Annotated in this window: 56 protein-coding genes and 2 tRNA genes (2 of these 58 only partly in view); 26 read left to right on the top strand and 32 right to left on the bottom strand. The window is 66.7% G+C overall.

From position 1 onward, the window contains the following. The 5 genes from NUV79_RS03460 to NUV79_RS03440 all read left to right on the top strand — a co-directional run. Positions 1-693: the 3' portion of an HAD family hydrolase gene (locus NUV79_RS03460; protein ID WP_257731689.1), read on the top strand. It extends 114 nt beyond the left edge of the window; only the last 693 of its 807 coding nucleotides appear in the window; its start codon lies beyond the left edge, outside the window; it ends in the stop codon at positions 691-693. After that, positions 680-1546 (top strand): inositol monophosphatase family protein, encoded by an 867-nt coding sequence (locus NUV79_RS03455; RefSeq protein ID WP_257731688.1) that lies wholly within the window; start codon positions 680-682, stop codon positions 1544-1546. The genes NUV79_RS03460 and NUV79_RS03455 overlap by 14 nt, the downstream gene beginning before the upstream one ends. A 93-nt stretch (positions 1547-1639) precedes the next feature. After that, positions 1640-2473, top strand: coding sequence for an inositol monophosphatase family protein (locus tag NUV79_RS03450; protein ID WP_257731687.1), 834 nt, complete (start codon positions 1640-1642; stop codon positions 2471-2473). Further along, on the top strand, positions 2470-3108 hold the full coding sequence (locus NUV79_RS03445; RefSeq protein ID WP_257731686.1) for a dual specificity protein phosphatase family protein: 639 nt from the start codon (positions 2470-2472) through the stop codon (positions 3106-3108). The genes NUV79_RS03450 and NUV79_RS03445 overlap by 4 nt, the downstream gene beginning before the upstream one ends. Further along, on the top strand, positions 3105-4784 hold the full coding sequence (locus tag NUV79_RS03440; protein ID WP_257731685.1) for a metallophosphoesterase family protein: 1680 nt from the start codon (positions 3105-3107) through the stop codon (positions 4782-4784). The genes NUV79_RS03445 and NUV79_RS03440 overlap by 4 nt, the downstream gene beginning before the upstream one ends. On the opposite strand, the gene NUV79_RS03435 is transcribed toward NUV79_RS03440, so the two are convergent. Together NUV79_RS03435 and NUV79_RS03430 are read right to left on the bottom strand one after the other, a co-directional pair. Next, complete coding sequence (locus NUV79_RS03435; protein ID WP_257731684.1) at positions 4771-5790, bottom strand: LacI family DNA-binding transcriptional regulator; 1020 nt, start codon at positions 5788-5790, stop codon at positions 4771-4773. The genes NUV79_RS03440 and NUV79_RS03435 overlap by 14 nt on opposite strands. A gap of 166 nt (positions 5791-5956) precedes the next feature. Then, complete coding sequence (locus tag NUV79_RS03430; protein ID WP_257731683.1) at positions 5957-7141, bottom strand: MalY/PatB family protein; 1185 nt, start codon at positions 7139-7141, stop codon at positions 5957-5959. 288 nt (positions 7142-7429) lie between these two features. Between NUV79_RS03430 and NUV79_RS03425 the strand changes: the two genes are divergently transcribed. Next, positions 7430-8617 (top strand): amidohydrolase, encoded by a 1188-nt coding sequence (locus tag NUV79_RS03425; RefSeq protein ID WP_257731682.1) that lies wholly within the window; start codon positions 7430-7432, stop codon positions 8615-8617. A gap of 101 nt (positions 8618-8718) precedes the next feature. Here the strand turns inward: NUV79_RS03425 and NUV79_RS03420 are convergent. Continuing rightward, positions 8719-8793: transfer RNA gene (locus NUV79_RS03420), tRNA-Glu, on the bottom strand. A gap of 102 nt (positions 8794-8895) precedes the next feature. Next, on the bottom strand, positions 8896-10701 hold the full coding sequence (gene recJ / locus NUV79_RS03415) for a single-stranded-DNA-specific exonuclease RecJ (RefSeq protein ID WP_257731979.1): 1806 nt from the start codon (positions 10699-10701) through the stop codon (positions 8896-8898). A 118-nt stretch (positions 10702-10819) separates the two neighbouring features. On the opposite strand from recJ, the gene NUV79_RS03410 reads away from it, so the two are divergent. Then, the gene (locus NUV79_RS03410; protein ID WP_257731681.1) at positions 10820-12475 is read left to right on the top strand and encodes an FAD-binding dehydrogenase; all 1656 of its coding nucleotides are present in this window, start codon (positions 10820-10822) and stop codon (positions 12473-12475) included. Positions 12476-12524: 49 nt separating this feature from the next. Here NUV79_RS03410 and glpX read toward each other — a convergent pair whose 3' ends face one another. The 5 genes from glpX to NUV79_RS03385 form a co-directional block, all read right to left on the bottom strand. Then, positions 12525-13523 (bottom strand): class II fructose-bisphosphatase, encoded by a 999-nt coding sequence (gene glpX / locus NUV79_RS03405; RefSeq protein WP_257731680.1) that lies wholly within the window; start codon positions 13521-13523, stop codon positions 12525-12527. Between the two features lie 41 nt (positions 13524-13564). Beyond that, positions 13565-14917 carry a homoserine dehydrogenase gene (locus tag NUV79_RS03400; protein ID WP_257731679.1) on the bottom strand — a complete coding sequence of 451 codons (1353 nt, stop codon included), beginning with the start codon at positions 14915-14917 and terminating at the stop codon, positions 13565-13567. 60 nt (positions 14918-14977) lie between these two features. Then, positions 14978-15409 carry a hypothetical protein gene (locus tag NUV79_RS03395; RefSeq protein WP_257731678.1) on the bottom strand — a complete coding sequence of 144 codons (432 nt, stop codon included), beginning with the start codon at positions 15407-15409 and terminating at the stop codon, positions 14978-14980. 105 nt (positions 15410-15514) lie between these two features. Further along, positions 15515-16735, bottom strand: a complete 1221-nt coding sequence (locus NUV79_RS03390) for an LL-diaminopimelate aminotransferase (RefSeq protein ID WP_257731677.1) — start codon at positions 16733-16735, stop codon at positions 15515-15517. A 183-nt stretch (positions 16736-16918) separates the two neighbouring features. Then, positions 16919-17281 carry a hypothetical protein gene (locus NUV79_RS03385; RefSeq protein ID WP_257731676.1) on the bottom strand — a complete coding sequence of 121 codons (363 nt, stop codon included), beginning with the start codon at positions 17279-17281 and terminating at the stop codon, positions 16919-16921. A gap of 115 nt (positions 17282-17396) precedes the next feature. On the opposite strand from NUV79_RS03385, the gene phaC reads away from it, so the two are divergent. Beyond that, positions 17397-19217, top strand: a complete 1821-nt coding sequence (gene phaC, locus NUV79_RS03380) for a class I poly(R)-hydroxyalkanoic acid synthase (RefSeq protein ID WP_308218156.1) — start codon at positions 17397-17399, stop codon at positions 19215-19217. Positions 19218-19228: 11 nt separating this feature from the next. On the opposite strand, the gene aac(6') is transcribed toward phaC, so the two are convergent. Next, on the bottom strand, positions 19229-19753 hold the full coding sequence (aac(6'), locus tag NUV79_RS03375) for an aminoglycoside 6'-N-acetyltransferase (RefSeq protein ID WP_465246825.1): 525 nt from the start codon (positions 19751-19753) through the stop codon (positions 19229-19231). Positions 19754-19832: 79 nt separating this feature from the next. Then, the gene (locus tag NUV79_RS03370) at positions 19833-21170 is read right to left on the bottom strand and encodes an OmpP1/FadL family transporter (protein WP_257731674.1); all 1338 of its coding nucleotides are present in this window, start codon (positions 21168-21170) and stop codon (positions 19833-19835) included. Positions 21171-21601: 431 nt separating this feature from the next. On the opposite strand from NUV79_RS03370, the gene NUV79_RS03365 reads away from it, so the two are divergent. Then, positions 21602-22450, top strand: a complete 849-nt coding sequence (locus tag NUV79_RS03365) for a fumarylacetoacetate hydrolase family protein (protein WP_257731673.1) — start codon at positions 21602-21604, stop codon at positions 22448-22450. 259 nt (positions 22451-22709) lie between these two features. Here NUV79_RS03365 and NUV79_RS03360 read toward each other — a convergent pair whose 3' ends face one another. The 9 genes from NUV79_RS03360 to NUV79_RS03320 all read right to left on the bottom strand — a co-directional run bounded on the left by NUV79_RS03360 (position 22710) and on the right by NUV79_RS03320 (position 29333). After that, positions 22710-23810, bottom strand: a complete 1101-nt coding sequence (locus tag NUV79_RS03360) for a helix-turn-helix transcriptional regulator (protein WP_257731671.1) — start codon at positions 23808-23810, stop codon at positions 22710-22712. 105 nt (positions 23811-23915) lie between these two features. Continuing rightward, on the bottom strand, positions 23916-24851 hold the full coding sequence (gene argC / locus NUV79_RS03355; protein WP_257731670.1) for an N-acetyl-gamma-glutamyl-phosphate reductase: 936 nt from the start codon (positions 24849-24851) through the stop codon (positions 23916-23918). Positions 24852-25038: 187 nt separating this feature from the next. After that, complete coding sequence (locus NUV79_RS03350; protein ID WP_257731669.1) at positions 25039-25506, bottom strand: YybH family protein; 468 nt, start codon at positions 25504-25506, stop codon at positions 25039-25041. 100 nt (positions 25507-25606) lie between these two features. Then, positions 25607-26563: an agmatinase gene (gene speB / locus NUV79_RS03345; RefSeq protein ID WP_257731668.1), complete on the bottom strand. Its 957-nt coding sequence runs from the start codon at positions 26561-26563 to the stop codon at positions 25607-25609. A gap of 15 nt (positions 26564-26578) precedes the next feature. Continuing rightward, entirely contained in the window at positions 26579-26857 is a 279-nt protein-coding gene (locus NUV79_RS03340; RefSeq protein ID WP_257731667.1) for a hypothetical protein, read from the bottom strand. Between the two features lie 56 nt (positions 26858-26913). Continuing rightward, entirely contained in the window at positions 26914-27666 is a 753-nt protein-coding gene (locus tag NUV79_RS03335) for an SDR family oxidoreductase (protein ID WP_257731666.1), read from the bottom strand. 99 nt (positions 27667-27765) lie between these two features. Beyond that, complete coding sequence (rpsI, locus tag NUV79_RS03330) at positions 27766-28245, bottom strand: 30S ribosomal protein S9 (RefSeq protein ID WP_257731665.1); 480 nt, start codon at positions 28243-28245, stop codon at positions 27766-27768. 2 nt (positions 28246-28247) lie between these two features. Further along, complete coding sequence (rplM, locus tag NUV79_RS03325; protein WP_257731664.1) at positions 28248-28712, bottom strand: 50S ribosomal protein L13; 465 nt, start codon at positions 28710-28712, stop codon at positions 28248-28250. Positions 28713-28916: 204 nt separating this feature from the next. Further along, entirely contained in the window at positions 28917-29333 is a 417-nt protein-coding gene (locus NUV79_RS03320) for a PaaI family thioesterase (RefSeq protein WP_257731663.1), read from the bottom strand. 102 nt (positions 29334-29435) lie between these two features. On the opposite strand from NUV79_RS03320, the gene NUV79_RS03315 reads away from it, so the two are divergent. The 3 genes from NUV79_RS03315 to NUV79_RS03305 all read left to right on the top strand — a co-directional run bounded on the left by NUV79_RS03315 (position 29436) and on the right by NUV79_RS03305 (position 32355). Continuing rightward, on the top strand, positions 29436-30248 hold the full coding sequence (locus tag NUV79_RS03315) for an enoyl-CoA hydratase (protein WP_257731662.1): 813 nt from the start codon (positions 29436-29438) through the stop codon (positions 30246-30248). Positions 30249-30456: 208 nt separating this feature from the next. After that, positions 30457-30987 carry a CoA-binding protein gene (locus tag NUV79_RS03310; RefSeq protein WP_257731661.1) on the top strand — a complete coding sequence of 177 codons (531 nt, stop codon included), beginning with the start codon at positions 30457-30459 and terminating at the stop codon, positions 30985-30987. 90 nt (positions 30988-31077) lie between these two features. After that, positions 31078-32355, top strand: a complete 1278-nt coding sequence (locus tag NUV79_RS03305; RefSeq protein WP_257731660.1) for an O-acetylhomoserine aminocarboxypropyltransferase — start codon at positions 31078-31080, stop codon at positions 32353-32355. 112 nt (positions 32356-32467) lie between these two features. On the opposite strand, the gene NUV79_RS03300 is transcribed toward NUV79_RS03305, so the two are convergent. After that, the gene (locus NUV79_RS03300; protein WP_257731659.1) at positions 32468-33529 is read right to left on the bottom strand and encodes a COX15/CtaA family protein; all 1062 of its coding nucleotides are present in this window, start codon (positions 33527-33529) and stop codon (positions 32468-32470) included. A 128-nt stretch (positions 33530-33657) separates the two neighbouring features. On the opposite strand from NUV79_RS03300, the gene NUV79_RS03295 reads away from it, so the two are divergent. Further along, positions 33658-33867 carry a DUF2842 domain-containing protein gene (locus NUV79_RS03295; protein ID WP_257731658.1) on the top strand — a complete coding sequence of 70 codons (210 nt, stop codon included), beginning with the start codon at positions 33658-33660 and terminating at the stop codon, positions 33865-33867. Between the two features lie 6 nt (positions 33868-33873). Here NUV79_RS03295 and NUV79_RS03290 read toward each other — a convergent pair whose 3' ends face one another. Continuing rightward, a complete protein-coding gene (locus NUV79_RS03290; RefSeq protein WP_374678741.1) occupies positions 33874-34935 on the bottom strand; it encodes a polysaccharide deacetylase family protein in 1062 nt (353 codons plus the stop codon). 137 nt (positions 34936-35072) lie between these two features. Between NUV79_RS03290 and NUV79_RS03285 the strand changes: the two genes are divergently transcribed. Then, positions 35073-36299, top strand: coding sequence for a GNAT family N-acetyltransferase (locus NUV79_RS03285; RefSeq protein WP_257731657.1), 1227 nt, complete (start codon positions 35073-35075; stop codon positions 36297-36299). A 19-nt stretch (positions 36300-36318) separates the two neighbouring features. Here NUV79_RS03285 and NUV79_RS03280 read toward each other — a convergent pair whose 3' ends face one another. Next, positions 36319-38481, bottom strand: a complete 2163-nt coding sequence (locus NUV79_RS03280) for a GumC family protein (RefSeq protein WP_257731656.1) — start codon at positions 38479-38481, stop codon at positions 36319-36321. A 968-nt stretch (positions 38482-39449) separates the two neighbouring features. Between NUV79_RS03280 and NUV79_RS03275 the strand changes: the two genes are divergently transcribed. After that, positions 39450-40010, top strand: a complete 561-nt coding sequence (locus tag NUV79_RS03275) for a polysaccharide biosynthesis/export family protein (protein WP_257731655.1) — start codon at positions 39450-39452, stop codon at positions 40008-40010. Positions 40011-40025: 15 nt separating this feature from the next. Beyond that, complete coding sequence (locus NUV79_RS03270; protein WP_257731654.1) at positions 40026-41192, top strand: glycosyltransferase; 1167 nt, start codon at positions 40026-40028, stop codon at positions 41190-41192. A 10-nt stretch (positions 41193-41202) separates the two neighbouring features. On the opposite strand, the gene NUV79_RS03265 is transcribed toward NUV79_RS03270, so the two are convergent. Both NUV79_RS03265 and NUV79_RS03260 read right to left on the bottom strand, forming a co-directional pair. After that, on the bottom strand, positions 41203-41538 hold the full coding sequence (locus tag NUV79_RS03265) for an SMR family transporter (RefSeq protein WP_257731653.1): 336 nt from the start codon (positions 41536-41538) through the stop codon (positions 41203-41205). Further along, the gene (locus tag NUV79_RS03260; protein ID WP_257731652.1) at positions 41535-41888 is read right to left on the bottom strand and encodes a DMT family transporter; all 354 of its coding nucleotides are present in this window, start codon (positions 41886-41888) and stop codon (positions 41535-41537) included. The genes NUV79_RS03265 and NUV79_RS03260 overlap by 4 nt, the downstream gene beginning before the upstream one ends. Positions 41889-42407: 519 nt before the next feature. On the opposite strand from NUV79_RS03260, the gene NUV79_RS03255 reads away from it, so the two are divergent. Genes NUV79_RS03255 through NUV79_RS03245 form a run of 3 tightly spaced genes read left to right on the top strand, consistent with a single transcriptional unit; the run spans position 42408 to position 46359 of the window. Continuing rightward, positions 42408-43961: an undecaprenyl-phosphate glucose phosphotransferase gene (locus tag NUV79_RS03255; RefSeq protein WP_257731651.1), complete on the top strand. Its 1554-nt coding sequence runs from the start codon at positions 42408-42410 to the stop codon at positions 43959-43961. After that, a complete protein-coding gene (locus tag NUV79_RS03250) occupies positions 43958-45202 on the top strand; it encodes an O-antigen ligase family protein (RefSeq protein ID WP_257731650.1) in 1245 nt (414 codons plus the stop codon). The genes NUV79_RS03255 and NUV79_RS03250 overlap by 4 nt, the downstream gene beginning before the upstream one ends. Then, on the top strand, positions 45199-46359 hold the full coding sequence (locus tag NUV79_RS03245) for an acyltransferase family protein (RefSeq protein ID WP_257731649.1): 1161 nt from the start codon (positions 45199-45201) through the stop codon (positions 46357-46359). The genes NUV79_RS03250 and NUV79_RS03245 overlap by 4 nt, the downstream gene beginning before the upstream one ends. 54 nt (positions 46360-46413) lie before the next feature. Here the strand turns inward: NUV79_RS03245 and NUV79_RS03240 are convergent, their stop codons facing one another. From NUV79_RS03240 to NUV79_RS03230, 3 genes are all read right to left on the bottom strand, one after another. Continuing rightward, entirely contained in the window at positions 46414-47232 is an 819-nt protein-coding gene (locus NUV79_RS03240; protein ID WP_257731648.1) for a class I SAM-dependent methyltransferase, read from the bottom strand. Between the two features lie 309 nt (positions 47233-47541). After that, positions 47542-47907 carry a hypothetical protein gene (locus NUV79_RS03235; RefSeq protein ID WP_257731647.1) on the bottom strand — a complete coding sequence of 122 codons (366 nt, stop codon included), beginning with the start codon at positions 47905-47907 and terminating at the stop codon, positions 47542-47544. Positions 47908-48157: 250 nt separating this feature from the next. Next, positions 48158-48235: transfer RNA gene (locus NUV79_RS03230), tRNA-Pro, on the bottom strand. A gap of 197 nt (positions 48236-48432) precedes the next feature. Between NUV79_RS03230 and NUV79_RS03225 the strand changes: the two genes are divergently transcribed. Together NUV79_RS03225 and NUV79_RS03220 are read left to right on the top strand one after the other, a co-directional pair. Beyond that, positions 48433-48624 carry a hypothetical protein gene (locus NUV79_RS03225; RefSeq protein WP_257731646.1) on the top strand — a complete coding sequence of 64 codons (192 nt, stop codon included), beginning with the start codon at positions 48433-48435 and terminating at the stop codon, positions 48622-48624. Between the two features lie 96 nt (positions 48625-48720). Next, entirely contained in the window at positions 48721-48969 is a 249-nt protein-coding gene (locus tag NUV79_RS03220; protein WP_257731645.1) for a hypothetical protein, read from the top strand. 287 nt (positions 48970-49256) lie between these two features. On the opposite strand, the gene NUV79_RS03215 is transcribed toward NUV79_RS03220, so the two are convergent. Further along, positions 49257-49880 (bottom strand): alpha/beta hydrolase, encoded by a 624-nt coding sequence (locus tag NUV79_RS03215; protein ID WP_257731644.1) that lies wholly within the window; start codon positions 49878-49880, stop codon positions 49257-49259. A gap of 106 nt (positions 49881-49986) precedes the next feature. Then, positions 49987-50919, bottom strand: a complete 933-nt coding sequence (locus NUV79_RS03210; protein ID WP_257731643.1) for a ring-cleaving dioxygenase — start codon at positions 50917-50919, stop codon at positions 49987-49989. Positions 50920-51123: 204 nt separating this feature from the next. Between NUV79_RS03210 and NUV79_RS03205 the strand changes: the two genes are divergently transcribed. The 4 genes from NUV79_RS03205 (at position 51124) to NUV79_RS03190 (ending at position 54007) form a co-directional block, all read left to right on the top strand. After that, on the top strand, positions 51124-51549 hold the full coding sequence (locus tag NUV79_RS03205) for a DoxX family protein (RefSeq protein ID WP_257731642.1): 426 nt from the start codon (positions 51124-51126) through the stop codon (positions 51547-51549). A gap of 47 nt (positions 51550-51596) precedes the next feature. Next, positions 51597-52562: a LysR family transcriptional regulator gene (locus NUV79_RS03200; protein ID WP_257731641.1), complete on the top strand. Its 966-nt coding sequence runs from the start codon at positions 51597-51599 to the stop codon at positions 52560-52562. A 159-nt stretch (positions 52563-52721) separates the two neighbouring features. Further along, positions 52722-53759, top strand: coding sequence for a peptidoglycan-binding domain-containing protein (locus NUV79_RS03195; protein WP_257731640.1), 1038 nt, complete (start codon positions 52722-52724; stop codon positions 53757-53759). A gap of 77 nt (positions 53760-53836) precedes the next feature. Beyond that, on the top strand, positions 53837-54007 hold the full coding sequence (locus tag NUV79_RS03190; protein ID WP_257731639.1) for a hypothetical protein: 171 nt from the start codon (positions 53837-53839) through the stop codon (positions 54005-54007). Between the two features lie 10 nt (positions 54008-54017). On the opposite strand, the gene sugE is transcribed toward NUV79_RS03190, so the two are convergent. Next, positions 54018-54335, bottom strand: coding sequence for a quaternary ammonium compound efflux SMR transporter SugE (sugE, locus tag NUV79_RS03185; RefSeq protein ID WP_257731638.1), 318 nt, complete (start codon positions 54333-54335; stop codon positions 54018-54020). 206 nt (positions 54336-54541) lie between these two features. Here sugE and NUV79_RS03180 point away from each other — a divergent pair, with 206 nt between their 5' ends. After that, a complete protein-coding gene (locus NUV79_RS03180) occupies positions 54542-55021 on the top strand; it encodes a translation initiation factor 2 (RefSeq protein WP_257731637.1) in 480 nt (159 codons plus the stop codon). A gap of 88 nt (positions 55022-55109) precedes the next feature. Here NUV79_RS03180 and NUV79_RS03175 read toward each other — a convergent pair whose 3' ends face one another. Next, positions 55110-55129: the final stretch of a MerR family transcriptional regulator gene (locus NUV79_RS03175; protein ID WP_374678734.1), read on the bottom strand. 508 nt of this gene lie beyond the right edge of the window; the window shows 20 of its 528 coding nt (coding positions 509-528); its start codon lies off the right edge, out of view — the gene reads right to left on this strand; the stop codon is at positions 55110-55112.

The following is a 55129-nucleotide window of genomic DNA, read 5'->3' as shown; positions in this document are numbered from 1 at the left end:
ACTGATGTGCTCGCGGAAGCCGGGGCCCCAGCGCCGAGGCCGGCGCGGATCGTGGCCGACATCGCCGCCGGCAGCCTTGCCGACAAGCATTGGAAGAACGCGATGTCGCGGCTCTTCTCCCCGCGCGAGCTGGATCAGGAAGAGTTCTGGAGCGATTTCGTCGCGGCCGACTGGCCGGTTGCCGCCCGCGTCGCCGTCACGCGCCGGGCACGCGAACTCTGCGAGGCGATGGGCCATCTGCGCAGCAAGCGGACGCTGCGCCGGGGTTTGATCCAGCTGCTCGACGCCTGCGACCGCGAAAAGGTGCCGGTCGGCATCGTCAGCAATGCGCTCGCCGGACAGGTCCATCTCGATTTTCTGGAGGAGAACGGCCTGCGCCAGCGCTTCGCCGTCGAGATCCACAGCGACGCCGTCCGAATCCGCAAGCCCAACCCCGAGATGATCTGGCTCGCCACCCGCGCGCTCGGAATCGAGCCGGGCGAGGCCTGGTATGTCGGCGACAATTTCGACCGCGACGTGCTCTGCGGCCGCCGCGCGGGCGTCGGCGGCGTCATCCTCATGGAAGCCGGCGGCACCTACGACAAGCCCTACGCGCTCGAAGGCCTCACGCCGGATGCGGTCGTCGCCGATCCCGCCGGCCTCCTCACCCTGTTCGAGAATGCCTGCGCCGGAGTAGCCGATGATGCCGCCTGATGAATCCGCCAAGCTGCGCGATGTCGCCGAGCGCGCCACGCGGCTGGTGCAGCCTGCCCTTCTCGCCGCCTTCCGCTCGACCATGGCGGTCGATTTCAAGGTCGACCGCCATGACGTTGTGACGCGCCATGACCGCGAGAGCGAGGCGGCGATCCGCGCCTTCCTGCTGGCCGAGGTGCCGGATTCCGAGGTTGTCGGCGAGGAAGCCGGCGCCAGCGGCTCCGGCCGGGTCAAATGGTATGTCGACCCGATCGACGGCACCGCCAATTTCGCGCGCGGCCTCGCCTTCTGGTGCGTCTCGGTCGGCGCCGTCGTGGACGGCGAGATCGTCGCGGGCGCGATCCTCGACCCTGTCGCCGACACCCTGTTCTCCGCCGATACCTCGGGTGCCTGGTGCAATGGCGAACCCATCCGCTCGAACGCCGTGCCGGACGAGCAGCATGCCACATTGATCACCGGCTATCCGGTCGCGCGCGATTTCCGGCTCGACGGGCGCGAGGTCGCGCTCGACCGTTTCGCACGGCTGACCGAGACGTTCTCGACCCTGCGCCGGCCGGGCAGCGCCGCGCTCAGCATCGCCCATGTCGCGGCCGGCTGGGTCGATGCCGCCGCGGGCTTCGGTGTGAACGCCTGGGACGTGGCGGCGGCGATCCTGATCCTGCGCCAGTCCGGCGGCCAGTATCGCGGCTTCACGCTCGGCAAGGCAGGCGCGGATGCATCCGAACTGTTCTGCCCCGGCTATGTCGCGACCGGCGCGGGCGCGGATTATCCGACACTTCAGGGCGTCGCCGAGGCGATCTCGACCACGCGCATCGCCAAGGCTGCCGCTCAGCCCCGCGTCGCGGTCGCCTGACGACAGCTGCGAGCGACGCATGTTGACGTTTTCTGCACAGCTGTGCAAATCAACCCGGCCCGATCGGGCCCTTCGCCCTCGGGAAACCCGGCCATGACATCCAGCTCCGCCCTGCTCGTCCCTGCCGCCGCGCTAGACCTCGACGCGCGCGCCGCCTTCTGCGTGGCGCTGGCCCGATCAGCCGGCGAGATCGCGCGGGAAGGCTTTGCTGCCCGCGCGGCCGCCGGGCCAGACGCCGGGATCGGCATGAAGGGGCCGCAGGATTTCCTGACCGAGACAGACACGGCGGTCGAACGCCATATCAAGGCGCGATTGGCCGAGAGTTTCCCCGAGGACGGCTTTCTCGGAGAGGAGACCGGCGGCACCGTCGAGGGCCATGTCTGGGTCGTCGATCCCATCGACGGCACGGCGAATTTCGCCCGCGCGATCCCGCATTTCTGCATCTCGATCGCCTTCGTCGCTGATGGCGAGATCGAGATCGGCGCGATCTACAATCCCGCCCTCGACGAATTGCATTTTGCTCGCCGCGGGCATGGCGCGACGCTGAACGACCGGCCGATCCGGGTGTCCCGCACCAGCGCCTATACGGCGGCCTGCGTCGAGCTCGGCTGGTCGAACCGCCTGCCCAACGCGACCTATCTCGCCGTGCTCTCGGATCTGCTGGAGCGCGGCGCGAATGTCCGGCGTGCGGCCTCGGGCGCGCTCGGCCTCGCCTATGTCGCCGATGGCCGCTCGGACGGCTATGCCGAATTGCACATGAACCCGTGGGATTGCCTCGCCGGGCTCTTGCTCGTCCGCGAGGCCGGCGGCCAGGTCGGCCCCTTCCTCGCGCTCGACGGGCTGGCTAAGGGTGGCGGCGTCCTGGCGGCCGCGCCCGGCATCGCCAGCGGCATGAGCGCAGCGACCGGCATCCCGCTGGAACCATGACGACAGGCTACCCCGCGATGCATGACGACAGCCCACCCTATGACCGCCCGCCGCTGAGCCTGATCGAGCCGAATGTCACGCCTTATGGTGTCGAGCTCTATATCGGCGGCATGGAGGCGGCCGGCGATGTCGAGTTGCTCAAGCGCCACGGCATCACCACCGTCGTCAACTGCGCCGTCAATCTCGATATCAACTATGCCGTGAAGCCGTTCCCGGACACGCCGCCCGGCAGCCTCTATGGCGGCGGGGCGCTGCGCTACTACAAGATCGGCCTCGTCGATGGCGACGGCAATCCCGAGACCATGATGCTCGGCGGCTTCTATGTGCTGCGCGGCGCCTTCGCGCAGGTCCTGCCGAACCGCCCGACCTATCCGCTGCGCGAGCGCGGCAACGTGCTGGTCAATTGCCGCGCCGGCCGCAGCCGCTCGGTCGCGCTGGTAGGCCTGTTCCTGCATGTCGAGATGCCGGAGGTCTATCCGACACTGGAAGCGGCCTATGCCCATGTCCGGGAGAAGCGCGAACTCCGGCCCGACGAATGGCACGAGACGCCGAAACCAATGCTCGCCGCAGCAGCAGCCCGCGCCGCCGACTGGATTCGCCGGATCGACGCAGCTCAGGAGCATGCGCCGGCATGACCCGCATCGCCGTCATCGCCGATCCGCATTTCCACGACGTGACCTATCGGGCAGGCCAGCCGCATGCGCCGCTCGCGGCCGTGCGCAGCCTTGCCGACACAGTCGCGTCCACACGGGTGTTCAACGAGAGCTACCCGGCGCTCCCTGCTCTGCTCGACGACATCGTGGCGCGTGGCATCGAGCTGGTCGTCCTCGTCGGCGATCTCACCGATGACGGCCAGCGCTCGACGATGGCGGCAGCGACGGCCGTGCTGCAGGACTACAGCGCCCGCCATGGCCTGCGCTTCCTCGCCACGCCCGGCAATCACGACCTCTACGCCATCCATGGCCGGCACCAGTCGAAGCGCTTCCTCGATGCCGACGGCAGCCATGTTCTGGTGACGAGCGATCCCGAGGCCGACGCGGAGGATTCAACCGCCCGCATCGTCAGTTCGAATATGCATTGCGGCGGCTATGACAGCGCCATCCCCGCCATGGCCGAGCTCGGCTTCTTCCGCCGCCCCTGGCACCTGCACTGGGAAAGCCCGTTCGGGCCGGACGATGCGCTGTCAGCCCGCAGCTTCGAGATCCGCTCGGCCGATGGCGGCACCATCAGGCGCATGGTCGACAGCTCCTATCTGGTCGAGCCGGTCGAGGGTCTCTGGGTGCTCTCCATCGATGCCAATGTCTTCGAGCCCCGTGACGGTGACCGCGATCCGACGCTGGAGAAGAGCTATATCGACAGCACCGATGCCGGCTGGAACGCGATGCCGCGCAACAAGCCCTTCGTGCTGGCCTGGATGCGCGATGTGGCGGCGCGCGCGAAGGCGCTCGGCAAGACACTGTTGGCCTTCTCGCATTATCCGGTGCTCGACCCGCTGAACGGCACCACCGCCGACGAAGCGCGCCTGCTTGGCGACACCTCCTTCGTCCGCCGCGCGCCGACTGCCGCCACGGCCGAGGCTGCCGCCGCAACCGGGGTGCGCATCCATTTCAGCGGGCACCTGCATATCAACGACACGGCGCGGGTTTCGAGCGGCGACGACTGGCTGATCAACATCGCCGTTCCCTCGATGGTCGGCTTCCCACCGGCCTACAAGATCGCGACCGTGGCGGCGGGGTGTCTCGACGTGGAGACGGTGGTGCTGACCGAGGTGCCGGGCTTCGATCTCGCCTTCGATCTCTACAAGGCCGAGGCCAAGCTGAGCGGCGAGGACGATGGTGGCATCGCCTCCACCACGAGCCATGGCGCCTTCCTCAGCACGCATCTCGCCGAGATGGTGCGCCGCCGCTACCTGCCGAAGGAGTGGCCTGCCGATCTCGCCGCACTGGTGCCGCGCCTGACGCTGGCCGATCTCGACCGGCTGGCGGGGATCGCCGCGCCGCTCGCGCCCGCCGACGTGGTGCCGCAGGCCGCCGACGCGGAGGCCCTGCCCTTCTTCGAACTGGTGGTGGACTGGTACAGGCTGCGCAAGGGCCGGCATGTCACGCTCGATTTCATCGCGCCCGAGCGGCTCGATGCCTATCGCGCGCTGGCGGCGCGCTACCGGGCGGGCCACTGGCCGGCGACGAGCCTGCAGGCGCGCATCGCCAGCTTCCTCGCCATCCTCCAAAGCTATCTCGCGAGCCTGCCCTCACGGGACTTCTCGATCGACCTCGCGACCGGCGCGGTCGCGGATCGCTTCACTTCGGCCTGACTGTTCGACGCCAGACCGGCGTGACCGGGAAGGTCGTGACCGTCGGGGCGCTGACGCCCGGCTCCCCGGCTGCAAGCTTCGCAACGATATGGTCGGCCATCAGGTCGATTGGCTGGCGGAAGGTGGTGAGGCCGTAGGAGGCCCAGCCGGCCTGCTCGATATCGTCGAAGCCGACGACGCAGAGTTCCTCCGGCACCGCCATGCCAAACTCGGTGCGAGCGCCATCGAGGAAGCCGCAGGCCAGCAGGTCCGTGACGCAGAAGGCAGCGTCCGGTCGGTCGGACCGTGCCAGCAGCTGGCGTGCAGCCTCGTAGCCGGAGGCATAGGCCGTCGGCCCGGTCCGCGCGACGGTGACCTCGAAGCCCTCTGCGGCAGCCGCCTGACGAAACGCCTCCTCGCGCCCGACGATGCTGGGCGTGCCGGCGAGCGAGGACACCACGGCGATGCGCGAGCAGCCGGCCCGGCGCAGCATGTGGAAGGCCTCGTTCGCCGCGGCGACATTGTCGACGACGATATTCTCGGGGCCGGTCAACGGGTCATCGCGGTTGATCAGGATGACATGCTGGCCGCTGGCGACGCAGGTCTCGATCAAGGCGGCCGGCGGCGCGCCTGAGAGCACGATCGTCGCCTGGGCGCGATAGTTCAGCGTCTGGCGCAAGGCCTTGGCGACGCTCTCGCCATCGCCCGAGGTGTTGATCAGCATGGCGACCTGATTGATCGCCTGCAGGCGACGTGAGATCGCGTCGAGCATGCGCGACTGGTAGGGCGTCGCGACATCGCCCGCAATCAGGCAGACGATGCCGCTGGATTCATTGATCAGGCCGCGCGCCAGATGATTGACGTGGTAGCCGAGCGTCTGCGCAGCCTCCAGCACCCGCTCACGCGTCGCCTCGGAGACGCTGGCGCCATCCGTGAAGGTGCGCGACACCGCCGAGCGTGAAACGCCCGCGAGCTCCGCGACCTGCTGGGCGCTGACGAAAGACCGGCCCCGCTTCGCTCCCGTCATCGTCCCTCCATGGTCATGCACGGAATGTGCATCAGAGCACAAACGTGCAAATGCCCTTACAGGAAGGTCTTAGGAGAGTCCGGAGCGCCTTGCAAATGCGGATGTCCCGCGCGTGCAAGAGCCGGCGGTGCAGGCTTGGATTTCCCCTGCCGTCACCCGCTCTTCGTTACTGCAGGTCGGCGAAGGCGAGCTTCAGGCGATCGACCGCTTCCACGACCACCGCGCGCGGCGTCGCCAGATTGAAGCGCAGGAAACTCTCGCCGCCCTTGCCGAAGGTCGGGCCGTGATTGATCGCGATCTTCGCCTGTTTCTCGACGCGGGCGGTGAATTCGGCCGGTTCCATGCCCGTCCCTGAAAAATCCGCCCAGGCGAGATAGGTCGATTCCAGCGGCATCGAGCGCACGCCTGGAATCGCGTCGATGCCGGCATCGAACAGGCGCCGGTTGCCGTCGAGATAGAGGTTCAGCGCATCGACCCAGGCCGCGCCTTCCGGGCTGTAGGCGGCGGTCGCCATGGCCATGCCGAAGGAGTTCGGGGAGATGCCGAGCGCGTCCATGCGTCCGCGGAACAGGTCGCGCAGCCGGATGTCGGGAATGATGACGTTGCCGATATGGGCGCCGGCGATGTTGAAGGTCTTGGTCGTGGCGGTCATCATGACCAGCCGGTCCATGATCTCGGGCGCCGCGACCGGCATCACCGTATGCTTCTGGCCGGGCATGACGAGATCGTGGTGAATCTCGTCGGAGACCAGGATGAGGTCGTGGCGCTTGCAGAAATCGGCGATCGCGCGCAGTTCCTCGCGGGTCCAGACGCGGCCGCCCGGATTATGCGGCGAGCACAGGATCAGCATGCGCTCCTTGCCGGTCATCGCGGCGTCCCAGGCGGGGATATCGAGGACGTAGCGCCCCTCCTCCCGCGCCAGCGGGCATTCGACGACCTGCCTGCCCGACGCGGTCACGATGCGCGCGAAGGCATGGTAGACCGGAGTCATCAGCACGACGCCGTCGCCGGGCTTGGTATAGGCCTCGACGCAAAGCGCGGTGCCGTTCACCAGACCGTGCGTGGTGAAGACCGAGTCCGGCGAGACCTCCCAGCCATGCCGGTTGAGCATCCACCAACGGATCGCGGCGAGATAGGCGCGGTCATCGCCGAAATAGCCGTAGATGCCATGGGCGTTCATGCCCTCGAGGGCGCCCTGCACGCAGGCCGGTGGGCGAAAATCCATGTCCGCCACCCACATCGCGATGCCGCTATCGGCCGGCACGCCATAGACGGTCTCCATCTTGTCCCATTTGGCCGAGTGGGTGCCGCGGCGATCTATCCGCTCGTCGAAATTGGGGAGAAGCTGCATGTGGCCCTGCCAGCTAAGACGGAGAATATCCTTCCCCTAGCAGGTCTCGCGGGAGAACACAGCCACTGCCCGATGCAATGCAGCGGCACGACAAGCGCATTCCTCGAAGGCACCGGTCAGGCTCTCGCAGCTGGAAGACCGTCGGCTTGCCGGACACCGCCATTGCGCGCGAGGAAAAGGTCATTGCCCGTTTTGGAGCGCTCCAGATTCACGCGCAGCGGATAGGGTGCGGCCCGCCCCTCCCGCGATCTTCATGACAGCGACCCACGCCGTAACTCAGGAGCCGAAATGACCGACCTTCTGGTCACCAATATCCGCCCCGATGCGAAGGCCACATCCGATATCCTGATCAAGGACGGCCGGATCGCCGCCGTCGGGCCGAACCTGCCGCGCGAGCCCGGAGTACCGGTCCATGACGGCGCCAATGCCATCGCCATCGCGCCCTTCGTCGAGCCGCATGTGCATCTCGACAAGATCCTCTGGGGCCTGCCCTGGCACGGCATCAACGTCCCCCGCACCCTGCGCGAGATGATCGACAACGAGGTCGAGATCCGCAGGACCCTGCCCTGGGGCGTCCCGGAGCGCGCCGGCAATCTCATGCGCCAGTGCGTCGCGATGGGCTCAACGCATATCCGCAGCCACATCGACATCTCGACAGCGTACAAGCTGGACAACCTGCACGGCGTCCTCGAAGCCTGGGAGAAGACGAAGCACGCCGTCGGGCTCGAGCTCGTCGCCTTCCCGCAGACCGGCATGATGATCGATCCGGGCACGGCCGACCTGATGGAGGCGGCGCTCGACGAAGGCGCCACGGTGATCGGTGGCATCGATCCTGGCGGCATCGACGGCGACCCGAAGGGCCATCTCGACACGATCTTCGACATTGCCAGCCGCAAGGGCGCCAAGATCGACATCCATCTGCACGAGGCTGGCGATCTCGGCCTGTTCGAGATGGGCCTGATCGTCGAGCGGACCAGGGCGCTCGGCATGCAGGGGCGCGTCGTCGTCAGCCATGCGTTCTGCCTGGGCGATCCGCAGCGCGACAAGGTCGAGCGCATGATCGACATGGTGGTCGACGCGCGCATCGGCATCATCTCGGCGGTCCCCGGCGCGAACGTGTTTCCGCCGATGTTCGAACTGGCGCGGCGCGGCGTGAAATGCGCCATCGCCTCGGATTCGCTGCGCGATACGTGGAACCCGCACGGCAACGGCGACATGCTGGACCGCTGCTGGCTGCTCGCCTACCGGACCGGCAGCCGGACCGACGACAAGCTGATCGAATGTCTCGGCATGGGCACGCGCCGCGGCGCCGAGCTGCTCGAGCTGCAGGGCCATGGCCTGGAGACGGGCTGCGAGGGCAGCCTCGTCCTCATCGCGGGCGAGAACCTGGCCCAGATCGTCGTGGACCGGCCGAAGCGCGCCCTGGTCGTGAAAAGCGGGCGCATCGTCGCCCGCGACGGCAAATGGGTCGATTGACGGCCGCCTACGAAGCGAAACCCGGCATCGGCAAAACACCGATGCCGGAGGCAACCTCGACTGAGCGCTTGTGCATCGGCCTGTCAGGCCGCTCAAGAAAATGGCGCGGTCTACGGGAATCGAACCCGTCTTCCCAGCGTGAAAGGCTGGTGTCCTAACCGATAGACGAAGACCGCTTTGCCGCGAACCGCTGGGGTTCGTGCCGAAGCGGGGCGAGGTATAGTGGCAGCCCTGCCGCTCCGCAAGCACCTGTTCACAAGAAAATAGCCGGCAGCGCCTCAGGCCGGCCGGGCAAGGTCGAGGATGCGCAGTTCCGCCGTTTCCCGGCCGCCCCAGCGATTGAGCGAAAGCGTCGCGGCGAGATGCACCAGCTCGCCGCGCGCGGCGAACAGGGCCTGCCCCAACGGCTCCTGCGCGGCGCGGAAGGCGATTCCTCCGATGCTGGCGCCATCGCCCGAACGCAGCTTGATACGGACATGGCCGCCGGAGCCGATCTCGATGGCGTCGGTCAGGCGATGTGCCGGGAAGACGAAGACCGGCTCCGGACTTCCCGAGCCAAAGGGGCCGGCCTTGTCGATCTCGGCGAGAAGACGCGGCGTGGCGCCGCCCGCGCTCAGCGCGGCATCCACGAGCAGCGCTTCCGCATCGCCGGCTGCATCGACCTCGTGCTGAAGATGCTCGTTGAGGAAGGCTTGGAAGGCGTTGGCCTGCCCCACCGCCAGCGTCACGCCCGCCGCCATGGCGTGCCCCCCGCCCTTGATCGCGTGGCCGGCTTCGACGGCCGCACGCACGGCACGACCGAGATTGACCCCCGCGATCGAGCGGCCGGAACCGGTCGCGCCGCCCTCCCCGTTCAGCGCCAGCGCGAAAGCAGGGCGCCGGAAACGCTCCTTGAGGCGGGCCGCGACGAGGCCAACGATGCCGGGATGCCATTCGGCGCTGCCCGCGAGCAGGACCGGCAGCTCAGCCATGCCGGCGAGTTCTTGCTCGGCCTGTGAGACCGCCTCCAGCACGGCGAGGCGCTCAATCTCCTGACGCTCCTGATTGAGCCGATTGAGCTCGGTCGCAATGGTGCGCGCCTCGACCTCGTCATCGGTCAGGAGCAGGCGCGCGCCGAGCGCGGCATCGCCGATGCGCCCGCCGGCATTGATGCGCGGGCCGAGCAGGAAGCCGAGATGCCAGGGCTGGATCGGCCCGTCGAGGCCGGAGACGTCCATCAGCGCGGCGAGGCCCGGCCGCGTGCGGCTGCGCATCATCGCCAGCCCCTGCCGGACGAAGGCGCGGTTGAGCCCCTGCAAGGGCACAACGTCAGCCACCGTCGCCAGCGCGACGAGATCAAGCATCGCCAGCAGATCGGGCTCGCTCCCGCGCGTAGCCCAATGGCCCTGACGGCGCAGCGTGCGGCTGGTTGCAACCAGCGCCAGGAAGACGACGCCGGCGGCGCAGAGATGGCCAAGGCCGGAGAGATCGTCCTGCCGGTTCGGATTGACGAGCGCCTCGACGGCGGGCAGCCGCTCCGGTGCCTGATGGTGATCGAGCACGACGACATCGAGGCCGAGCCGGCGCGCTTCCGCCAGGGGATCCTCGCTGGTGGTGCCGCAATCGACAGTGACGAGCAGGGTCGCGCCCTCGCCCGCCAGCATGCGGATCGCTTCGCTATTGGGGCCATAGCCCTCGATCAGGCGGTCGGGGATGTGGATGCGCGGGCGGGCACCGGCCTGTGTGAGAAAACCGGCCAGCAGGGCCGAGGAACAGGCGCCGTCGACGTCGTAGTCGCCGAAGATCGCGACGCGCTCTCCCTTGATGCCGGCCTGCGCCAGGCGGGCGGCAGCTGCTTCCATGTCGGTGAGGACGGCGGGATCGGGCAGCAGGTCGCGCAGCTTCGGCTCGAGGAAGAGTGCGGCCTCGGCCGGCTCGACGCCGCGCGAGGCGAGCAGGCGCGCGAGGATGTCGGAAAGCCCTTCGCGTTGGGAGAGCGCCTCGGCCCGGCCGAGCCCTGCCGTATCGAGGCGATCACGCCAGGGGCGGCCGAGCGCCGAACGGCTCACGCCGAGGAAAATACGGGACTGCTGCACCAGACTCATCGTGCCAACGGCGTCGCGCATAGCGGGCGCGAGGTCAACCAGCGTCGAACTTGGCCGGGCCCGGTAGCCTCGCCATAGTACGGGCAGACCATCGGCAAAGCGGCATCGCGGGGAGATCATGCAGCACGAAACCGATGTGGCGATCGTCGGCGCGGGGCTTTCCGGCCTCGTCGCAGCCTGCGAGGTTGCAGAATCCGGGCGCAAGGTTGTGCTGCTCGACCAGGAGCCGGAGCAGTCGCTCGGCGGGCAGGCCTTCTGGTCACTGGGCGGATTGTTCTTCGTCGACAGCCCCGAGCAGCGGCGCCTGCGCATCCGCGATTCGCGCGCGCTCGCCCATGACGACTGGTTCGGCTCGGCCGGGTTCGACCGGCCGGAGGACGACTGGCCGCGGCGCTGGGCCGAGGCCTATCTCGATTTCGCCGCCGGCGAGAAGCGAAGCTGGCTGCATGCGATGGGCATGCGCTGGTTTCCGGTCGTCGGCTGGGCCGAGCGCGGCGGTTATCTCGCCACCGGCCACGGCAACTCGGTGCCGCGCTTCCATGTGACCTGGGGCACGGGGCCTGGCGTGCTGGAGCCCTTCCTGCGCCGGGCGAAGGAGGCACAGGCGAGGGGCTTGCTCTCCTTCCGCTTCCGCCATCGTGTCACCGGCATCAGCAAAAGCGGTGGGGTGATCGATGGTGTGGAGGGCGAGGTGCTGGAGTCGAGTTCGGTCGCGCGTGGCGAGAAGAGCGGGCGCGGCGTCACGGGCTCGTTCAGCCTGAAGGCGCGGGCCGTGATCGTCACCTCGGGCGGCATTGGCGGCAATCACGACCTCGTCCGGGCTAACTGGCCGGCGCGGCTGGGCCAGGCCCCTGCCCGCCTGCTCTCGGGCGTGCCGGATCATGTCGATGGCGCCATGCTCGGCGTGGCTGAGGCGGCGGGCGGACGCCTGATCAACGGCGACCGGATGTGGCACTATGTCGAGGGCATCGCCAACTGGGCGCCGATCTGGCCGAGGCATGCCATCCGCATCCTGCCCGGCCCGTCCTCGCTCTGGTTCGACGCGCGCGGCAACCGCCTGCCGGTGCCGCTCTTCCCCGGTTTCGACACGCTGGGCACGCTCGAGCACATCATGAAGACCGGCTTCGACTATTCCTGGTTCGTGCTGAATCGCAGCATCATCGCCAAGGAATTCGCGCTGTCGGGCTCGGAGCAGAACCCCGACCTGACGGGGAAGAGCTGGAAGCAGGTGCTGGGCCGTGCCGGCGGCGGCGTGCCCGGCCCGGTGCAGGCCTTCATGGACAAGGGCGCGGATTTCATCGTCGAGAGCGATTTTTCGCGACTCGTCGCGCGCATGAACGCGCTTGCCGGGGAACACCTGATCGTCGAGGCGCATCTGCGCGAGCAGGTCGAAGCACGCGACCGGGCTCTGGACAACCCCTTCGGCAAGGACCTGCAGGTCACGGCGTTGCGCGGCGCGCGCAACTATCTCGGCGACAGGTTGATCCGCACCGCCAAGCCGCACCGCATCCTCGACCCAGCCCACGGGCCTTTGATCGCCGTCAGGCTCAACATCCTGACACGGAAATCGCTGGGCGGGCTGATGACGGATCTGTCGTCGCGCGTGCTGGACGAGGTAGCCGAGCCGGTACCCGGGCTCTATGCGGCGGGCGAAGCCGCCGGCTTTGGCGGCGGCGGCGTGCATGGCTACCGGGCGCTGGAAGGCACCTTCCTCGGCGGCTGCATCTTCTCGGGCCGCGCCGCCGGGCGAGCGGCGGCGGGCGCTGTTGGATAGTCTCCAGCGTCATTCCGAGGCGCAACCCCGGAATGACGGCTATGGAAACTCAGTCGAGCTGAAACTTAGAGAACTCGCGGTGCTCGCCATAGATGCGGCGAACCGTGCCGGTGATCGAGCGGTAGACCAGCGTCTCGGTCTCGATGAAATCCTTGCCGAAGCGCACGCCCGAGAGCATGCCGCCATCGGTGACGCCGGTGGCGCAGACGATGACGTCGCCCGAGGCCATCTCCGACATGTCGTATTTCTTGTTGGGGTCCTTGACGCCCATGCCGGCGGCGCGGACGCGCTTCTCCTCGGTGTCGAGGATAAGACGGCCCTGCATCTGGCCGCCGACGCAGCGCAGCGCCGCCGCAGCGAGCACGCCTTCCGGCGCGCCGCCGATGCCGAGATAGAGGTCGATGCCGGTCTTCTCGGGCTGGGTGCAGAAGATCACGCCGGCGACGTCGCCATCGGTGATCAGGCGGATCGAGCAGCCGGTCTTGCGGACTTCCTCGATCAGCTTGGCATGGCGCGGGCGGTCCATGATCAGTGTCGAGATCTCGCTCGGCTTCACACCCTTGGCCTTGGCGAGCGCATTGATGTTGTCGGCCGGCGAGGCGTCGAGGTCGATCACGCCCTTGGGATAGCCCGGACCACAAGCGATCTTGTCCATGTAGACGTCAGGGGCATAGAGCAGGCTGCCGGCGCCGGCCATCGCCATCACGGCGATCGAGCCGGGCATGTCCTTGGCGCAGAGCGTGGTGCCCTCGAGCGGATCGACCGCGATATGCACCTTCGGACCCTGCTTGTTGCCGACCTTCTCGCCGATGAAGAGCATCGGCGCCTCATCGCGCTCGCCCTCGCCGATGACGATCTCGCCATCGATCGGCAGGCGGTTCAGCTCGCGGCGCATCGCGTCGACCGCGGCCTGGTCGGCCGCCTTCTCGTTGCCATGGCCACGCAGGCGGGCCGCGGCGACGGCGGCACGCTCGGTGACGCGCACGAGTTCCATCGAGAGATAACGCTCGATGATCTGGTCGGGGGAGATGCGGAGATCGACGGACATGAAAAGAGTCCCCTTGCAATGAGTTTGGCAGGTATGGCCGGTCAGGCCTGTTCCCGCTCTATGCGGATGACTTGCGGCGGTTCCGCGACATGACCGTCGGCGGTGACCTTCTCCAGCGCGGCGCGGATCGTGGTCTCGCTGGTGGCATAGGTGATGAGCACCACCGGGACCGGCGCGCCCGAGCGGCCGCCCGGATCGCGGTTGGCAGCCTCGGGCGAGCGGCGCTGGACAATACTTTCCAGCGAGATGTCGGCTTCCGCCATGCGGGTCGCGATCGCCGCCGCGGCGCCGGGGCGGTCTGCAACAGCGAGGCGAACATAGTAGCCGCCTTCATGGCGCTGCATCGGCGCGCGCTTCGCCTCTTCCAGGCGGGCAACCGGCAGGCCGAAGGGCAGGCCGGCCGTGCCGCGCGCGACATCGGCGATATCGGCGACGACGGCCGAGGCCGTCGGGTCGCCGCCAGCACCGGGGCCGACCAGCGTGATCTCGCGGACGGCGTCGGCATCGACGCTGACGGCGTTGAGCACGCCCATCACCTGCGCGATGGGGGAGGATTTCGGCACCATGGTCGGGTGCACGCGCTGCTCGATGCCGGTCTTGGTGCGCTCGGCGACGCCGAGCAGCTTGATGCGGTAGCCGAGATCGTCAGCCATCTTGAGGTCGAGCGGCGTGATCGCCGAAATGCCTTCGACATGAATCGCTTCGGCGTCGATCTTCGTACCGAAGGCGAGGCTCGTCAGGATCGCGAGCTTGTGGGCGGTGTCGAAGCCTTCGACGTCGAAAGTCGGGTCCGCTTCGGCATAGCCGAGGCGCTGGGCATCCTTCAGGCAGGCCTCGAAGGTCAGGCCCTCCTGCTCCATGCGCGAGAGGATGTAGTTGCAGGTGCCGTTGAGGATGCCGGAGATGCGGCTGACATTGTTGCCGGCCAGCGCCTCGCGCAGGGTCTTCACGACCGGGATGCCGCCGGCCGAGGAGGCCTCGAAGGCGAGCGCCACGCCCTTGCTCTCGGCGAGATCGGCGAGCGCGACGCCATGTGCCGCGAGCAGCGCCTTGTTGGCAGTGACGACATGCTTGCCGGCGGACAGAGCCGCCTCGACGGCCGCCTTGGCCGGACCGTCCGAGCCGCCGACCAGCTCGACCAGGCAGTCGATCTCATCCGATTTCGCCAGCGCGACCGGATCGTCGAACCAGGTGAGCCCGGCGAGATCGATGCCGCGGTCGCGGTTGCGGTCGCGTGCCGAGACGGCGGTGACGCGGATCGTGCGGCCGCAGCGCGCCGCCAGCGCGTTCTCCTGACGGCGCAGGATGCGCAAGGTGGAAGCGCCGACCGTGCCGAGGCCGGCAAGTCCGATGCGCAGGGGCTGGGAGGCAGGCGAAAGAGGCACGCTGGTCATGCGCGCGGCGTCGCATGAGGTGCGGCGCGAGTCAACGTGGAAGCCGTAGCGAGCCCAGCTTCAGCCGAAATGGCAGACGACCTCGGCCGCGACGCGCTTCACCTTGCCATCCTCGAAACCGAGATAGATGCGCAGCAGATTGGTGCCGAAGGCGGTCGCCTTGATGGTGTGCAGCGCTTCGATCGTCGTCCCCTGGGAAACGGTGCTGTTCTCGACGGCGGGGGTCCAGAACCACGGCTTGGGTGGATCGATCGTAACTTCCGAGAGGATGCGCTCGGCATCGGCCCGGCCGGTCCCGACCGGGATGTAGCGCAGGACGATTTCGGTCGCGTCACGCGCGCATTCGCGGCCATTGGTGACGGCCAGCACATCTGAGACCAGGGCCGAGCGCGTCTGCGGGATGCGGCCGCGGGAATAGTCATAGGTCGCGACGAGGCAGATCAGCGCGAAGACGGCGAAAGCGACGCCGAGCAGACGGCCTTTGCGTGACATGGAAGCGAGCCCCGGGCGCGATGCGGAGCGATCCGTCCGCATCGCATCGGTTCCCATGTTTTGCGGGCGCGGTCCAGAGGCATGCAATGCCGCAGCCGCCCCGCCCTAGCCGGCCTTCGGCATCTGGATGACGTTGTGCAGCGTCGTGTCGGCGCCCTTGAGGAAGCGGCCGATATTGCGCGCGGCCTGGCGGATGCGCTGCTCGTTCTCGACGATGGCGATGCGGACATAGTCGTCGCCATGCTCGCCGAAGCCGATGCCCGGCGCGACCGCGACCTCGGCCTTCTCGATCAGCAGCTTCGAAAATTCCAGCGAGCCGAGATGGCGGAACTTCTCGGGGATCGCGACCCAGGCGAACATGGACGCTTCCGGCGCCGGAAACTCCCAGCCGGCCTTGCCGAAGCTCTCGACCAGCGCATCGCGGCGCTTGCGATAGATATCGCGCATCTCGCGGATGCAATCATCCGGGCCGTTGAGGGCTGCCGCCGCCGCAACCTGGATCGGCGTATAGGCGCCGTAATCGAGATAGGACTTCACCCGTGCCAGCGCCGCCAGCAGGCGCTCGTTGCCGACGGCGAAGCCCATGCGCCAGCCGGCCATCGAGAAGGTCTTCGACATCGAGGTGAACTCGACCGCGACATCGATCGCGCCCGGCACCTGCAGCATCGAGGGCGGCGGATTCTTGTCGTCGAAATAGACCTCGGCATAGGCGAGGTCGGAGAGCAGGATCAGCTCGTGCTTCTTCGCGAAGGCGACGAGGTCCCGGTAGAAATCGAGCGAAGCAACATAGGCGGTCGGATTGGCCGGGTAGCAGGTGACGAGCGCGATCGGCTTCGGCACCGAATGCATCATCGCCCGCTCCAGCGCCGGGAACATCGCCGGCGTCGGCTCGGCCGGGACGGAGCGAATCACGCCGCCGGCCATCAAGAAGCCGAAGGCGTGGATCGGGTAGCTCGGATTCGGCACCAGCACGACGTCGCCCGGCCCGGTGATGGCCTGCGCCATGTTGGCGAAGCCTTCCTTGGAGCCCAGCGTCGCGACGACCTGCGTGTCGGGGTTCAGCTTCACGCCGAAACGGCGCTCGTAATAGTTCGCCTGGGCGCGGCGCAGGCCACCGATACCCTTCGAGGCTGAATAGCGATCGGTGCGCGGCTTGCCGGCGGTCTCGACCAGCTTCTCGATGACGTGCTTCGGAGCCGGCAGGTCGGGATTGCCCATGCCGAGATCGATGATGTCGACGCCCTTGGCGCGCTCGGCGGCCTTGATCTTGTTGACCTGTTCGAAAACGTAAGGCGGTAGGCGCTTGATACGGTGAAAATCGGTCATCTCGAACAGGTCCTCGGCCGCCGACGGGCGGTGTCATGATTGCGCCGGGATTACATCCTTGCGTCGAGGGTGCTTAGCACCGCATCTTTCGTCATGACAGAGCAAAATACGCAAGTTCTTGCGATTCGCGGTGCGCACGAAGGCGCCCGCCCGAGCAATCCGGCGCTTCGGCCGGACCTGTTCTCAGTTCTTGGGGATTTTTGCCGGCTCCGGCGGCGGCGTCGTGCCGAGCGCCTTGGCGGTGTTGCCGGCAGCCTCATTGGCTTTCTGCTTGGCCTCGAGCGCGGCCTCGATCTTCTTGTAGTCCTCGACCGGCTTGCGCGGCGCGGTGCGCGTCACACTCGACCCGACTGGGACGTATTCGAGATCGGCCGGGCGGGTTTCCCGCACGAAGGCCTTGGATTCCTGCGGCGTGGTCGCCAGGCCCGCAGCCTCGGCCACGCCCTTGAAGCCCTCGTCGCTGCCGCAGCCGGCGAGCGCCACGCCCACCGCAACCAGGGCCGCCGGAATCAGGAGCGGCTTTTTCGCGGAGATTTCAGTCGGCATCGGGACATCCAGCGGTTGTCGATTTTGCTTGGTAAAGCACAGCGGCTGCGTCCTTAATAGGACCAAAATGGAGCGCGATGCGCTATCCTATAACGAGCGGGGGAAAGGGCAGGCCATGAGCGGAAAAAGCGACAGGGCGAAGGACACCACCGGCCCGGCTGAGGCCGCTGCCCCGGACTTCGACCAGTTCGCGCAGAATATGGGCCGGCTCGTCGAGGAGTATGGGAAGGTCACCGCCGCCTATCTGAAGCCGATCGAGCGCGGCGAGGCCAAGACCGGCCAGGCCGACGAGGCCAGCGACATGGTCAAGACGCTGGGCCGCGTCGCCGAGCGCTGGGTCAACGACCCCTCCAAGATCATCGAGGCGCAGGCCTCGCTGACGGGCGACTTCATGAATCTCTGGAGCACCGCGTTGAAGCGCGCCAGCGGCGAGGAGGTCGCACCCGTCGCCGAGCCTGACAAGCGCGACGGCCGCTTCAAGGACCCGGACTGGACCAACCATCCGACCTTCGACTTCATCAAGCAGGCCTATCTGATCGGCTCGCGCTGGGCCGAGACGATGGTCGACAAGGCCGACGATCTCGATCCGCACACGCGCGAGAAGGCCCGCTTCTACATCAAGCAGATCGCCGGCGCCCTCTCGCCCACCAATTTCGTCGCGACCAACCCCGAACTGCTGCGCGAGACGATGCAGCAGAACGGCGAGAACCTCGTGCGCGGCATGAAGATGTATGCCGAGGATGTCGAGGCCGGCGGCGGCGAGCTCAAGATCCGCCAGTCCGACGGCAGCGCCTTCGAGGTCGGCGTCAATATCGCGACGACGCCGGGCAAGGTCATCTTCCGCAACGAGATCATCGAGCTGATCCAGTATGCGCCCTCGACACCACAGGTGCTGAAACGGCCGCTGCTGATCGTGCCGCCCTGGATCAACAAGTTCTACATCCTCGACCTCAACCCGGAGAAGAGCTTCATCCGCTGGTGCGTCGAGCAGGGGCTGACGGTCTTCTGCATCTCCTGGGTCAATCCGGATGCGCGCCATGCCGCCAAGGATTTCGAGAGCTACATGCGCGAGGGCATCTTCGCAGCGCTCGATGCGATCGAGGACGCGACAGGCGAGAAGAAGGTCTCGGCGATCGGCTACTGCGTCGGCGGCACGCTGCTTGGCGTGACGCTGGCCTATATGGCGGCGGTGCGCGACAAGCGCATCGAGAGCGCGACCTTCTTCACCACGCAGGTCGATTTCTCGCAGGCCGGCGAGCTCTCGGTCTTCGTCGACGAGGAGCAGATTCGCGCGATCGAGGAGCAGATGGCCCGGACCGGCTATCTCGACGGCTCGCGCATGTCCGGCGCCTTCAACATGCTCAGGCCGAACGACCTGATCTGGTCCTACGCCGTCAACAACTACCTGAAGGGCAAGGCGCCGACGCCCTTCGACCTGCTCTACTGGAACTCGGATTCCACCCGGATGCCGGCGGCGAACCACTCCTTCTATCTGCGCAACTGCTACCTCGACAACAAGCTCTCCAAGGGCGAGATGCGGATCGGCGGCAAGACGCTCGATCTCAAGCAGGTGACCGTCCCGATCTACAATCTCGCGGCGCGCGAGGACCATATCGCCCCCGCGCAGTCGGTCTTCAACGGCTCGCAATGCTTCGGCGGACCGGTCGAGCACGTCGTCGCCGGCTCCGGGCATATCGCCGGCGTCGTCAATCCGCCGGCCAAGGTGAAGTACCAGTACTGGACCAGCGGGCCGGCCAAGGGCCGCTATGCCGACTGGCTGGCCAAGGCGGACGAGCATCCGGGCTCCTGGTGGCCGCACTGGTTCGGCTGGCTGGAGGCGCAGGCGCCGAAGAAGGTCGCGGCACGCGAGCCGGGCGGCGGCAAGCTTAAGGCGCTCGCCGATGCGCCCGGGACCTATGTGAAGGCGAAGGCCTGAGGCCTTCCCGGTCAGGCGCCGGTCGCGCCGACGGCCTTGCGGAAGTAAACCACGCGCTCGGTCTCGACGAAGCCGAGCGCGCGATGCAGCGCAAGGCTCCCGGCATTGTCGATCGCAGCGTCGGAGGCGAATTCCGAGCAGCCGCGCGCGCGTCCCCAATCCTCGACGGCGCGGCAGAGCCTCCGGGCGATCCCGGATCGCCGGTGCGGCTCAGCCACGAAGATGCCTTCGAGGAAGACGACCGGCGACGTCTCGCAGCCATTGACATAGTCGGTCCGCAAGGCAGCCTCGGCGAAGCCGACGCAGACGCCCTCCGCTGTCAGGGCGACGCAGGCGAAATCGCGATCGCTGCCGGCTGACAACACGTCGGCCAACTCGTCTCGATGCTGTTCGGCTCCCTCATCAGGCCAGAGTTCTGCCCTCAGGGCCGCCCATGCGGAGAGATGCTGTCTGCCGGCCCGCCCGATCGTGATCGACATTACCTGCTCCAAGCCGCCGTGGCGTACATTCCAACCGCGCGGCGCGGGTGCCAGCATCCCGGAAAAGCCGGCAGCAAAACGACAACAAAAAAGCCGGCCCGAAGGCCGGCTTTCTCGTGATGGCGATCGATGCCGCTCAGTACTTGCGGACCACCGGCTGGACCGGGATCGTCTCGGCGGGATTGTCCCAGCGGTAGGTCAGGCCAGCCGAAAGAATGTGGATATAGGGCTTGGCTTCGGCGCTGTAGAACACCGGGCCCTGCTGCGGGTGGGCACCCGTGTAGTTCACGGCAGCCTTGTTCACGTGGATGTAGGTGTAGCCGAGGTCCAGCTTCAGCTTGTCGGTCACCTGATAGCTCGCACCGGCCGACAGCCAGAGGCGGTCGTTGTCCGAGATGAACACCGTCCGGTTGGTATCGTTGACCGCCGAAAGCTCGTAGGCCACGCCGGCTCGCAGGGTCAGGTCCCGGTTGTACTTGTACTCGACGGCGCCGCTGAAGAACCAGCTGTCGTCATAGACGAAGTTCAGCCCCGAAACCGGACGGCCGGAAATCTGGCTGACGATCGGGATCCGGCGGAAGCGGCTCCAGTTCGTCCATTCCACGCCGAGATGGGCCTGCCACTGCTCATTGATGACCTGCGAGATGCCGAAGACGACCGAGTCCGGCAGGTTCAGGTTGGCCTTGATCGGCACGACGCCGGCCAAGGTACCGAGGTCGCCTTCCAGCGTCTGCCGGATCGAGGAGCGATAAGCGATACCGATCGTGGTGCCTTGGAACGGCGTCAAGGTCGCGCCGAAACGGAAACCGTAATCGACCGTGTCACCGTCCAGAATCTGGTTCGGGGCCGTCGGACCGATAGCCTGACCGATGTTCGCGCCGGTCGCAGTCTTCAGATTGGCCTTCAGGTACTGAATCTGGAAGGCGGCACCGATCGAGAGCCAGTCATTGACCTGATAACCGATGGTCGGAGAGACGTTGATCGAACGGACCTTGGCAGACCGGCCATAGACCTGACCCGCATGGACCTGATTTTCGGCCTTGGAACGCAGCCCGTAAGGCGCACCGGTCGTCAGGCCGATCCAGAACCGGTCCGTCAGCTGCCAGGCGGAGTAGGACGCGGGAATGAAGGCGCCGTCACCACCGATATTGCCCGTGCCGCCCTGGATCGGGCTGGCGGGGCCGACAGGCGAGCCGAGACGCGTCACCGAATTCGGCTGATAATCGCCATTGGCATAGAGATAGGTGAAGTTCCAGTTGCTATTGCGGCCGGGGAACATGGTGATGGTCGCCGGGTTCCAGGCCATCGAACCCATGCCGATGCCGCCCGAGGCCGCGCCGGCATAGGCCATGCCGAGGCCTTCGGCGCTCTGGCCGCTGCGGATGGCGAACGAGCTGGCCGAGGCCGCTCCAGCCGCAAGGAGAGCGGCGAGCGAAACCGTGGCGGCTGCGGCGGTACGAACAAGGCCCTTCATCGAATCCATCCCGGTTTAGGTTCTTCGAGGCCAGACACCCCGCTTGATTCGAAGCATGACCCGAGCCGTTTCCCGCCGCAATCCCGCTTCAAGCGCCCAGAAATTGCCACACGATCCCCTCATTTGCCCTCAGCATCATCGAAAACAGCCCAAAAGCGATGATTTCCGAGCATGCGCCGGCGAGATTGTTCAGAAAGATATCGTTTACATAAGAACTATTGCTGGTTTTCGGGCCTTTCGGCTCCGGCGCGTTGACAGCAGCTCCCGTAGCGGCATTTGTCGCTTTGAGAAGCTCCGTTGCATTCGCGCCACAATCCGGCCGCCTGCTGATCGCGGATGCCCCATGCGCGATGACGGGCTTGTGTTTCCGGCCGGCATCCGCTCAGAATCCATCCCACCCATTTAGATCGTTTGAAAACGGGGGAAACACCTTGAAACTGCTCCGCTACGGCGCACCGGGCCAGGAAAAGCCGGCCCTCCTCGATGCCAAGGGCGGGTTGCGCGACCTGTCCGGCGTCATTTCCGATCTTGGCGGCAAGGCGCTGACCTCTGCCTCGCTCGCCAAGGTCAAGGCTCTGGCGCCGGAATCCCTGCCGCTCGTCTCGGGCTCGCCGCGCATCGGCGCCTGCGTCGCGGATGTGCGCAACTTCATCGCCGTCGGCCTCAACTTCGCCGATCACGCCGCCGAGACCGGCGCCGAGATCCCGAAGGAGCCGATCCTCTTCAACAAGGCCCCGAACTGCATCGTCGGACCGAATGACGACGTGATCATCCCGAAGGGCTCGCAGAAGACTGACTGGGAGGTCGAACTCGCGATCGTGATCGGCGACGGCGGCTCCTATATCGAGGAAAAGGACGCGATGGCGGCGATCGCCGGCTTCTGCGTCTGCAACGACGTCTCCGAGCGCGCCTTCCAGCAGGAGCGCGGCGGCCAGTGGGCCAAGGGCAAGGGCTGCCCGACCTTCGGGCCGCTCGGCCCCTGGCTCGTCACCACCGACGAGATCAAGGACATCCAGAATCTCGGCATGTGGCTCGAGGTCGATGGCGAGCGCGTGCAGAACGGCTCGACCAAGACGATGATCTTCGGTGCCGCCTACCTGGTCCACTATATCAGCCAGTTCATGCGGCTCGATCCGGGCGACGTCATCACCACCGGTACGCCTCCGGGCGTCGGCCTCGGCTTCAAGCCGCCGCGCTTCCTCAAGGGCGGCGAGGTCGTCACCCTCGGGATCGAGGGCCTCGGGGTGCAGAAGCAGAACTTCATCCCCTACAAGGGGTGACCATGGCAGGGGCGCTTCGGCGCCCCTTTCATTTTGGCGGCAAGAGGATCACGGCCGGCTGGTCAGTGGCCCGATAGCAAGACAAAAACAGGCAGTGCAGCGAGCCAGAGCGAAAAAGCACTGCCGAAGCCGCTTGACCCAGCTTCGGCAGCGCAAGCTGATACTCGCCTGTGGCCTTGCGGCCTCTCTTGAGAACCCCACTCTGACGTCGGCATCGCCGTTTGCCATCCCCCAAATGGGGGGTTTCCAGCTCAGCGTTTCAGCGCGGCCCGGTCGCGCTCTTCAACAAGCCGACGAGATCGGCCTGCCGGCGCGTGCCGGTCTTGGCGAGGATGCGCTTCAGCGTCGTGCGCGCCGTGGCCTCGGTCACGCCAAGACGCGACGCCGCATCCCGCGGCGGATGGCCGCCCGCGATGACGGCCGCCAGCCGCGCTTCCGCCGGCGTCAGGTCGAACAAGCCGGCGATCAGCCCGGCATCCGGCCCTGCCCCCGCAGCGACGGGCGTCGCGACGATGATGGCGCCGGCGAAGGAGAAGACATCGCGCGCCCGGCCGCGTATCGGCGCGACATGCACCACCATCGGGCTCTCGCCGCGATTGGACGGGATCGGCAGCGAGCGAACCAGCTGAGGCAGATCCGAGCGCGAGAACCCTGCGATCACCGCCGCCAGCATCTCGTCGGCCGGAGCGTGCGCAAGGGTCAGCCGGGCGGCGCGATCCAGGAACACGCCCGGCATCAGGTCCTGGAACAGGGCATTGGCATCAAGCAGATGGCCACGCAGGCTGAGAACCGCAGCCGGCAGCCCCATCAGCTCTAGGGCCTGCGAGGCGGCGCGCGCGCGCTCCATCGCCAGCCGGCGCCCGAGCAGTCCGGCCCGGGCGAAATGCGGTCGCAGCCGGTCGAGCGCGGCGATGGCCTGGCCATCGACGGTGCCCTCCGCGAAGGTCCGCTCGCAATGGACGATCGTCGTATCGCCGGTCGGCGCGCCGATCACGGTCGCGACTCCCGAACCGTAGCCGGCCGGGATCAGGTGCTCCTGATAGACAGGCTCCCGGGCGATCTCGTCGCCGGTAAAGACGTCCTCGTCGGTGATGAAGCCGTGCCGCCCATGCACGAGCAGGCGCTGCGCCCGCTCGTTGACCGGCAACGGAATGCGGCGCAACACCTCTTCGTAGCTCTCGCAGAACTCCGGCGACGAAGCGAGCAGGCGCACCTCGTCATGCAGCACGGTCCCGAGCAATGCTTCGCGGCAATGGGCGATCCGCGCGGTATCGCGCAGCACCGCCGGCCAGCTTTCAGGAACGATCGCGGCTTCATAGATGCCGTCGATCAGCGCATTCTCGAATTCGTCGCCTGCCACGTCCATCCCTCGCCCAGGGGGACGACTACTTTAACGCGCGCGACGCGAAATTGTCTCCTCTGAACAGAGGAGACAAAATGTCTCCGTCGCGCACCGGAGGCAGTTTCAGCCTTCAGGCAGGCCGAGCATCAGGCGGATGTTCTGCACCGCCGCACCCGAGGCGCCCTTGCCGAGATTGTCGAGCCGCGCGACCAGGACCGCCTGGCCGAGATCGTCCTGCCCGAACACGGTGAGCTCCAGCTTGTTGGTGTCGTTCAGCGCTTCCGGCTCGATCTTGCCGTTTTGGCCGTCCTGCGGGAGCACGCTGACATAGGTCGATCCAGCATAGCGCTCGGCGAGCGCATGGTGGAGGTCGGCGACGCCCGGCCGGCCCGGCAGCGTGTCGAGATGCAGCGGCACGGAGACCAGCATGCCCTGCCGGAAATTGCCGACCGAGGGCACGAAGATCGGCCGCCGGGTCAGCCGGGCATAGGCCTGCAATTCGGGCAGGTGCTTGTGCCGGAGCCCGAGGCCGTAAAGCTCGAAGGCAGGGGCGACGCCGGTCTCGAAATCCTCGATCATCGACTTGCCGCCGCCGGAGTAGCCGGAGACCGCGTTGACCGTGACGGGATGATCCTGCGCCATCAGGCCGGCATCGACGAGCGGACGCAGCAGCGCGATGGCGCCGGTGGGATAGCAGCCGGGGTTGGCGACCCGGTCGGCCCTGGCGATCTTCTCGGCATGGCCCGGCTCAAGCTCGGCGAAGCCATAGACCCAGCCCGGCGCGACGCGATGGGCTGTCGCCGCATCGACGATCTTCGGCGCGTCGGAGCCGAGCTGGTCGGCGAGCGCGACTGATTCCTTGGCGGCCTCATCGGGCAGGCAAAGCACGACGAGGTCGACGCTCGCCATCATGTCCTTGCGGGCGGCGGGGTCCTTGCGCTTGTCGGGATCGATGCTCTTGACCGCGACCTCAGGCACCACGGCCAGGCGCTCGCGGATGCCGAGACCGGTGGTGCCGGCTTCGCCGTCGATGAAGATGGTTTTCAGGTTCTGGCTCATCGGGACCCCCGGTGGCTGGGCAGGCGAGTTGGCTAAAGGCATAAAAAAACCGCGCTCGGTGGCGCGGTCGCGGGCGTTCGGACGTCAGCCGAGCGTCATCGCGGGCGCGCCGGAGCGGCCTGGACAGGGCGACGTCGGATGAAGCTCATCATCATGGCACCGTATATGTTCGCAAGGCGCGCGGCTGTCAATCTCGTGGAGCCGCACCCGCTGCCTGAAGCCTATTGGCCGGATCGTACCGCCCCTCCAGCCGGTTCGCGTGCCGATGCAACAGGCGCCAGCCGCCCTCTTCGAAGCGGAAGACATGGGTGACGCGATTGGTCCAGCGCGCGGGCGGGGCGCCCGGCGTCATCGCGACCTCGAAGGTCTCGATATCGGTGACGAGAGCGATGGGATCTCCAAGCACGGTGGTGATGTTCTCATGTGAGACGGTGCCGCCCTTGAACTGCTCCGCAGCCCAGTCCCAGCGCCGGGAGACAGCCTCCCAACCCTTCTCGTAACCGCCCCAGCCATAGAAGCTCGTCGCCTCATGGCTATGCGAATAGAGTTCCTTGATCGCCCGTACATCGCCATTGGCGACATCGGCCAAGGCGCTGCGCAGAGCGGCCAATGCGGCGGGAAAGCAGTCGGCGGATGCTGCGCCTGTTCCTGTCATGGCGAAATCTCTCCATCGGGGTCAAAGCCCAAAAGCGGAATCCAACGAAAGGCTTGAAGAAGGGCCTTCGCAGATTGATTCCGCCGTCTCGCAGATCGTTTCAATCGCCCTGCTTCAAAGCCAGCGCCTGAATATGATGCTGGACGATGGTCGAGGCTGCGATCGCGGTGATGTCGGCATGGTCGTAGGGCGGCGAGACCTCGACCACGTCCATGCCGCGGATATCGAGGTCGCGCAGCGCCCAGAGGATGCGCAGCGCCTGTTCGGCGCTGAAGCCGCCCGAGACCGGCGTGCCCGTACCCGGTGCGAAGGCGGGGTCGAGCGCATCAATGTCGAAGGTCAGATAGGCCGCACCCTCCTCGACCCGCTCGCAAATGCGCCGCACCACCCCGGCGACGCCGAGCTCCTGCGCCTCGTAGGCGTCGAGGATGGCGATGCCGCAATCGCGCGGGGCGACGGTGCGGATGCCGACCTGGATCGAGCGCTCGACATCGATCAGCCCCTCGCGCACCGCCTCCAGAACGAAGCTGCCATGGCCGATGCCGCCCGGGCCATCGTCCCAGGTGTCCTGATGGGCGTCGAACTGGATCAGCGCCAGCTTGCCGTGGCGGGCGACATGGGCGCGCAGCAGCGGCAAGGTGACGAAATGGTCGCCGCCGAGCGTGACGAGATGGGCGCCGGACGCGAGAATGCCGGCTGCTTCCGCCTCGATCGCGCGGGAACAGCCCTGGAGATCGCCGCGCGGCAAAGCGCAATCGCCGTAATCGATAGCCGAGAGCCGGGCAAAGGGATCGATACCCGACGGATATTGCGGATCGCCGTCGAAGATCGCGCTGGCGCGGCGGATCGCTTGTGGACCGAAGCGCGTACCCGGCCGATTGGTGACGGAAAGATCGAAGGGCACACCCCAGATCACCAGATCGGCGCCCGCGACGTCCTTGCCATAGCGACGGCGCATGAACGAGAGCGCGCCGGCATAGGTCGGGTCGGCAGCGCCGTCGCGCCTGTCACCGGTGAAGGCGTGATCGATCGGCGGCTTGTCGGCGGCTTCGGTCATGATCGTCTCAGAGCGTCAGCGGCGCGCATTGAACCAGACATAGAGACACCAGGGCAGGATCAGCGCCAGCGCGGTCAGCACCAGCCGCAGCATCGTCCAGGCGTTCGGATTGTTGAGCGCGCGTCCGTCGAGCTCCGGCACGCCATGGATGAAGCCGAGAGCGACAGCCGGTGCCAGGAAAATCACCAGCGCCCGGCCGATGCGCCGCCCACGCGGCAACTCCTCGCGCGCCAGCATCAGCAGGGCCGGCACGGCAATCATGCCGAAGGCGATCAGGATGAGGAGGACGCGCATGGGCTTCTTGCTACATCAGAGCCGAACGGCACGCGAGTGGCCGTCTGCCGCTGACGCTAACGCCCGCCACCGACCTTCAGGATGATGCCGGTCGTGTAGCTCGACGCCGGCGAGAGCAGGAACAGCACGGCCTCGGCGATTTCATCGACCGTCGCGGCGCGCTTCAGCGGGATCAACGGCGCGATCCGCGCGACGCGTCCAGCCTCACCGGTCGAGAGCGCGTGGATCTCCGTCTCGGTGATGCCGGGCGCAACCGCGTTCACGCGGATGCCGTGACCCGCCAGCTCCTTGGCCAAGCCGATGGTCAGGGAATCCACCGCGCCCTTCGAGGCGGCGTACCAGACATATTCGCCGGGCGAACCCAGTTCCGCCGCGATAGAGGAGATGTTGACGATCGCCCTGCCCTCGGCGTCCTCGTTTGCCATGAGCGCCCGGGCGGCTTCGCGCGCAACGAGGATCGCGCCGGTGACGTTGACGTCGATACATTCGCGGATAATTGCGGCGTCGGTGTCGACGAGCGGCCCCGACCTGCCCGTGATGCCGGCATTGTTGACGACATGGGTCAGCTGTCCCAGCGCCGCCCTCGCCTCCGCGAAGACCCGGATGATATCGGCTTCATCAGCCATGTCGCCTTGAAGCGCCACGGCCGTCGCGCCCTTCCCCACGCAGGCCGCGACGACCTCGTCGGCGGCTTTGGCGTTGCTCTGGTAGTTCACCGCGACATCGTAGCCGCGCCCGGCCGCCATGATGCAGGTCGCGGCGCCGATGCCGCGGCTGCCGCCGGTAACGAGAAGAACGGGGCGGATCATGTCGCATGGCTCCTGCTGATCGGACGCGAGAGGCCAGCCAATACGAAAAGGGCGGCTCTTGCGAGCCGCCCTTCCGCATACCGGTAATCCCGGAAACGATCAGCGCTTCGAGAACTGGAAGCTGCGGCGGGCCTTGGCCTTACCGAACTTCTTACGCTCGACGACACGCGAGTCGCGGGTCAGGAAGCCTTCCTTCTTGAGCGGGCCGCGAAGCTCCGGCTCATAGTGGGTCAGCGCCTTGGAGATGCCGTGGCGAACCGCACCGGCCTGGCCGGAGAGACCGCCGCCCTTGACCGAGACGACGACGTCGTACTGGGTCAGGCGATCGACCAGCTGCAGCGGCTGCTTGAGCACGAGGCGCAGCACCGGGCGAGCGAAGTAGATCTCCTGGTCGCGGCCGTTGACGGTGACCTTGCCGGAACCCGGCTTGATCCAGACGCGGGCGATGGCGTTCTTGCGCTTGCCGGTGGCATAGGCGCGGCCCTGGGCGTCGACCTTCTTGACGTGGACCGGGGCTTCCGGCTGAGCGGGCTTGGCGACGTCGCCGAGCTGGGAGAGAGACTGCAGAACTTCAGCCACGGTCAGACCCTCTTGTTCTTGCTGTTGAGCGCGGCGACGTCGAGCGCCTCCGGCGACTGGGCAGCGTGCGGATGCTCCGCGCCCTTGTAGACGCGCAGGTTGCCGAGGATCTGGCGGAAGAGCGGGCCGCGCGGCAGCATGCGCTCGACGGCCTTCTCGACGACGCGCTCAGGGAAGCGGCCTTCCAGGATGAACTTGGCCGAACGCTCCTTGATGCCGCCCGGGAAGCCAGTGTGGTGGTAGTACACCTTCTGGTCACGCTTGCGGCCGGTCAGGGAGACCTTATCGGCGTTGATGACGATGACATTGTCGCCGCAGTCGACGTGGGGGGTGTAGGCGGCCTTGTGCTTGCCGCGCAGACGCATCGCCACAACGGAGGCGAGACGGCCGACGACGAGCCCGGAGGCGTCGATCACAACCCACTTCTTTTCGACATCGGCGGGCTTGAGCGAGACGGTGGTCTTCATCGCGGTACCCTTCGGTTGCGTAAAAAAGGACAAGCCGCCGGAGAGCCCGGCGGCGGTGTGGCGTGGGAATAGGGGCAGGGAAGCCGGCTGTCAAGCGCTACAATCAGCGCTCAAAAGCGGAAAACTTCGATTTTTCAAGCCACTGAGAAAAACGGTATCCAGATACCGTATACTGTTCTGCGCTGCGTTTCGGTATGCATGCGGTCATCGCACCGCCGGAATGGAGTAGGTCCCCGTCGCGTGGCAGACCATGTCGGCCTCGCCCTGCGAATAGAGGCAGACCTCACCGACCGCGAGGCGCTTGCCGAGCTTGAGCAGCCTGGCCTCGCCGATGAGTGCCGCCTGGCCGGGCTTGCGCAGGAAGTTGAAATTGAGGCTCGTCGTCACCGCGAGGCCGACCGGCCCGATCTGGGCGAGGATCGCCGCATAGAGCGCGAGATCGGCCAGCGCCATCATGGTCGGGCCCGAGATGGTGCCGCCGGGGCGCAGGTGCTTCTCGTGATAGTCGCAGCGCATGCGGGCCGTCATCGGCCCGACCTCCTCGATGAAATAAGTGCGCCCGCCATAGTGGAGCTGGGGAAAGACCTCGTCGAGATAGGCGTCGATCTCGGAGGCGCTCATGCGGGTCGTCATGCGGAAAACCACAGGCTGCAATAGGGCTTATCCCCTTGCAGCATGGCCGGCCGGCTCCGACAATAGGCGGAAATGCGGAAGGGAAGCGCGATGAACGCCCATCACAAGCCGGAGGCCGTGCCCGTCCTGCTGCGCGCGGATGCGCAGGGCGTCGCGACGCTGACGCTGAACCGCCCCCAAGTGCGCAACCCGCTGAGCGAGGCGATGCTGGCCGCTTTGAGCCAGGCCTTCACTGCCATCGCGGCTGATCGCACGGTCAAGGTCGTGATCCTCACCGCCGCCGGGCCGGTGTTCAGCGCCGGGCACGATCTCAAGGAGATGACCGCCCACCGCGCCGATGCCGACCGGGGCCGGGCCTATTTTGCGGACATCCTCGGGCGTTGCTCGGCGATGATGCAGCAGATCACCGCCCTGCCCCAGCCGGTGATCGCGGCTGTCGAAGGCACCGCGACGGCCGCCGGCTGCCAGCTCGTCGCGAGCTGCGACCTTGCGGTCGCGGGCGAGGCCGCGCGCTTCTGCACGCCTGGCGTCCATATCGGCCTGTTCTGCTCGACGCCGATGGTTGCCCTGTCGCGCAATCTCTCCGCCAAACACGCGCTGGAGATGCTGCTGCTCGGCGAGATGGTGCCGGCTGACGAAGCGGCCCGGATGGGCCTCGTCAACCGAGTCGTGCCGGCTGGCGGCGCGCTGGCGGAAGCGCAGAGGCTCGCCAGCATCATCGCCTCAAAATCGCCGGCGACAATCAAGATCGGCAAGCGCGCCTTCTACGAGCAGCGTGAGATGGGGCTGAAGGCGGCTTATGATCACGCCTCGGCGGTGATGGTCGAGAACATGCTGGCGCGGGACGCCGAGGAAGGCATCGGCGCCTTCGTGGAAAAGCGCGCGCCGGTGTGGGAGAATTGAATCGCACCATCGACGGACATGCGCGGGGAACCCCTCTCCTGTAAGGAGAGAGGCAGGGGTGAGGTGTAGGCCCCGGACCAGCGAAGCCTCCGCCTCACCGCGGCAGCGGTCAGGTGGCGCTCAAATGTCCAACGGCCTCCCCCTCACCCCTACCCCTATCCTGTAAGGAGAGGGGTTCCCCCGCGCCCTTCCCTATGCGGACTGCCAGATGACCCACGACGCCTATCCCGACAGCCTGATCCGCGACATCCTGAAATCCGTGAAGCGGATCGCGCTGGTCGGCGCCTCCGCCAACGAGGCGCGGCCGAGCTGGATCGTGACGAAATACCTGATCGACCGCGGCTACGACGTCGTCCCGGTCAATCCCGGCCTCGCGGGCCAGACGATCCTCGGCAAGACGGTCTATGCCGCGCTCAAGGACGTCCCCGGCCCGGTCGACATGGTCGAGATCTTCCGCAACTCGGAAGCGGCCGGCCCGATCACCGAGGAGGCGCTGACGCTCGATCCGCTGCCCAAGGTGATCTGGATGCAGTTGTCGGTGCGCAACGACGAAGCCGCCGCACGGGCCGAGGCGAAGGGCGTCACCGTCATCATGAACCGCTGCCCGAAGATCGAATATGGCCGGCTCTCCGGCGAGATCGGCTGGCAAGGCATCAACTCGCGCATCCTCTCTGCGAAGAAGCCGGTGCTCGCCGGCAAGGGCTTCCAGAAGCTGACGATCCATCGGCCGGGAACCTGACGCGGCCTGCCGCCTCCCGAATTGACGCTTCGCAAACCGTTCGTTAAATCGAACGATCCGTTTTCGACGTCAGATTGTCAGGGAGCAGCCATGACCGACCGCGCACCGGGTTTCAGCACACTCGCCATCCATGCCGGAGCGGCCCCCGACGCGGCGACGGGCGCGCGCGCCACGCCGATCTACCAGACGACCTCCTTCGTCTTCGACGATGTCGACCATGCCGCCTCGCTGTTCGGCCTGCAGGCCTTCGGCAACATCTATACCCGCATCGGCAACCCGACGAACGCGGTGCTGGAAGAGCGCGTCGCGGCGCTGGAGGGCGGCACGGCGGCGCTCGCCGTCGCGTCCGGCCATGCGGCCGAGTTCCTGTGTTTCCATGCCCTGCTGCAGCCGGGCGACGAGTTCGTCGCGGCCCGCAAGCTCTATGGCGGCTCGATCAACCAGTTCAACCATTCCTACAAGAGCTTCGGCTGGAACGTGATCTGGGCCGACCCGGACGATGTCGAGGGTTTCGCCGCCGCCGTGACGCCGAAGACCAAGGCGATCTTCATCGAGTCGATCGCCAATCCGGGCGGCGTCATCGTCGACATCGCGGCGATCAGCGCCATCGCGAAGAAGCACAATATCCCGCTCATCGTCGACAACACGATGGCCTCGCCCTACCTGCTGCGCCCGTTCGAGCATGGCGCCGACATCGTCGTGCATTCGGCCACCAAGTTTCTCGGCGGCCATGGCAACTCGATCGGCGGCCTGATCGTCGATGGCGGCTCGTTCAACTGGGTCGGCGACGACCGCTACCCGATGCTCTCGAAGCCGCGGCCGGAATATAACGGCATGGTGCTGGGCGAGACCTTCGGCAATTTCGCCTTCGCGATCGCGACCCGCGTGCTCGGCCTGCGCGATCTCGGCCCCGCGCTCTCACCCTTCAACGCCTTCATGCTGCTGACCGGCATCGAGACTTTGCCCTTGCGCATGCAGCGGCATTGCGAGAGCACGCAGAAGGTCGCCGAGCATCTTGCCAAGCATCCGGCGATCGAGTGGGTCAGCTATCCCGGCCTGCCCGGCGACAAGTATCACGAGCTCGCCAAGCGCTATGCGCCGAAGGGCGCCGGCGCGGTCTTCACCTTCGGGCTCAAGGGCGGCTACGACGCGGGCGTCAAGCTGGTCTCGAACCTCAAGCTGTTCTCGCATCTCGCCAATATCGGCGACACGCGCTCGCTGGTGATCCACCCGGCCTCGACCACCCATCGTCAGCTCACCGACGAGCAGAAGATCGCATCGGGCGCCGGGCCGCAGGTCGTGCGTCTCTCGATCGGGCTTGAGGATGTCGAGGACCTGATCGCGGATCTGGATCAGGCGCTGGCATAAGCTAGTGCATCATTCTCGGGCTTGACCCGAGAATCTCATGACCATGGAGGCGCCGGAAACGGCGCCTTTTTTGTTTGGGAGATGCTCGGGTCAAGCCCGAGCATGACGCTCCCTAGTGACGCGCCGCCTGCTCGGTGCGAGTAACGTGGACCACGCCCATCGCCAGCACGGCGAAGCCGAGCGCCTGATGGGCAAGCCCGGCCCAAAGCGGCACGACCAGCAGCAGCGTCACGATGCCAAGCGCCGATTGCGCCAGCACCAGACCGGCGATCGCGGTCGAGCGCTTGGCGCTGCCCGATCCCGGCGCCGCACGACGCAGCCTCAGCACGTTCCAGAGCGCGACAGCGAAGAGGATGTAGGCGCCGAGGCGGTGGTTGAATTGCACCAGCGCGACATTATCGACGAAGTTCTCCCAGAATGGTGTCTGGGCGAAGAGCTGCGAGCCCGGCGGCACCAACGCGCCATCCATCAATGGCCAGGTGTTGAAGGTGAAGCCCGCCTTGGAGCCGGCGACGAGCCCGCCGAGCGCAACCTGCACGAAGAGCAGCAGCAGGAGTAGCCACGCGGTCGCCCTGCCCCGCGCCGGCTCGAGCCGGCGCAAGGGCGTCAACGCCGTAGCGAAGGCCACGACCGAGGCGAAGAACAGACCAGCGAAGGTGAGATGCAGCGTCAACTTGACCGGCGCGACGGCGATCATGCCGGGCTGGAGCCCGGACGCGACCATGATCCAGCCGATCGCGCCCTGCAGGCCGAGCAGCAGCCCCATGCCGAAGAGCGTCGCGATCTGCCGGGCGGGCAGCAGGCGGCGCAGCGCCACGACGAGGAACCCGGCGAGATAGATCAGGCCGATGAAACGGCCGAGCTGACGATGGCCCCATTCCCACCAGTAGATGAACTGGAATTCGCCGAGGCTCATGCCGTCGTTGAGCAGCTGGTATTGCGGGCTCGCCCGGTACTTGCCGAATTCCTCGGCCCAGGCATCGGCCGAGAGCGGCGGCAAGGCGCCGGTGATCGGCTTCCATTCGGTGATCGAGAGGCCGGAGCCGGTGAGCCGGGTCGCACCGCCGACCACGACCATCAGGAAGACGAGGCCGGCGACGATCCAGAGCCAGCAGCGGATGCCGGCATGGTCGGCCTTGGCGTCGGCGCGGGTCTGATCGAGGGCGAGGGTCACGGGCGGGCTTTCGGTCGCAGGCGGGGATATTCAGGCGCGCATCGCTTCACAAGCGCGCTCGCCGGTGACATAGACCCGTCGCTCCGGCGCGACAACGCCCGCATTGCCGCAGCGACCAAGAGAGCCCGATGAGACAACGCAACCGCAAGCTGATCGGGACCGTGCTGATCCTCGTCTTCGTCTGCGTCTACGCGCTCGTCGCCATGGCGCTGGCGCAGGGGCGGATCACCGAGGCCTCGAAGCCGGTGCAGACCATCGCCTATATCGCGCTCGGCCTCGCCTGGGTGCTGCCGCTCTTGCCGCTGATCAAGTGGATGGAGCGCAAGGACGAGGCTTGATCCCCGTCAGGCGACGTCCAGTTTCCGTCCCCTGCTCCGCAGCCAGAACGGCAAGCCCGATAGCAGCGCCCGCAGCGCCGCCTCGTTCTGGTGGAGGCCGTTGAGCGAGACGCGCGGCAGGGCGTGGAGATGGCCGGCGTGCTCGGGAAAGAGATGGCCCGGCCGCGTCGTGACCGCGCTTTCGAAACCTGCTTCCGCCGCAAGCGCGAAATCGCGCGGTCCGGCCGAGCCGGGATCGCCGACCGGATAGGCGAAATGCCGGATCGGCATGCCAAGTTCCGCCTCCAGGCGCTGTTTGCTCTCGACGATCTCGCCGCGGGCGACGTCGGTGTCGTGCTTCGCCAGCATCGGATGCGTCAGGGTATGGGCGCCGATGGTCACGCCTGGCGCACCGGACAAGGCCCGCAGCGTTTCCCAGGGCAGGCATTCACGCTCGACAAGGGCGACAGGGTCGATGCCGGCTTGTGTCGCCAACCCGGAAATCGCAGAGAGCAGAATCGCTTCCGGCGCACGGCGCAGGCGCCAGTAGAGCCTGGCGAAGGCACGGTCCTTCTCGACGTCGGTTTCGGTGCGGGCGGTGAAGCGGCCATCCGGCAAGGTGAGATCGAGCCGCGGCAGGGCCCGGATCGCCTCCTCCAGCTCCAGCCACCAGAGCCGCGCCGTTCGATCGGCGAAGCCCGGCGTAACGTACAGCGTCCAGGGCGCCTCATGCTTGGCGAGCACGGGCCAGGCTTCCTCGACATTGTCGCGGTAGCCGTCGTCGAAGGTCAGCGTGACGAAGAAGCGCCCGGGCCTGGGATTGCGCAAGCGCGCCAGCGCTTCCTGTAGAGAAACGATGTCGTAGCCCTCGGCCCGGATCAGGCGCAGCGCGCGATCGAGGAAGTTCGGGGTGATGTCGAGCAACGCATTCGGCGCGAAGCCGTGCGTCTCGGCCGCCCGGACATGGTGCAGGGTCAGGATCACGCCCTGCCCTTGCGCGAAGCCGCGGCTCCAGCGGTCGGCGCCCGTCGCCGCCATCACCCGGAATGCGGCCGCGATGGCCTTGTGACGCCCGTTCATCGCCGCCAAGCCGAAGTATCCCCGTGCAAACCGCCCGGTAACGCTGTCGTGCGATCGCGCGGTCGGGCCGGTACAATGTGGCCGATCCGTTCACAATGACGGGTTAAGGAGACGCCATCAGTCCTGCTCGCATGGGCTAAGGAAACATGCCTGCTGCCATCGCCTCAACGCCGGCCATGCCTGACGCGCTCGCCGCCAGCCGCGCTCCGTCGCGTCCCTGGGCCTCGATCGCGATCGATACCGATATCGCTGGCCTTGCCGAGATATGGCGCGCCTTCGAAGCGACGGCGCTGGTGACCCCCTATCAGAGCTATGACTGGATCAGCACCTTCGTCGAGACGATCGGTACAGCCCATGGCATGGCCCTGCGCTACGCATTGGTGCGCGATGCCGACGGCGAACTCTGCGCGCTCTTGCCGCTTACCATCACCGGGCGCAGCGGCTTCCGCTTCGCCGAATTCATCGGCGGCAAGCACGCGAACTATCATATGGGGCTCTACGCTCCGGCCTTCGCGGCGCAGCTCGACGCCCAACTGACGACGCTGTTGCTGACCGAGATCGGCACGGCCATCGGCGGGCTCGATGCCCTGGCCTTCGTCAACCAGCCCGTTACATGGCAAGACGTCGGCAATCCCGCTGCACTGCTGGCCGCCGGCCCGAGCCCGAGCCGCGCCTACAAACTCGCCCTGATCGCTGGTGATGGCGATGCGACGTTGAAGCGCTCGATGAGCAGCCATGCGCGCAAGAAGCTCAAGAACAAGCACAGCCGCTTCCGCGATTTCGGACCGTCGATGCTGACGCGTGCCACGACGCCGGATGAGGTCGCGCGCGTGATCGATGCCTTCCTCTCGCAGAAGGCCGAGCGCTTCCGGGCCATGGGCGTGCCCGATCCCTTCGCCGAGCCGGCAATGCGCGCCTTCCTGGAGCGAGGGTCCCTTGAGACGGGATCGGGGCGCCCGGCAATCGAGCTCTATGCGCTCGACCTCGGCGGCCGGGCGGTCGCGACCTATGTCGGTGCGATCCAGGGCGAGCGCTTCTCGGGCATGGCGACCTCATTCGACATGGCGAGCGAGACCGTCAAGACGAGCCCCGGCGAGTTGCTGCTGGCCGAGCTGATCCGCCTGAAAGCCCGCGAAGGCGTCGCGGTCTTCGATCTCGGCGTCGGCGAGGCCCGCTACAAGACGACCTTCTGCGACGACCATGACGATCTCGTCGACAGCTTCCTGCCGCTGACCCTCAAGGGCCGCCTCTTCGCGCGGATCGCCCGGACGAAGCGCGAGCTGAAGCGGCGGATCAAGCGTTCGCCGGTCGCGCTGAAGATCGCTCAGCGCGCTTCCGGCTGGCTTCGGAGCAAGCGCTCCGAGGAGGAGTAGAGCGCTCGTACCTTGCCGGTCAGGCCTCGACCGGCATTTCCGTGCGCGAAGCCGGCGGCATCGGCGCACCGCCCTCGCCGTCGAGGATCATCGTCACCGGCGCCTCGGTCAATTCGCTCAAACGGTAGGCGGTCTCCAGCGCATGGCCGTTGCCGACCTGCCCGCTCATGACGAGCCCGGCCTGAGCGCGGCGAGCGATCGGCTTCAGCACGGCGCCGTCGTCGTTGGAGGCGGCGGCGACCAGCACCCAGTCATAGGTCTCGCAGAGCGCATCGAGCGCGACATCGACGAGGTCGGGAGCGGCCAGGACGGCCTCACGGCCCGCGCGGCCGGCGCCAATGCGATGCAGCCGCGAGCCCGGCGCCCGCATGATGATGTCGGAGAACAGGGCCTCACCGGCGAGCAGCTCCGAGAAGCCGGCCTCTCCGCCATCAGGATCGGACGACAGGTCGACGAGCACGCAACGGCAGCGCTGGGCCAGCAATTCGGCAAGGTCGCGGGGTCGCGCGGCGTCATCGCCGGCGCCGTCGAGGACGAGCGCGAGCGGCGCCATGCCGCGCGCAGGCTCGCGCGTCCGCTCGGCGATCTCGGCCAGCGTCAACTCAGGATGATCGAGGTCGAGCCGGGTCTGCCCGAGCTTTCCGGCATGGGTCAGCAGGCCGGCGACGCGTTCATGGCGCGGAGCGGCCGGAACCGGGCCGGTCGACCCGGTCTCGTCCTCGGGCGAGCCGGCGGAGACCCAGCGCGGACCGCGCGCGGTGCCAGGCAGGGGCCGGCCCTGGCCATTGAGCAACTCGCGCGTCACGATCGTAGCCAGCGCGATCAGGAAGGTCGCGAGCGTCGCGACCAGCACGACCGGCACCTTCTTCGGGAAGGACGGCTCGGTCGGCTCGACGGCCCGCGAGATGATGCGCGCATCGGCGGGCGTAGCATTCATGGTGTCGCGCGCGACCGCCTCGCGGTAGCGCTGCATGTACTGCTCCAGCTGCTCGCGCATCGTCCGGGCCTCGCGCTCGAGGGCGCGCAGCTGCACTTCGCTGTCATTGGCACTGGAGACGTTCTTCTTCTGCCCGTCGAGCGCAGCCTGGAAGCTTTCGACGCGCTGGCCGGCGATCTTGGCCTCGTTCTCCAGCGTGCGCACGGTGCGCTCGGCCGCGGCACGGAGCTGGCCTTCGAGGTCGAGCAGCTGGGCGTTCAGTTCCTTGATCCGGGGATGCTCTGGCAGGAGGCTGCGCGATTCCGCGGCGATCTGGGCGCGCAGGTTGACGCGCTGCTCGACCAGCCGGCGGACGAGGTCGTTATTGGCGACATCCGGGATCTCGAAGGTGCGGCCCTGCTTGATCGCGTCGCGGATCAATCCCGCCTTGGCCTGCGACTCGGCCTGCTGGCTTCGGGCAGCGGAGAGCTGTGCCGACAGGTCGGTGAGCTGCTGCGAGGTGATGGTGGTGTTGTTCGGGCCGGCGAAGAGGCCGTTCTTCGAGCGGAAATCCTCGACCTTGGCCTCGGCCTCGGCGACGCGCTTGCGCAAGGGCTCGATCGTCGTCGAAAGCCAGTTCGAGGCGCTGCGGGCGTTTTCCTGCTTCGCCTGTTCCTGGAATTCCAGATAGGTCTCGGCAATGGTGTTCGCCGCCTTCGCCGCGAGCACGGGATCGCGCGAGGTGAACTCGATGGAGACGATGCGCGAGCGGCCGACCGGGTAAACCAGCAAACGGTCGTAATACTTCTCGAGGACGCGCTCTTCCGGCGACCTGTCGGCCGGATGGCCGCCGAGCCCGATCATGACCGCGAGCTTGCGCACGGCGCCGAGCGCGCCCACCCCTGAGTCGAACTCGGCATTGCCGACGAGGCCGATCCGCTTCACCGCTTCGCGCGCCAGGTCGCGGGACATAATGATCTGGACCTGACTCTGCACGGCCTCGGAATCGATCTGGCTGCTGTCGCCGGGCGTCTGGCCCGGCAGCGCGAAGAAGCCGCCGCGACTCTCCAGCAGCAGCCGCGCCTCGCCGGTATAGCGCGGCGTCACGACATTCACCGCGACGAAGGAGAGGCCCAGCGCGACGAGCGTCGGCCCGATGATCCAGAGCTTGCGGCGCTTGATCGCCGCCCAGAGGGCGGAGAGATCGAGCATGTCGCCTCGGCCTTCGCCGGCGCCGCGCGCATCAATCCCAGCTTGAGCGGTCATGGGCCCACCTATCGACGCAAAACTGTCGCCCCTCGGGAGGGACGCGGGCGACATTGAACACTCGGTAAGCCTAATGAACCCCTAACGATCTCAATTTGTTAATCATCATCACTGGCGGCATGCGTGCTCAATGTGGAGTCCTACCATCATCAGCCCTGCAACGAGCGCTAGGTCCGACCCATTATGTTGACGCCAACAAAAATGATTCCGCCGCCCCAGCTGCAGCAAATCAGGGTGATGGGTTCAGATTGTTCAAATGAATGACGCAACGTTATGGGCACATGCGTGTTGTCTTGTTGAGGTTTGGCCCCGCCTCATCATCGCGCCGGACGGGGCTGGCCCGGTCGCCGCACGGCGACCGGGTCGCTTTTAGCCTCAGGCGGAAATCCTAGATTTCGCCATGAGCTAACTGCTCACGGGCGCAATGTCGGCGGCGATCTCGCAGGTAGAGCCGCCCAAGGTGAATCGCGACCACCGAACTCCCGATATGGCGATGCCTGCCCAGCGCCTCGCTCCGCACGGCGCAATCGACGCGCAGCGGGATGATTTTCCGGCCAAGCCTCTCTCATTCGTAAACGATTTTTGGACCCTCTCCGCCTTTCCCGCCAATGCCTTGAATGCCGGAGCACCGCGGCGCGGCAAGAATGGTTAACGAGTCGTTGCGCCCTCACGACACCACAGCTTCATCCGCCCTTCAGCGAGAGGAACCAGTTTCGATTCGTCTGGTCAAACGTGTCGCCATGACCGGGCCGCTGCCGACTGCTGCTACCCCCACAGCCTAGCAGTCGGCAGCGCACTTCCTTCTGGTTCGCTGGAGTCGGCAGCCGAGAAGAAGCGAAAGCCAGCCCGCCGCGCGTGCCAAGACCGCCCATCCGACCCGGCGAGACACCCGGCACAGCTCCGCAGGAAGCCTTTGTTAACCATATCCGACCTAAAGATCGGGCGAGTTCTGCACGGGTAAGCCAGTGATGAGTCGACGCCTCGCCTCTCTCGCCTTGGCCGCCGCCATGATGGCGGGCGCCTGCGCGCCCCGCTATCCGGCGTCGGACTATGCGCTCGCCGAGCCGGCCGGCCCCTACAGGCTCGCCAGCGGCGACAGGCTGCGCGTCATCGTCTTCGGACAGGACAATCTCTCGAACATCTATGCGGTCGACGGCGCCGGGCGTATCGCCATGCCGTTGATCGGCTCGGTCGAGGCGCAAGGGCGCACGACGCAGCAGCTTGCCCAGGCGATCGAAGCCAAACTGCGCGGCGGCTATCTGCGCGAGCCCAAGGTCTCGGTCGAGGTCGATACCTACCGCCCGTTCTTCGTACTCGGCGAAGTCAGCAATTCCGGCCAGTTCCCCTTCGTGAACGGCATGACCGTGCAGACGGCCGTCGCCATCGCCGGCGGCTTCACGCCGCGCGGCCAGCGCAATTCGGCCGAAGTGACGCGCCAGATCGAGGGGCAGACGGTGACCGCGACCGTGCCGATCACCTACCCGGTGCAGCCCGGCGATACGATCGTCATCAAGGAACGCTGGTTCTGAGATCGCGCTGAGCCCATGACGGATCGTCTCGCCTCGCGCCCCCTGAAAATCCTGCATGTGTTCCGCGCGCCGCTCGGCGGGCTGTTCCGGCACGTGCTCGACGTTGCGCGCGGCCAGGTCGAGCGTGGGCACGATGTCGGCATCTTCTGCGACTCCAGTACGGGTGGTTCACGGGCCGACGAAGTCTTTCGCGAACTTGCGGGGCAGCTGGCGCTGGGCATCACGCGCGTGCCGATGTCGCGCTATCCGAGCGCGACCGATTTCAAGGCGCAGCTGTCGGAGATCGCGCTGCGGCGGCGCCTCGCGCCCGATATCGTGCATTGCCACGGCTCGAAAGGCGGGGTCTATGGCCGCATCCCGGCCCTGTTCTCGCCCGGCCGGCGCTATGTCACCGCCTACACGCCCCATGGCGGCAGCTTCAACTACAAGCCCGGCAGCACGGAGCATAAGGTCTACATGACGGTCGAGCGCCTGCTGGAAAGCGCGACCGACATGTTCCTGTTCGAGAGCCGCTTCATCGCAGGCCGCTTCGAGGCCCATGTCGGGCATCTGCCGCGCACGGATCATCGCATCGTGCTCAACGGCGTCTCCGATGCGGAATTCGAGCCGATCGACCATGGCGCGGCGGAGTTCGACCTGCTCTATCTGGGGGAACTGCGCTCGGCCAAGGGCGTCGATACGCTGATCGATGCGCTGGCGCTATTGCGCCGTCGGGACAAGCTGACCCCGCGCATCCTGATCGTCGGCTCCGGGCCGGACGAAGATGAATTGAAACAGATGACGCGCGAGCGCGGCATCGCCGACCAATGCGTGTTCGAGCCGCCGGCCCCGATCCGCAAGGCATTGGCCCGCGCGCGCGCCATGGTGATCCCGTCGCGGGCGGAATCGCTGCCCTATGTCATTCTGGAAGCGGCCGCGGCGGCGCAGCCGCTGATCTCGACCGATGTCGGCGGGATCGGCGAGATCTACGGTCCCGGCCATCGCCAGCGGCTGATCCCGGCCGACGACCCGACGATCCTTGCCGGAGCGATCAAGACGATGATCGAGACGCCGGAGGCCGAGCGCCTCGCCCAGGCGGCGGACCTCGCCAGCCATGTCCGGCAGAATTTCCGCCTGGACGACATGGTCGACGGCGTCATCGCCGGCTATCGCGACGCGCTGAAGGCGCGCGGTATCGCCTGAAACCTCTGCTTCAGACCATCTTGAGCGCGACGACGCCGCAGACCACCAGTACGATGCCGAGCCAGCCCACCGGCCTGATGCGCTGGCCGAAGACCAGCGCGCCGATGATGGCCGTGATTACCAGCCCCGCCCCGCCCCAGACGGCATAGGCGACCGAAAGGTCCATCCCTTCGATGGCTTTCGCGAGGGCCGCGAAGGCGCCCATGACGAGGACGATGCCGCCGGCCCCCATCGTGCGACGGGTCATGCCGTCCGAGAGCTTGAGCAGGTAGGTGCCGCCGATTTCGAGCGCGACGGCGAGCAGGAGCCAGAGAAAAGGCGCGGCCTGCACGAAGGAGGCGGTCACACGAGCCTCCCGTGTTCCTCGCTGCGTTCGTGCCCCACTCCGTTCTCGATCAGCAGGATGCCGGCGAGGATTGCGGCAAGGCCGGCCGCACGCGCGGCGGTCAGGTGCTCACCGAAGAGCACATGGCCGATCAGCGCGATGCCGACGATGCCGAGACCTTCCCAGACGGCATAGGCGACCGCCATGGGAATGACGCGCAGCGCGACGCTGAGCAGGACGAAAGACAGGCCGATCAGGAGCAGCGGCAAGGTGCCGACGAGCCATGAGGTGGAGACAGCCGACTTCAGCGCGGCCGTCGCGACGATCTCGACGGCAATGGCCGCGAGCAGAACCAACCAATGAAAAGACATGTTGCACACGGGCGAAGCCGGCGCTGAACGTCACGGGTGCGACGCAGGGACAGCCAAGCAATCGTTAGAGTTTTAAATCGACAGATCCGAAAAGAAGAACGGGCCGGAGATTTTCTCCAGCAGCCGGCACCACAGATAAAACACCTGTTCGGGCGCGGCGCTCTTTACGAGCAATATGTGCTTCTCAGACACTCATCGAAAACCAATATGCCTGTCCGACAGCGGAGTGTCAACTCGCGATCACTTGCAATAACAATCACTTGCGGGAAACGACGACTTTTTCGCCGGCTTCGAACCTGCGCCAAATCACTGGCCGGGCAAGACAAAATCCACTTTTTCGCCACCGCGTTTCGGCATCGTGCCGAAAGCGCTCCGGAGAGGCCGCCGGAGCGTCTCCGAGGTTTACGAATCCCCGGAAACAGCAAGCGGTCGGGTTAAATGTTCCGTGAGCAATTTCGGGTAGAGCCGAACCGGGATCGCTGCCCCCCTGCGTGGCGCTCCGAGTTGAGGTGTAGGGTCATGGGGACTTTCGACGTCCGCGATATTATGAAGGCGGATGCGGCCGCCTCGGCCTCGCCGGGGATGTTCGGCGGAGCCGACCAGAGCCAGACGCGGCGGTTCCATCCGCTGGCCGAGCGTATCGCGGCGATCCCGGTCAAGCCCACGCTCTCCCCGGTGATGATCGAAGGTGCCGCCCGGCTGCTCGACCTGATCGCCGTGCTCGGGACCGGCGGGCTGGTCTATTGGCTCTACGCTGCCGGCAAGGTCGACTACACGCTGCCCTATCAGGTGACCGTCGGCGCACTGGCGCTCGGCTCGCTCGCCCTGTTCCAGGCGCTGCAGCTTTATCCGATCGGCGCGCTGCGCCATGTCATCGGCAGCGCCGTCAGGCTGGTCACCGGCTGGACGATGCTGTTCCTGGTCGCGCTCGCGGCCTTCTTTTTTCTGAAGATCGGCGACCAGGTTTCGCGCGGCTGGCTGATCGGCTTCTATTTCGCTGGCGCGGGCGCCTTGATCGCGGGTCGCGTGGTGATGATGGCGGGTGTGCGCCATCTCACCCGAACGGGCCGCCTGGAGCGGCGCACCGCGATCGTCGGCGGCGGCGAGGCCGGCGAGGCGTTGATCCGCGCCCTGGAAAGCCAGAAGGATACGGGCCTGCGCATCTGCGGCGTGTTCGACGACCGCAGTGACGACCGCTCGCCCGATCTCGTCGCCGGCTATCCCAAGCTCGGCACGATCGACGACCTCGTCGAATTCGCGCGCCGAACCAAACTCGACCTCGTGATCTTCACCCTGCCGATCTCGGCAGAGGCGCGGCTCCTGACGATGCTGCGCAAGCTCTGGGTGCTTCCGATCGACATCCGCCTCTCCGCTCATATGTCGAAGCTGCGCCTGCGGCCGCGTTCCTATTCCTATTTCGGCGCCGTCCCGGTGCTCGACGTCTTCGACCGGCCGATCGCCGATTGGGACATCGTCGTGAAATGGGCCTTCGACAAGGTCGTCGGCACGCTCGCGCTGATCGCGCTCTCGCCGGTGATGCTGGCGACCGCGATCGCCATCAAGCTCGACACCAAGGGGCCCGTCTTCTTCCGCCAGAAGCGCTACGGCTTCAACAACGAGACCGTGGACGTCCTCAAGTTCCGATCGCTGCGCAACGACATGGCCGACCATACCGCGGCCAAGCAGGTCACCAAGGACGATCCGCGCGTGACGCGGGTCGGCCGCTTCATCCGCAAGACCTCGATCGACGAATTGCCCCAGCTGATCAACGTCGTCTTCAAGGGCGATCTCTCGCTGGTCGGCCCGCGGCCCCACGCCATCCATGCCAAGGCCTCGAACCGCGCCTATGAGCAGGTCGTGGACGGCTATTTCGCGCGCCACAAGGTCAAGCCCGGCATCACCGGCTGGGCCCAGATCAACGGCTGGCGCGGCGAGACCGACACGGACGAGAAGATCCAGCGCCGCGTCGAGCACGATCTCTATTATATCGAGAACTGGTCGGTGCTGCTCGACCTCTACATTCTCGCCAAGACGCCGTTCTCCCTGCTGACCAAGAACGAGAACGCCTATTGAGCGCGCTGGCGCAACATCCGCCGCACGGCGAGCGGCCGGCGCGCCTGACCGTCTCCTACGCGGCTATCAAGCGCGGGACGCTGTGGCTGCTCGGCGCCTCCAGCGGGCTCGCGCTGATCGAGCCCTCGCCCTACGAAATCGTCTTCCTGCTGGCCTTGTTCGTCTTCGCGCTGACGGGTATCCGGTTCTCGCAGAAGCTCCTGCCTCTGGCCGTGCTGCTGCTCGGCTACAATATCGGCGGCATCTTCTCGCTCATTCCCTGGATGGGCGACGGCGACGCGGTGCGCTTCACCGCCGTCTCGGTCTACCTGATGATCACGGCGGTCTTCATCGCCGGCATCATGTCGCAGGATGCGGCCGGGCGGCTGGAGACGTTGCGCCGGGGCTATCTCTTCGCCGCATGGGTCGCCGGGTTCGCAGCGCTGCTCGGCTATTTCGACGTTGCCGGGCTCGGCTCGACCTTCACGCTCTACGGGCGTGCGTCGGGTACGTTCAAGGACCCCAACGTGCTGGGGCCCTATCTGGCGCTGCCGATCGTCTATGTGCTGCAACGCATCCTGACCGGGCAGGTCGGCATGCTGCGCGGCCTCATCACGCTCAGCGTCCCGCTCGCTGCGCTGTTCTTCACGTTCTCCCGCGGGGCCTGGGGCGTGCTCGTCGTCTCGGCAGCCCTGATGGTCGTTCTCACCTTCCTGACCGCGCCCGATGCCGCCCGCCGGGCACGCATCGTCACGATGTCGATCGCGGCGCTCGTCGCGATGTTCGCGGCGCTGCTCGTCGCACTGTCCTTCGAGGAGATCCGCAGCGTCTTCGACGCACGCGCCAGCCTCAACCAGGACTACGACCAGGGCGTCACCGGCCGCTTCGGCAACCAGCTGCGCGCCATCCCGATGCTTCTGGATGCGCCCAATGGCTTCGGACCGCTGCAGTTCCGCTGGATATTCAACCAGGCAGACCCGCATAACGTCTATATCAACGCCTTCGCCTCCTATGGCTGGCTCGGCGGCCTGTCCTGGGTCAGCCTGATGGTGGCGACCTGCTATGTCGGCTGGCGGGTGGTCTTCCGGCCGGGGCCGACGCAGCTGCATGCCATCGCGATCTGGTCCGTGCTCTTCGTGACGATCCTGCAAGGCTTCCAGATCGACAGCGACCACTGGCGGCATCTCTACATGCTGCTCGGCCTGATCTGGGGCCTGGCGGCGCTGGGGCCGGGTGGCAGCGGCGGCGAGGAGCGGCCATGACCGCGGCAGCGCCTTCGGCGAGCGCAGTCGCGCCGGCCGGACAGATCGAGACCATCCAGGCTCTGCGCGCCATCGCCGCACTGCTGGTCGTCTTCGGCCACGCCGCCCACGAGACGGAGGCCATCGGCCCGCGCATCGGCCTGCCTGCCATCGACCCTAGCTTCATGCACTGGGGCATCGGCGTCGACATCTTCTTCGTGATTTCCGGCTTCATCATGGTCCATACCTCGGCCGACCTGTTCGGCCGGCCGGGCGCCTGGCGCGTTTTCCTCGCCCGGCGCATCGCCAGGATCGTGCCGCTCTACTGGCTCCTGACCAGCGTCCTGCTGGTCGGCGGCCTGATCGCACCCCGGCTGCTCAACGTGCCGCTCGGCGACTGGCAGCATATCCTCGCCTCCTATCTCTTCGTCCCGAGCTTGCGCGGAGGCGACGAGATCAGGCCGGTGATGGCGCTGGGCTGGACGCTGAACCTGGAGATGTTCTTCTACGCGCTGTTCGCCGGCGCGATGCTCTTGCCCCTGCGACGCGGCATGATCGCGCTTGCGCTCGTCATCTCCGGCCTCGCCCTGGCCGGCGCGTTACTGAAGCCGGAGCAGGTTCAGCTCGCCTTCTGGACCCAGCAGATCATCCTCGAATTCCTGTTCGGCTGCCTGCTGGCGCTGGTCTATCGACAGGGGATCCGACTGCCGGCCGCAAGCGCCGTGCTGCTGGTCGCTCTCGGCTTCGCCGGCATGTTCAAGTTCCACGGGCTCGACGGACAGGATGCGGTCCCGCCTGCGCTACGCTGGGGCCTGCCCGCCGCCCTGATCGTCGGTGGCGCGACGCTCTATCGCGGTCCTCCGCCGCGATTGGCCCTCCTGCTCACCGGCCTCGGCAATGCGTCGTACAGCCTCTACCTCTTCCACCCCTTCGCGCTGCGGCCGCTGCGGGAGGTCTGGGTCAAGCTGGTGGGCGGGGCGCTGCCGCTGGAACTCTATATCGTCGCCGCGATGACGGTTGCGGCGCTGGCGTCCGCCCTGCTCTATCGCTGGGTCGAACGCCCGATGGGGCGCTGGTTCCGGCTTCCCTCGTCCTTGAGCAACTCGCGCCGAACGCGCGCGGCAAGCGATGGATCAAGCTGGAGCGAAGGCCGGGAAGCCCGTCGCATCGCCAGCTAGAAGGTGCGGGTCGCGCGCAGGGGCGGAGCAGGCCTGCGCCGCAGCGACTTTAGCTCAGCCCCTGCCCTTGCGGACCACGACATAGGCGTGGGTGGTCACGAAGTTCCAACCGATCCGCGCCGCGAGAGCGTTGAAGACGTGGTCAACCTGCTTGAGTCCCGGCATCCGGTCGAAATAGCCGTGTCCCCAGAAGCGCTGAACATGGATGTCGGCAAAGCCGGCCTGCTTCAGCATCGGCTCGAGCAAGGCCGGATCGCCACGGCACCAATCGTAGAGCGCGGGGAACTTCGGGTCGCCGCCGCCATCGCGGCGTGCCGGGAACAGGGCATGCACGATGGCGCGCGAGGCCTTCTCCGGCAGAATGTGGTTCAGCGCGAAGACGGGAGCCCACAAGGTCGGGAAAAACGCCAAGGCCACGCCACCGGGCGCGAGCAATTCGTGGATGTTGTGCCAGGCGCGCTCGACCCCGTCGACATGCTCGAAGACCATGCGCGACACCATCATGTCGTAGCCGCCGCGCCGGACATCGGGCTCGGAGAGATCGCCGGCGATGTCGAAGCGCGCGGTCTTCAGTCCACGCCCGGTCAGGGCCAACTCGCCCGCATCGATGTCGTTGACGATGAGATCGATGCCGTTGCGGGCGGCCTGCTCCTGCGTGAACAGCGGATCGCGGCCGCCCCCGATCTCGCAGACGCTGCGCAGGCCGAACTGATGGGCCAGCCCGAGAATGGTCGCCTCGTAGCGATCCCAGGCCCATTGCGAGTGCCAGTCGGGCTTGATCTCGCTGAAGAAGGTCGCAAGCGAGCCAGCCGGCTGCGCGACGGCGCGACGCTGCCGTCCGGTATCCGTGATCGCCAGACTTGCCATGGACATGATCGCTTCCGCCTCTGCACGCCTCCCCGTCCACGGCGACATTGATCGCCCGGCCAGGCGGCTGCAACGACTAGCTTAATCAAGGGTTAATGAAGGGAGCTGCGTTGTCGGCACCCAAAACGCCCGCCTGAAGCGATCGCTACGCGGATCGAAACCCGCGCGCCAATTCTGCGGCCGATCGATACTGCCAGAAGCCGGCGCCAGGATAGCACACCCAAATGGTCCAGAGGGCCGCCCGCCAGCGGACAGCCCTCTCGATATCGCCATCAAGGCCGCGAAATAGGACCGCGGCCCAACGCGATGCCGAAATCACCACCGCTGGCCGCAAGGAACGCCGCCGCAACCAAATATCGACGGGTGAGGATCAAGTCGCGGCCCACCACCATATCGTGGGCCGTAACCATAGCCCTGGCCGTAGCCGCCTCCGCGACCATAACCATACCCTCCGCCGCCACGACCGTAGCCATAGCCGCCGCGGCCATATTGCCGCTGACGAGCCATGTTCTCCTGAATGATCATCAGGCGCTCGCGCTTCGCTGCGGACATCGAGAATTCCACCGGCGCCTTGTCGAGGCGCCCCGCAACGTCCTGCGGCAAGGCTTCGCCGGCCTGGGCCGAAGCCACGATTGCGGCCAAACCAGCCCCAAGCAGAACCGAGGTCACATACCGACGCATGACGATCTCCTTTTGCTTCAACGATTGAAGCAGACAGCAGGATAACGCCGCCTGAACGGATTTGTTCTCTCGCGTTCATCTTCAGGATGGAATCGCGATCGCCAAGCCTCGTTTCCACGCTGCGGGCTTCCCCACGAGGCGGAACAGTCATCCAGCAGACGAGTCGCAAATGGAGCCGCTCGGTCGCAGAAATTCGCGATTCGCCCAAATCTGACGAAGCGGCATTTCTCAACGATTTCCGGCAGTAGAATGGTCGGAGCGAGAGGATTCGAACCTCCGACCCCTTGTCCCCCAGACAAGTGCGCTAACCGGGCTGCGCTACGCTCCGACGGCTCGGCTTATAGTGGCGAGGCGCCGCAGATGCAATGCGCTTCGACACGATCTTGCACAGGCCGTCGAAACGATCCGGGCGGCTCGCATCCGCAGGCCAATCGATCGCCAGGCGCAGACGCCTCCCCCAAATGGGGGGTGCGCGGAGCGCCGGGTTCGGGAAATGATGCTCATGCGGCGCCAGGTAGTTCGGTCATGAAACACAAGCAGCAGATGTCGCTCATCGCGCGACGGGCCCAGATTCGACGTGCGGCGGCCAGCCGCAAGGACCAACCCGCGCTCCAGCCGGCCGGCAGGCCTGTCCTGCGCCTGGTAACCGCGACCGGTTACGACACCGAACGGGACCAGCTGCACGAGCATCGCGAACAGGCCTCGGCGATCGATTGAACGACCGCGCTCGATCCTGAACCGCACGTTCAGCCGACAGTCATCTCCAATGGCTCTTGATACCGTCGCGGCACGCGAATTGCCGTAACGTCATCCATGAGCACGGACGGTATCGCGTTGAGACAAGACGGGTTCCATTGCGAGGATTGCGGCTCGCCGGGCGTGTCGATTCCGCACGCTCTGAGCGATGCGAGTATCGTTTCCTGTGCCAATTGCGGTCTGAGCCTTGGGTCCTGGGCCGAGTATCGTCGCCGGATCGACCAGATTCTGATGGCCGAGCAGGCCTGCAAGGCCCGCCGCGTCATCGTCGCGGACCCGGTCGGCAATGTGCTGGCCGGCGCGTAGCAGCACCCCTAACCGGTATAGTTGTCCACCTTCTAGCATCGCCTGCAGGCTTGCCAGGCGTACCGTCTCGTTCCACGATCCCCTGACGTAGCGTCGATTGGGAGGTCGAAGATGCGTGCGGTGTCGCGTTCAGTGGATATTCCTGTTTCGAGCCAGCGCGCCGTTCTGCTGCGCATGCTCGTGCTTCTGGCCATCACGATGGCCATTCTGATGCCCCTGATCGACTAAGAACGGCCGCGCCGCGAGAAGCGGCACCGCGGAACTATGCCCACGATGCCGCCCGCGCGTCAGTTGCGTGCCAGCCAGTCGCCGAGCAGTCCGATATCCGCCTGCCCGAGGCCGTGGCCGGCCGGCAGCACGCGGTGCTCGACGGCCGCGCCGTTTTCCGAGAGCCGCCAGGCGAGCGTCTCGGCATTGCTCTTCGGCACGATCGGATCGAGCGCGCCCGACAGGATCAGCACGGGCTTGCCCGCGAGATCGGCGGGAGACGCCTCCGCGAAGGGAACCATCGCGCGCAGCAGCGCCGCACCGGCCAGGATCTCCGGTCGCTGCTGCAGGAGAGCCGCCGCGATATTGGCGCCGTTGGAGAAGCCGAGCGCGATCGGCGCCGGCAGGCCGTAGCGCGCACGCGCCCACAGCACGAACTCCGCCAGCTCGTCGGTACGCTGCTTGAGATCGGCCTCGTCGAAAACGCCCTCGGCAAGACGGCGGAAGAAGCGCGGTGCCGAACCTTCCACGACCTTGCCGCGCGGCGAGAGCAGGCTTGCGCCCGGCGCGACGGTGCGGCCGAGCGAGAGGAGATCACGCTCGTCGCCGCCGGTGCCGTGCAGGAGCAGCAATGGCCGGCGCGCCGGATCACGGCCGGGCTCGAAGACATGGATGAAATCGGTATCGACGGTCGTGGTGGTCATGGTCGTCTCCCTTCATCAAGCGGAGCCGCCCTGCCCCTTGCAACAAGCAGGCAGGGCGTCGTGGTGTCACTCCGCCGCCCGCCTGGATGGCGGGCGGCGGGTTTCGTCAGCCGAGAGCGGGCAGGACCGCCTCGATCTCCTTGCGATGCGCCTCGTACTGAGGCGGCAGCTTCAGCGAACGGCCGAGCTCGGCGGCAGGCTCGTCGATCGCGAAGCCGGGGATGTCGGTCGCGATCTCGAACAGGACATGGCCGGGCTCACGGAAATAGACCGAGCGGAAATAGTTCCGGTCGCGCTGTTCCGTGGGGCTGATGCCATGGTTCTGAACGAGGCGGCGCACCATCTCCTCCTGCGCGGCGTCATCGGCCGCGCGGAAGGCGATATGGTGGACCGAGCCGGTACCCTGCCGGGCCGGCAGGAAGCCACCGGCGACGCGCAGGTCTAGCACCCCGCCGATCGCCGTGCCCTTTGCAGCGTAGCGGATCAGCGTGTCCTCGCGGCCGATCTCGGTGAAGCCGAAGACGTCGTCGAGGATGGCGCCCGTCGGCGCAGCATCGGCCAGCAGCAGGCTGACGCTGTGGAAGCCGCGCAGCGCATGCTCGGCGGGGATACCACCGTTGGCCCAGGCCGGCTCCTTCTCGACACCCGGCAGGCCGACGAGGGCGAGCCTCATGCCGTCCGGATCGCGGAAGCTCAGCACGGTCTCGCCGAAGCGCTTGACCGGCACCTCATGCGGCACGCCCTGCTCGACGAAGCGATGAGCCCAGAAGCCGATCGAGCCTTCCGGAACCCGGAAGACCGTCTCCTGCGTCTCGCCGATGCCAAGGCGGCCGGGAGCGGCATGCTCCCAGGGGAAGAAGGTCAGGATCGAGCCGGGCGCGGCATCCACATCGCCGAAATAGAGGTGATAGGTGCCGGGATCGTCGAAATTGACCGTCTTCTTGACGAGGCGCAAGCCGAGCACGCGGCTGTAGAAGTCGAGATTGCGGCGCGCCGGGCCGGAAATGGCGGTGACGTGGTGAAGGCCGTTGATCTGCATGGTTTGGGTCCTCCGTTGTCCTGATCACGATGAGCGGGGCATCCGCTCCGTTGGCCGGAAGATCGGCATGAAGGTGGCCGAACGCCAGAGGCAATTCATTGCACCAATGCAATCTGATAATCGCTAATTGACAATTTGATTTGCGGATCAGGCTGCCCGATCGTCTGCCCCGAGACCAACCGGTCCCGTTTCAGGAGACTTCCCATGATCGACAATCGCCTCGCCCCTTATGGCGCCCTAGGCCTGCGCGTCGCGCTCGGCCTGATGTTCATCGCCCACGCCTATCTCAAGCTCGTCATCTTCACGCCGGCCGGCTTCACCGGCTTCCTCGGTCAGGTCGGCCTGCCCGGCTTCCTCGCCTGGCCGATCATGCTGGCCGAGCTTCTCGGCGGCATCGCCATCCTCGTCGGCTTCCATGGCCGCCTCGTCTCGGCGGCGCTGCTGCCGGTCCTGCTCGGCGCTCTCGCGATCCACGCCCCGAACGGCTGGGTCTTCAATGCTCCGAATGGCGGCTGGGAATATCCCGCCTTCCTGGCGCTCACCGCGCTGGCGCATGTGCTGATCGGCGATGGCGCGCTCGCCGTCACCGGTTCGCGCGCTTCGACCACCGCCAAGCCGGCCCTGGCGTGACGCGAACCCGCCTTGAAGGGGCTCGCGCCTTGGCCGAGAGTGAGCGGATGAATCAAGCCGCGAAGCCTCTGGCATGGGACGATTTCCGCCTGATCAAGGCGATCGCCGACAAACGAGCGCTGCCGGCAGCCGCGGCAGCGCTCGGCGTCAACCACTCGACGGTGTTCCGCCGTCTCGGTCAGATCGAGGAGGCGCTCGGCACCCGCCTGTTCGAGCGCCATCGCAGCGGCTATGTCGCGACGCCGGCCGGCGAGGAGATGATCCAGCTCGCCGGCCGCGTCGATGACGACATCACCGCCTTTGCCCGCAAGCTCGCCGGACAGGAGATCAAGCCGGCCGGCGAATTGCGCGTCGCCACCAACGACTCCCTGCTGGTCGACCTGCTGACGCCGCTCTTCGCCCGCTTCCTCGGGCAGTGCCCGGATATCCGGCTCGATATCCTGATCGGCAACCAGGCCGCCAATCTCTCCAAGCGCGACGCCGATGTCGCGATCCGCGCCACCGATAGTCCGCCGGAGACGCTGATCGGCCGCAAGCCGGCCCGGATCGCCTGGGCGCTCTACGGCCGCGCCGCCGACTTTCCCGATGCGGAACCGCCTTCCCGCGAAAGCCTGTGGGAGCGCAGCTGGGTCTCGCTCGGCGACCAGTTCACCATGCTCAGCGCGGTGCGCTATCTCGCCCGCCATGTCGCGCCGGAGCGCGTCGTCTACCGGCTCAACACCGTGCTCGGCCTGGCCGAGGCGGTCGAGGCCGGGATCGGCGTCGGCTTCCTGCCCTGCTTCATCGGCGATACGCGCCCTGCTCTCAGGCGGCTCGGTGAGCCGGACCCCGACCTTGCCGCCGATCTCTGGCTGCTGACCCATCCGGACATGCGGCACACGCCTCGCGTCAGGCTCTTTCTCGATTTCCTCGCGGTCGAGCTCGGGCGGCTGAAGCCACTGGTGGAAGGCGGGCTGCCGATCGGCCGGAGCGCGACGCCAGACAGCGCCGCGGCGGACACAGCCGCATCCTGAGCACCTCTTCGCCCGACCCTCCGTCATGTGGATGACGAGCATACGGCTCCGGCAGTGCTAGCTCTGCATGGAGGCGGCAGCCTGGACCGGGCGCCGCCGCAATCGCGGCGCTACGGTCGCTCCCGTGACCGTCAGGGCTGGCCGCGACGGAGGCTGAACATGTCCGGGCCTGCCAAGAAATCCGTCTCGAAGGGGTCGCGCTGCAACAATACGGCGGCGATCCAGAACGCCATCAATTTCATGAATGGCGGCAAGAACAACCTCAAGGTCGACGGCATCTTCGGCGACAACACCGAAAGTGCGGTCAAGACCTTCCAGCGCGCCTGCGGGCTGTTCGACGACGGTAGCGTCGGCAACCTGACGGGCAGCCGCCTGTTCGAAGTCGTCAAGGTCACGCAGATCCTGACGCTCGACCTGCCGGCGGATGCCTTCGCCTTCACCGGCAAGGCCCTGCCACTGCCGCCGCTGCTCGATACCGCCGGCAAGCTGCTGACGCGGCGCAACGACATCCAGAGCTGGACCTCCCTGCCTCGCCTCGAGAAGACCGGGCTCGACATACCCAAGCTGGAGCTGCGCCATATCGGCCTGAAGACAGCGACGATGATGGCTCATGGCGTGGTCCCCAAGGCGCTGAAGACGCCGCTGGCTTTGCTGGACCAGCTCAAGCTCGACGGGACGATGCCGCAATCGATCCAGGTCATCGGCACCACCAAGGACCTGCGCAAGCTCACGCTCACCTACAGCATCAACAAGATCGTCCAGCCGCGCGCGCCCAAGTTCTTCAGTCCCTATTTCAAGATGGAAGGCGACATCGACTTCGACCAGCAGAACCTGAAGCTGACCGGGACCTGGAAGACCAGGGTGGAGATCGCCACGCCGACGCTGGTCATCGCGGACTGGCTGGAAGCAGGCATCAACGCCAATCTCTGGGCCAGCGCCAATGGCGCGGTCGGCATGGGTGGCGCGGCCGGCGAGGTGTCCGCGGGAGCGAATGTGGAGGGCAAGGCGGTCATCCACGTGCTCAAGACCGAGACACCGATCGGCCCGTTCAAACGCGCGCAGATCGACCTCTTCGGCGGCTTCAATCTCGGGCTCTCCGCCCATGCCTCGATCAGCCAGGACGGGGCGACATTCAACATCATCCCGCCCAAGCTCGGGCCGACGCTCGGCGTCAATCTCGTCCTGGCGACATTCTAGGGCGAGGCCCGCCGGCGGGCTTCGAAAGGTAGAGGCGGCGATTGCAGCCCGGCCGCTGCGCAGGTTACGATCGCCAGATGGAGATCGTCATACCCCTGATCGTCGGCCTCAGCCTGATCTGGCTCGTCGGCCGCGGCGTGCCCTGGAACGCGAAGCTGATGACCCTCGCGGTCACGCTCGTGATCGTCCTGCTGATCGTGCTGCTGGAGCGTGGCGGCTACTGGCCCGCATCCTGGCGGCGCAGCTGAGGCCCAGCCGTCAGGCCGAGACCAGCTTGAGCCCGACGATGCCCGCGACGATCAGGCTGATGCAGGCCAGCCTCAAGGCGCCTGCCGGCTCTCCCAGCAGGGCAATGCCGAGGATCGCCGTCCCGATCGTGCCGATACCGGTCCAGACCGCATAGGCCGTACCGACCGGCAGCGATTTCAGGGCAAGCCCCAGCAGGCCGAGGCTGACGACCATGCTCGCGCCAGTGAACAGGGTCGGGACGAGCCGGGTGAAGCCGTTGGTGTATTTCAGGCCGATGGCCCAGCCGACCTCGAACAGGCCCGCGACGAACAGATAGAGCCAAGCCATGCCGGCGCTCCCGGGGATGTGGCGCGGCGATCCGCGTCCAACAGGCAACCGAGATCATTCCCGGCTCATCGAACCTATGTTGCGGCCTTGGTACATCAAGGTTGCGAATCTGGCGCGCGTGCAAGTTGTACACAGCCCGCACGCATGGTCGCCTTGCTCTTCTGCCGCGAGCGAACCTAGCTAAGCACCGGGGTAAGGGGCTTAACATGCTGATCATTCGCGTTCTTGGCGCAGCTGCCGTGGCTGCGGCATTGGGTGGTTGCGCGACCGTCACACGCGGCACGACGAACCAGATCACCATCAGCAGCGAACCGGGCGGCGCCGAAGCCCGCTCGTCGCTCGGGCATGCCTGCACAGCGACGCCCTGCACCTGGGAGGTCAGCCGCAAATCCGAGTTCGTCGTCAGCTTCTCGAAAGAGGGCTATGCCGATCTGCAGGTGCCTGTCTCCACGCGCATCGCTGGCGCCGGCGCGGCCGGCTTCGCCGGAAACATCCTGATCGGCGGCGTTGTCGGAATGGGCGTGGACGCAGCGACCGGGTCGACGCTGGAGCACTATCCCAATCCGGTGCTCGCCAGCCTGGTCCCGCTCAAGAAAGCCGGCCCGCTCGGCCGCGGAAAGCACAAGGCCGTCACCCGCCGCGAGCCCGCCCAACGCACCGAAGCTGAGGAAGCGCCGCAGAGCTGAGCGCTTTCGGGCTTCCGGCCACGGGCCAACACGTCAGCTGCGGAAAGCGCTGGTCGTAACGCGACCGGGCGGCGTGTGCCGCCTGTCGTCAGGCCGCGTCAGGCGCGG

The sequence above is a fragment of the Allobosea sp. 47.2.35 genome (genome assembly GCF_024655635.1).
In the GTDB taxonomy this organism is placed as follows: Bacteria; Pseudomonadota; Alphaproteobacteria; order Rhizobiales; family Beijerinckiaceae; genus Allobosea.
Note: the sequence above shows the minus strand (reverse complement) of the source record. Positions and strands in the feature narration are given on the sequence as shown.

Bases quoted from the DNA above. Each gene is read 5' to 3' on its own strand.
- NUV79_RS03245 (WP_257731649.1), top strand. From the start codon at position 45,199: ATGACCGCGGCAGCGCCTTCGGCGAGCGCAGTCGCGCCGGCCGGACAG.
- NUV79_RS03220 (WP_257731645.1), top strand. From the start codon at position 48,721: ATGAGCACGGACGGTATCGCGTTGAGACAAGACGGGTTCCATTGCGAG.
- NUV79_RS03195 (WP_257731640.1), top strand. From the start codon at position 52,722: ATGTCCGGGCCTGCCAAGAAATCCGTCTCGAAGGGGTCGCGCTGCAAC.
- NUV79_RS03350 (WP_257731669.1), bottom strand. From the start codon at position 25,506: ATGACAGGAACAGGCGCAGCATCCGCCGACTGCTTTCCCGCCGCATTG.
- sugE (WP_257731638.1), bottom strand. From the start codon at position 54,335: ATGGCTTGGCTCTATCTGTTCGTCGCGGGCCTGTTCGAGGTCGGCTGG.
- NUV79_RS03335 (WP_257731666.1), bottom strand. From the start codon at position 27,666: ATGATCCGCCCCGTTCTTCTCGTTACCGGCGGCAGCCGCGGCATCGGC.
- NUV79_RS03320 (WP_257731663.1), bottom strand. From the start codon at position 29,333: ATGAGCGCCTCCGAGATCGACGCCTATCTCGACGAGGTCTTTCCCCAG.
- NUV79_RS03315 (WP_257731662.1), top strand. From the start codon at position 29,436: ATGAACGCCCATCACAAGCCGGAGGCCGTGCCCGTCCTGCTGCGCGCG.
- NUV79_RS03450 (WP_257731687.1), top strand. From the start codon at position 1,640: ATGACATCCAGCTCCGCCCTGCTCGTCCCTGCCGCCGCGCTAGACCTC.
- NUV79_RS03430 (WP_257731683.1), bottom strand. From the start codon at position 7,141: ATGCAGCTTCTCCCCAATTTCGACGAGCGGATAGATCGCCGCGGCACC.
- phaC (WP_308218156.1), top strand. From the start codon at position 17,397: ATGAGCGGAAAAAGCGACAGGGCGAAGGACACCACCGGCCCGGCTGAG.
- NUV79_RS03455 (WP_257731688.1), top strand. From the start codon at position 680: ATGATGCCGCCTGATGAATCCGCCAAGCTGCGCGATGTCGCCGAGCGC.
- NUV79_RS03295 (WP_257731658.1), top strand. From the start codon at position 33,658: ATGAGACAACGCAACCGCAAGCTGATCGGGACCGTGCTGATCCTCGTC.
- NUV79_RS03215 (WP_257731644.1), bottom strand. From the start codon at position 49,880: ATGACCACCACGACCGTCGATACCGATTTCATCCATGTCTTCGAGCCC.
- NUV79_RS03275 (WP_257731655.1), top strand. From the start codon at position 39,450: ATGAGTCGACGCCTCGCCTCTCTCGCCTTGGCCGCCGCCATGATGGCG.
- NUV79_RS03305 (WP_257731660.1), top strand. From the start codon at position 31,078: ATGACCGACCGCGCACCGGGTTTCAGCACACTCGCCATCCATGCCGGA.
- NUV79_RS03425 (WP_257731682.1), top strand. From the start codon at position 7,430: ATGACCGACCTTCTGGTCACCAATATCCGCCCCGATGCGAAGGCCACA.
- NUV79_RS03310 (WP_257731661.1), top strand. From the start codon at position 30,457: ATGACCCACGACGCCTATCCCGACAGCCTGATCCGCGACATCCTGAAA.
- NUV79_RS03435 (WP_257731684.1), bottom strand. From the start codon at position 5,790: ATGACGGGAGCGAAGCGGGGCCGGTCTTTCGTCAGCGCCCAGCAGGTC.
- NUV79_RS03445 (WP_257731686.1), top strand. From the start codon at position 2,470: ATGACGACAGGCTACCCCGCGATGCATGACGACAGCCCACCCTATGAC.
- argC (WP_257731670.1), bottom strand. From the start codon at position 24,851: ATGAGCCAGAACCTGAAAACCATCTTCATCGACGGCGAAGCCGGCACC.
- NUV79_RS03440 (WP_257731685.1), top strand. From the start codon at position 3,105: ATGACCCGCATCGCCGTCATCGCCGATCCGCATTTCCACGACGTGACC.
- NUV79_RS03225 (WP_257731646.1), top strand. From the start codon at position 48,433: ATGAAACACAAGCAGCAGATGTCGCTCATCGCGCGACGGGCCCAGATT.
- NUV79_RS03200 (WP_257731641.1), top strand. From the start codon at position 51,597: ATGAATCAAGCCGCGAAGCCTCTGGCATGGGACGATTTCCGCCTGATC.
- rplM (WP_257731664.1), bottom strand. From the start codon at position 28,712: ATGAAGACCACCGTCTCGCTCAAGCCCGCCGATGTCGAAAAGAAGTGG.
- speB (WP_257731668.1), bottom strand. From the start codon at position 26,563: ATGACCGAAGCCGCCGACAAGCCGCCGATCGATCACGCCTTCACCGGT.
- NUV79_RS03395 (WP_257731678.1), bottom strand. From the start codon at position 15,409: ATGTCACGCAAAGGCCGTCTGCTCGGCGTCGCTTTCGCCGTCTTCGCG.
- NUV79_RS03190 (WP_257731639.1), top strand. From the start codon at position 53,837: ATGGAGATCGTCATACCCCTGATCGTCGGCCTCAGCCTGATCTGGCTC.
- glpX (WP_257731680.1), bottom strand. From the start codon at position 13,523: ATGTCCGTCGATCTCCGCATCTCCCCCGACCAGATCATCGAGCGTTAT.
- NUV79_RS03180 (WP_257731637.1), top strand. From the start codon at position 54,542: ATGCTGATCATTCGCGTTCTTGGCGCAGCTGCCGTGGCTGCGGCATTG.
- NUV79_RS03285 (WP_257731657.1), top strand. From the start codon at position 35,073: ATGCCTGCTGCCATCGCCTCAACGCCGGCCATGCCTGACGCGCTCGCC.
- NUV79_RS03390 (WP_257731677.1), bottom strand. From the start codon at position 16,735: ATGACCGATTTTCACCGTATCAAGCGCCTACCGCCTTACGTTTTCGAA.
- recJ (WP_257731979.1), bottom strand. From the start codon at position 10,701: ATGAGTCTGGTGCAGCAGTCCCGTATTTTCCTCGGCGTGAGCCGTTCG.
- NUV79_RS03385 (WP_257731676.1), bottom strand. From the start codon at position 17,281: ATGCCGACTGAAATCTCCGCGAAAAAGCCGCTCCTGATTCCGGCGGCC.
- NUV79_RS03280 (WP_257731656.1), bottom strand. From the start codon at position 38,481: ATGACCGCTCAAGCTGGGATTGATGCGCGCGGCGCCGGCGAAGGCCGA.
- NUV79_RS03400 (WP_257731679.1), bottom strand. From the start codon at position 14,917: ATGACCAGCGTGCCTCTTTCGCCTGCCTCCCAGCCCCTGCGCATCGGA.
- NUV79_RS03410 (WP_257731681.1), top strand. From the start codon at position 10,820: ATGCAGCACGAAACCGATGTGGCGATCGTCGGCGCGGGGCTTTCCGGC.
- NUV79_RS03370 (WP_257731674.1), bottom strand. From the start codon at position 21,170: ATGAAGGGCCTTGTTCGTACCGCCGCAGCCGCCACGGTTTCGCTCGCC.
- NUV79_RS03255 (WP_257731651.1), top strand. From the start codon at position 42,408: ATGGGGACTTTCGACGTCCGCGATATTATGAAGGCGGATGCGGCCGCC.
- NUV79_RS03235 (WP_257731647.1), bottom strand. From the start codon at position 47,907: ATGCGTCGGTATGTGACCTCGGTTCTGCTTGGGGCTGGTTTGGCCGCA.
- NUV79_RS03210 (WP_257731643.1), bottom strand. From the start codon at position 50,919: ATGCAGATCAACGGCCTTCACCACGTCACCGCCATTTCCGGCCCGGCG.
- NUV79_RS03270 (WP_257731654.1), top strand. From the start codon at position 40,026: ATGACGGATCGTCTCGCCTCGCGCCCCCTGAAAATCCTGCATGTGTTC.
- NUV79_RS03205 (WP_257731642.1), top strand. From the start codon at position 51,124: ATGATCGACAATCGCCTCGCCCCTTATGGCGCCCTAGGCCTGCGCGTC.
- NUV79_RS03260 (WP_257731652.1), bottom strand. From the start codon at position 41,888: ATGTCTTTTCATTGGTTGGTTCTGCTCGCGGCCATTGCCGTCGAGATC.
- NUV79_RS03240 (WP_257731648.1), bottom strand. From the start codon at position 47,232: ATGTCCATGGCAAGTCTGGCGATCACGGATACCGGACGGCAGCGTCGC.
- NUV79_RS03340 (WP_257731667.1), bottom strand. From the start codon at position 26,857: ATGCGCGTCCTCCTCATCCTGATCGCCTTCGGCATGATTGCCGTGCCG.